This window comes from Acinetobacter sp. GW821-FHT01C12 (assembly GCF_059422625.1).
Window position 1 is genome coordinate 403,701 of sequence record NZ_JBWKXD010000003.1, and the last position, 57,671, is coordinate 461,371.

Sequence of the window (57,671 nt, forward strand, 5' to 3'; positions counted from 1 at the left end):
TAAGTTTTAAACTCAATAGCATTAAACAGGCTGTGAGAATATCTAATGGATTGCCCATGGTTTTTTGTAGCATGGGGACGATCACAGACAGGATAAATCCAACAACTACGGCATTGATGAGCATTACAGAATTTTCAATATAACGATTCTCAAGTTGCTTAGACCAGTAAGGCAAAGCTAAAAAAACAAAGAAAAAAGAAGGTAGAAAGATCAACAGTGTTGTTATGGCAGCATTAACAATGGGAAAAGCTGTAAGGGGCAAATATGCACCAAGATAACTGGCAAAGCTAAACAGTGGTCCTGGCATAAATTGCGCAAGTGTGTAGCCTAATTCAAAATCTTGTTTACTGATTAGCCCTGTATTGACAAGGTCTTGGTGCAGCATAGGAAGAACCACATGGCCACCACCAAAGACCAAAGCGCCTGTTTTATAAAAACTAAAACTGGCTTGAAAGAACAGCTTGTTGGAAAAAAACATTGCCAAGCACAAGGCGAAAAAGATTGAAATAAAGCCAATCAACCAGATTGAATGAGGACGATGAGCGGTTGGTAAGGTGTTAAAATTTATATGCTGTTTTTCGATAGCAAGATCATTTGAATCCTTTTGAATATATGCAAATCGCGTCATTAAAACGGCTAAACAACCAGTACCGAGAATAATCACAAGTTGTATCCAAGCATTGGAAAACAGCAGGAGCAACCCAGTACTAACAAGCATTAAGGCAAAATGTAGTTTGGTTTTACAATAGCTTTTAAACATCTGTAAAAAAGCAAAGACAATAATCGCCAAGATGATCGAGTGGATTGTTGAAAATAAGGTTAAATTAAAAACTGGATGTTGCTGAATGAATCGTGCTAAGCCAAACATTAGCAAGGCTGAAGGAAAGGTAAACCCAATCCAAGCCACAATTGCACCTAAATGTCGATGTTGTAAATAGCCGATAGCCATACCCATTTGACTACTACTTGGGCCTGGGAGTAGTTGGGTAAGTGCAAGCAGTTGAGCATATTGCTGCTCATTTAACCAATGCTTTTTCTCTACAAAAGCCTGTTTAAAGTACACTAAATGTGCGGCTGGACCACCAAAGCTGCTACAGCCTAATTTTAAAAAAATCCAAAAAATTTCAAAAAGTGTGGGCATATTTTTAGGATGATTTTAGACACTGATTTTTTATAATCTAATCGAAAATCATGACAGAATAAATAAATACAACAGCAAATGATTGCAAATTATGCTTAGATACATGCGAATTTAGATTGTGTCATGATCTGAGAGTATATGTCATTGTTAAATAAAACCTTAGCTGCTTTGTTTTGTGGTTTATTGCTAACTGCATGCGCACATTCACCCGAAAAAAAATCTCAAGCCAGTAGCTTAGCAACCCAACAGGTTTTAGAAGCCACTTCACGATTGGACAATACTTTTTATCAATACAAACAATTGTCAAAGAAAAAGCCTGTGATTGCTTTGGTTTTAGGCAGTGGGGGCGCGCGTGGTTATGCCCACATTGGTGTAATCGAAGTGCTGGAACAACATGGTATTAAACCTGATTTTATTGTTGGAACAAGTGCGGGAAGTATCGTTGGTTCAATTTATGCCAGTGGGAAATCGCCTGAACAATTACGTCAAATTGCACTCAATATGAAAGTGGGTGATGTACGCGATTTTAAAATTGGGATGAAAGGTTTTTTTGACGGGCAAAAAGTTGAGGATTATGTCAATAAGCAAATCGATCAAATGCCTTTGGAAAAGATGAAAATCCCGATGTATGTGGTTGCTACAGAATTACAAAATGGTGAAAAAACAATTTTTAATTATGGCAATACTGGGCAAGCCGTGAGAGCTTCTGTATCTATTCCAAGCATGTTTATTCCCACCAAAATTAAAGGTAAGGAATATGTTGACGGTGGTTTGGTTAGTCCAGTACCCGTGAATATCGCCAAAGAATTAGGTGCAGATATCGTGATTGCAGTGGATATATTGGCACAACCTGTTAATACTGAAACCACGAATGTCTGGGGGCTGTTTAACCAAAATATCAATATCATGCAAAATCGATTAGCAGCAGAAGAATTAAAAAATGCAGATATTGTGATTCAGCCAGATTTACGCGAAAAAGCGCATATTTTTGATGTAAAAGGCCGTCAGGATACCATGCAAGCCGGAATCGATGCTGCCAATCAACGTATGCATGATCTAGATGTGGTTATTGCCAGTAAGAAAAGTCTTGAAACTGCTCAGCAGCAATATCAAGTTCAAAACTAAGATCAATCGTAATAGATCGATTTAAAAATATTATACTTTTATCACTGTATGATTATTTGAATAAGGATGATGTGCTATAGCGGTCATCTGTTTATTTAAATCTATGATGATTAAATTTGTTATGGGTAAAAAGTAAGAATTGTGACACTATCCCATACTATTCTTGGAATCATCCTTGTAAACATTGATCATTGTTATCAAATTCAACACCAATTATCGGATCAGCAAAGACTTAGATATGGCAAGATTGCAGCGCGAATATTGTAAAAAATAGAAAATGATTGATAAACCAATAAGATATACCTCAAATAAATGACTATAGTCATAATCATAAATTGAGAGAATGGTCAATTGCCGAATTAAACATGTTTTTTAGCTGAAAAGATATATAATAATAGACTTAAATCTCCTGCCAAAATAGAGTCTAGAATACGATGTCTCCATTAGATCAAATGATCCCAGCTACAGATGACCAGTCAGAATTAACCATGTCCGTTTTGATGACCCCAGATATGGCAAACTTTTCAGGTAATGTACACGGTGGAACCATCCTTAAGTTGCTTGATCAAGTCGCTTATGCATGTGCAAGTCGTTATTCAGGTAGCTATGTTGTGACACTTTCAGTCGATAAAGTGAATTTCAAAGAGCCTATTCATGTGGGTGAAATGGTCAGCTTCCTTGCCAGTGTCAACCATGTTGGTCGTACCTCCATGGAAATCGGGATTCGTGTTGAAGCACAAAATATTCAAAAACGTACAGTACGTCATACCAACAGTTGCTATTTCACCATGGTGGCCGTAGATGAAAATGGTAAGCCACAGCAAATTCCAGCTTTAAATCTGGATAATGATTGGAAACGCTGTCGTTTTGAAGCGGCTGAGCAACGTAAAGTGGCACGTTTACAAGAAAATCATCATCCTTCTTGCAGTATCTATAAAAAAGCTTCAAATGGTTAATTGATCGCATTGCCCCCTCGTTGCCAATGAGGGGGAGTTTTAGATATTAATATTAGATAGTCTCAAAATTTAAATGAAATGTAGTCAGCGTGATACGACCTTTTTGACAGCACTAAGCTTAAGGTATAGACGCTTAAACATAAATTCAAACCATAAAAATTTGATAAAGACAGAGCAGTACTTTTAATTGACTTTGTTAAGAACACGTCCATCTACAGTCATGCTCCATGTCCCATTGGCAGTTTGTTGCGGTGCTTGAGAAACTTTAAACTCAGTTGAAAGTGGTCCAATGCCAGCACTAAAGTTATTGCCTTCAAATTTAGAAATTGGGGCAGATACAGATGAACTTGAATTAGGTTGTTTATTGCTATATTCAACGCGGCCTTCAGGTGTAATCATCAAATTTACACTGCCATCCTCACTTTGCCACGTGCCTGAGTAGTTTTGCTTATCTGTCGGTAACGGTTTGCTACATGCAACAAGTAGGGTGCTGATGATGCCTAAACCGATCAGTTTTTTTAACATTTTAAATTCCTCGTTAGTCTTGATATGTCAGGTTTTAATTATAAATTTATCAATTTTACAAACTGATTTAAGTGCAAAATAGTATAGCTGAATTATTCAATAATTCGAATTAGAAAAGCACTCAGGAGGCATAATGGGCGTATGTACGAGTTATCTTAAAGATTAAAGATCAGAAAAATGAAGTTATTGGGTGACTTTAAATTTTTTTAAAAGTGCAATTTATATAAAAAATATTCTAAATTATTGGTTTGAATCAATCGCGATACTGTGGGTAAACCACATTTAATCTTTTCTGTAGTTTAGAGTCCTTATGAAAGGATGGAATTTATTTTTTCATAAGGTATTGATAATTATTTTATTTATTTTTTAGAAAGGAAGCACTTTGCTTTTGCATATAAATTAATCATAGTTAGCGATATTTTGATTATACTCAAAGCACGAAAAAATGGATTTAAAAACAATGAAACTTTATACCAATGCACATTCTCGTGGAAATACCATTTTGCCTTTATTAAAAGAATTAGATATCGAAGATCAAGTCGAAATTATTCAAGTGGATTATAAAGACTTGAATCAGCCTGAATATTTGGCATTGAATCCGATGGCTAAGATTCCTTTTTTAGTGGATCAAGGTTCTGTCATTTCTGAGACGCCTGCAATCTTTGCATATTTAGCAGACAAATATATTGAGAAAGGTTTCGCACCCGCATTGAATGATCCCAAGCGTGGAGAATATTTAAAATGGTTATTCTTTTGCCACGGACCTTTGACTGAGTTTATGGATATTAAAAGCTTAGGTATTTCAACAGAACAAATTCAGGAACGGAGAAGAAGTCTAGGCTTTGGTACAGAGGAAACAATGTATAACTTTATTAAAATTGGGCTAAAGCAAGCAAATCCTTATTTGCTGGGGCATAAAATTTCTGCGGCAGATTTGTTTTTAGCATACTGGCTGATCTTCGCCATTTCTTTTAAAATTGTGCCATATCTAGACGAATTTAAGCCGTTTATACAGTTGATTCAACAGCGTGATACGGTAAAAGATGTAGCTTGGATTCAGGCCGTTTAGCGGAGTTTGTTCAGGGATGAATATGGTTTTAAAAATGGATTTTAAATTTATCTGGATGATTCGGAATAGTGACAATTTAAATATTATCGGTTGTTTTACAGATAAAGTAGCTGCTGAAAATACATTTATGATCATCAGCTTAAGTGAATAACATCAGAAAAGATAAAAAGACTAAATCGCAGCATGATCTAGTCTTTTTATTCAGATCGTCTTTTCAGACAACCCAATTGCTAACTCGGGAGGAGTATTAAATCTTATTGACCTGCTTGAGGAGCAGAAGTCGCTGGAGCTTCAGCAGCGCTTTCAGTCGCAGGTTGAGCTGTAGGTTGACCAGCAGCTTGAGTATCTTCAGCTGCAGCTGGTTGTTCTTGAGTTGATACAACAACTTGTTCAGCTTCAGTTGCAGCTGTATCAGTAGCAGCAAAAGTTGAGAAAGCAGTGAAAGCAAGTGTAGTAGCTAAAAGTGTTTTAACGAGTTTCATTTTGGCATCCTTAATTCATTGAATTGATCGTATAACGACCTGTGAGAGCGTCAGTTGTTAAATGCGTTGCTGATCACAGGGAGTAGTGTCATGCTAAGTGCAGATGAAAAAATGGGCAACCTAAGCAACAAAGCGTAACAGACAGGTTTACATGTTTAAAACAAATCATTGTATTATGTTGTTTTTTTGTGACTCATTGACTTTTACCAATAGGTAAAAATGTATGTAAATATGAAAAGTTGATTAAAAAATAGACTGCACGGTTACTTACAATTAACATTCACGATGCAATTTTTATGAATGGGGTATTGGAGTTTTGGATTGTTTTTGTAATTTTAATTTAAAAAATAGATTTAAAACCTGAAACTATTGGCACATTTTCAGTAATAATAAGAAGCGCCGCGATAACCATCAATTTCTTTCATTTAATCTGCTGAGTCGATCCTTTGAAGATTTTAAGCCAAAAAACAGTCAAAACTCATATTATTTCTGGTTTTTTAGGGGCTGGAAAGACCACCTTATTGCAGCATTTGCTTCTACAGAAGCCAGAAAATGAAACGTGGGCGGTGCTGATGAATGAGTTTGGACAGATTGGTGTAGATCAGCAATTGTTACCACAAGACTCAGGCTATGAAGTAAAAGAATTACTCGGTGGTTGTTTATGTTGTGCAGGACAATTGCCTATGCAAATTGCCTTGTCTCGATTGATTTATGATAAACAACCCGATCGACTATTTATAGAACCCACAGGCTTAGGTCATCCCGCTCAACTTTTGGCACAATTGACTGAACCACAATGGCAAGCGCAAATTGATATGCGTGCATTGGTGACAGTAATTGATGGGAGTCGCTTACATGATTCTGAATGGGTGAATCAAGAGCTTTATCAAGACCAGTTAAAAGCTGCACAAATTGTTGTGGTTTCACATGCAGATAGCATGTCTGCGTCTGATCATGAGGTATTAAACCAGTTTAAAAATGATTACTTTGCTTATATTCAAACTTGGGTATTGGCAGAGCAGGGCAAACTTGATATTCAACAGCTGGATCTATCCCATCAAGGGGTTGAGAGAAAAGTTGTACCGCTGATTCAAGTGCAAAAGCAATTTAACCCCGATGAAGTACTGCCTGTGGTTAAACAATTGCCTTATCACTATGTTGAAACGTCTAATGGATATACTGTTGCAGGTTGGAAATTTTCAAAGCGTTGGCAATTCGATTTTTATGACTTGTTAGATGTCTTGTGTGAGCAAAAAGACTGGTTGAGGATCAAAGGGATATTCAATACCAATCAAGGTTGGATGACATTTAATTTTAATCCCGAAAATTTGAATTATAAATCGGGTGAAGAAAGCTTGGATAATCGGATTGAACTCATTAGCCAGCACAATCGTGATTGGGAAAGTTTAGAAACGGCTTTGTTGAATTGTCGAATTGATCAGGCGGAAAAAACGCAGTAATCCTTTTGAAAATCTTATAGACTGTGCGCCATATTTAAGAACTTTTTGGAACTTTCATGGCATTAAAAGCAACAATTTATAAGGCTGATCTCAATATTGCCAATATGGATGTGCATCAATATGGTGATTATCAGTTCACGATGGCATTACATCCGTCTGAAACGATTGAACGCTTAATGGTGCGTGTATTGGCATATGCTCGTTTTGCAGATGAACGTTTGGAATTTACCAAAGATTTATTTGAAACTGATGAACCTGCTTTATGGGAAAAGGATTTAACCGGACAGTTGATTAAATGGATTGAAGTTGGTTTGCCTGACGAAGATAAAGTTAAAAAAGCGGCAGCACGTTGTAAAGAAGTGGCTGTCATAGCCTATGGTTCAGCCGTTGCAGAATGGTATAAAAGAAGTTCTAAACTCAAAACCTTGTCAAATGTTCAGGTATGGCAATTGTCTGAGGCGACGACAACTGCAATTCAAGCCTTATGTCAACGCACAATGCAATTGCAATTAAATGTTATGGATGGTGAGTGGACCTTGATTGGTGATGATGCTCAAGCTGTGATTGAATGGACACAGTTACAGTAATGATTGTTCTTCAATAAAAAATTGACAAGAAAAGCAAGCGAATCGCTTGCTTTTTTTTGCTCAAATTTCGTATACCTAGAGGGATAAAAATAGTTATGTAGAAAATCAATGAATAATGACATCTACCATTTACTGATGGCTTTGGCGATTGGTGCGATTATTGGTGCAGAGCGTGAGTATCGCAGCAAGTCCGCAGGGTTACGTACCATGATTATGGTGAGTTTAGCATCCTGCTTATTCACCATACTTTCAATTAAAATTGGGGTACAAAATCCTGATCGTTTGGCAGCAAATATTCTGACGGGTTTGGGGTTTTTAGGTGCTGGGGTTATTTTTAAAGATGATAACCGAATTTCAGGAATTACCACTGCAACAACAATTTGGATGGTGGCTGCATTAGGTATGGCCGCTGGTGCAGGTTATGAATATTTAGCATTTGTTGGAACGCTACTGGTACTGGTTGTTTTGGTATTTCTCGTCTATTTTCAAGAAAAAATTGAAGCAATTCACCAAGCGCGTAATTACAGGATTTTATGTGATTATCAGCAAGAGACCTTAGATAAATATGAAGAATTGTTTAAGCAATATAATATGAAAATTTTACGTGGTGTACAAAATAAAACTGAAAAACAGATTGTTGGGCGCTGGGTGTTAATTGGATCTGCACAAAATCATAAAAAACTCACAAACTATTTGCTTTTAGATCAAGAGATTAAAGAGTTAAGTTTCTAAAACAAGAAAAAAGTGTGGTTGATTTATTCAATCTTTTATTCATCAAATTTTCAGCTTAGCGATTTAATCTAAGCAATTGTATAAAGTATTGGAGTAAACCGATGCGAGATCCTTATGAACGTGTTATTCATTTTAATCAGTCGCGAGATGAGCGATTTCTAGCAATTAAATATAAGTTAATGGCGAGTAGTGCTTTCCGTTTTTTCCGTGGTTCATGTCATTTATATTATGAAGATTTGGCAAGCCAACAAACATGGAAAGATCAAACCATCACCTGGATTTGTGGTGATTTGCATGTCGAAAATTTTGGCAGTTATCGTAGTCGACATCAGGTGGTTTATTTTGATTTAAATGATTTTGACGAGGCGATTTTGGCCCATCCAACGTGGGATGTGTCGCGTTTTATTTGTAGTATATTTTTAGCTGGCAAAGAGCTGAATATCGGCGACGATGATTTAAAAACGATTGCAGCACAACTGCTAGATGAGTATTTAAATGCACTTCGTATAGGGAAAGCTTATGCAGTAGAAAAAGAAACCGTCGATGGTATTTTAAAGAAATATATTGCAACCGTTTCTGAACGTGATCCTGTGGCATTTATTGAAGCGCGTTGTTCTTTAGATAAAACAAGTGATCGACGCTATTTGGTGATTGATCAGAAAAAATATTTTAAAATAGAATCAAAAAGCTTATATACGACGCTGATAAAAACATTTTCTGAGAATTTACAAAAACTCAATACGAAAAATCAATCAAATTTTCAAGTATTCGATGTCGCAGTACGCATTGCGGGAACAGGAAGTATCGGTTTAAATCGCTATGTATTTTTAGTCTATGATCGTGAAAATAAAACCTATACTTTATTCGATATGAAACAAGCCCAAACTTCCTCTCTAAGCTTGTCTCCATTTCTCAAAATAGAACAACCAGAATGGGATGATCAAGCGCAACGCATTCAATTCATCCAAACACTCATGCAGTACCAAACACCAGCTCAGTTATCACGGCTGGACTTTCAAGGACAAGCGTATATTGTCAAAGCATTACAACCTGAACAAGATAAAATTGATTTTAAACAGTGTGTAGATAAACCTAAAAAATTTACCGATGCCTGCTATAACATGGCTCGATTAATTGCTTATGCTCAATTACGTTCGACAGGGCGCAAAGGTTCTTCAACAGCAGATGAATTAATCAATTTTGCACAACAAGCAGAAGTTTGGAAAACGCAATTGTTGAAATACACGTATAATTACGCCCAACAAGTTGAGCAAGATTATCAACGTTTTTGTAAAAGTTATGCTGAATATCGTACTGAACAAAAGACAGTGATAAGTAAAGCTTTGCACAAACCCGAATGATGAATAGGAATAATATATGTCAAATGAATTAGAAATTATCGACTTAAAAGTTGGTGAAGGTAAAGAAGCGGTAAAAGGTGCTTTGATTACAACTCATTATACTGGCTGGTTGGAAGATGGAACCAAGTTCGATTCTTCAATTGATCGTGGCAATTACTTTGAAACAGTGATTGGAACAGGGCGTGTAATCAAGGGCTGGGATCAAGGCATTATGGGGATGAAAGTGGGCGGTAAACGTAAATTGATCGTTCCTGCACACTTGGCGTATGGCGAGCGTAAAATGGGAAAAATTATTCCAGCAAACTCTAATCTGATTTTTGAAATTGAACTTTTTGATGTAAAAACGCGTGATTAAATCTGCGAAATGTCTGAGCTAATTTAGTCCTCAACATGGACGCAAAAATAGAGATCAATTGATCTCTATTTTTTTATGTCTAATGAATCATCTATTGACTACACTGTCTTATGTTAGTGATGTTGAAAGAGTCTTTTTGATTTCTGTATATATTACTCAGATAAAAATATCATTCGAATCCGACTTTATGCGCTTATAATTTAGCTAATAGTGTGATTTTAAACACAATAGTTTTATTTTTTTGTTTGTTATTTGCTCAATACTTAACAATCATCTACAATACTTTTGTCTTAAAAGTGTTTAAATGTCATAAATAAATAATTCTGCTCAGAGTTATTTTTTAAGGTTCGTTTCAGTTTTATTCTTTTAAATCATCGTTGTAAAACCTCTGGTTCAATTCGTCTTGAAAAAGGATTTTAGTATTTCAATATTGATGTACTACGGACGGATTCAGATTTAAAACAATGATGATCGAGTATTTAAATATATGCTAAGCCGTTACTTTTCTCCTTCAGCGATGATATGCGTAACACTATTGTTTTCGTCCTTTTATAATAGTGCAATGGCAGAAGTAGACCAAGTTGCTACTGAAACTCCAATCGAGCATGAATTACCTAAAATTGATTTAAATACGCTGACGATTATTGGTTATCATGAAATTACGCCGAATCATGATGCTGTGATTCCAGATTATGCTGTGACCACGAAACAGTTTGAGCTGCATTTAGATTGGCTACAAAAAAATGGCTATAATTTTGTCAATGTAGACCAAATTATTAAAGCCAACGAAGGTAAATATAAACTACCCACCAAACCTGTATTGTTGACTGTAGATGATGGTTATCAATCTTTTTATCAATATGCATATCCAGTCATTAAACAACGTAAAATTCCTGTTGTACTCGCTGTCGTTGGCTCATGGTTAGAACCTAAAGCTAACGAAATGGTTCAATTTGGGGATGAAAAATTAGCACGTAAAAAACTTTTGACTTGGGATGAACTTAAAACCATGCAAAAGAGTGGCTATGTAGAAATTGGTAGCCACAGTTATAACTTACATCGTGGTATTTTAGGCAACCCGCAGGGCAACTCTGAGCCTGCCGCAGTCACACGCGAATACGATCCAAAAAGTAAAACCTATGAATCTGACAAAGTCTATGCAGATCGCATTTTTAGTGATTTGAAAAAAAATAATAAATTATTGCAATCACATGGTTTAAAAGCACCACGTGTGATGGTGTGGCCATATGGTCGTTATAATATGGAAGCGGTTGCTTTGGCTAAAAAAGTCGGTATGCCGATTACCATTAGCTTAGATGATGGTCCAGACCATATTGAAAAATCCTTAGGTCATTTGAACCGTATTCTTGTCGAAGGCAATATGACCACGGATTCTTTGGCACAAGAAATCCAAAGCCGTCAGATGAACTTTACTGACAATAACCGCCCACAAAAAGTCATGCATGTGGATTTAGACTATATCTATGATCCTGATGAAGCGCAGCAAGAGAAAAACTTAGGGCATCTGTTAGACCGTATTCGTGAAATGAATGTCACCACGGTATTCTTACAGGCGTTCGCTGATCCAGATGCGAATGGGTCAGCCGATATGGTGTATTTCCCAAATCGTTATCTGCCAATGCGTGCAGATTTGTTTAACCGTGTTGCATGGCAGATTCAAACGCGTACCCATGTGAGTCGTTTATATGCGTGGATGCCTTTGTTGGCTTGGGACTTACCTGCTTCAAATCCTGCATCTAAAGATGTGGTAGTGACTCAGCAAGCCAAAGACAGCGATCATTTAAATATGGGATATCATCGTTTAAGCCCATATTCACCAGAAGCACGCAAAGTAATTGAAGGCTTATATCAGGATTTAGCAAAATCGACGACGTTTGATGGCATCTTGTTCCATGATGATGCAACACTTTCAGATTATGAAGATGCTAGTCCAGAAGCGATTAAAGCCTATCAAAAAATTGGTTTACCAGCCGATTTAGAAGAAATTCGTAATGATGATGCAAAATTGCAAAAATGGACTGATTTTAAAACCAAGACCATTGATAACTTTGCAATGGATTTGGCACAAAAGGCGCGTTATTACCAACCATTCTTACTGACTGCACGTAACTTATATGCTCAAGTTGCACTTTCAGCATATTCGGAAAACTGGTATGCCCAGTCTTTAGAACAATCGATTAAAAATTATGACTTTACTGCAATTATGGCAATGCCGTATATGGAACAGGCGCCAGATGCAACTAAGTTTTATAAAGATTTAGTACAAAACGTGAAGAAACAGCCCAATGGGATTAAAAAGACGATTTTTGAGTTACAAGCAGTGAACTGGCGTAATAATCAAAAGATTCCAACCTCGGAAATTGCTCAAACGATTCAGTCTTTGTATCAACAAGGTGTGATGCATGTAGGTTACTACCCAGATGATCCAATTGAAGATCATCCAAATACTGCTGAAATGCGTAAAGTATTTGATTCTAAACCACAACGATTGGTTCCTTAAGGTCTGATATGAGTGCATTTCAACACCTGTGGCAATCCGTATTAAACTTTATCTTCTATTATCCATTATTTATGTCGTATCTATGGATGATAGGCGCTTTAATTTTCTATTGGAAAGAACGTAAAGAGCCGCCATATACTCAACCGCCAACATTGGAAGAATATCCTTTAGTTGCTGTGCTTGTGCCGTGTTTTAACGAACAAGACAATGCGGATGAGACCATTAGTCATGCATTGAAGTTGAATTATCCAAACTTTGAAGTCATTGCGATTAATGATGGGAGTTCTGACAATACTGCAGAAATCTTAAATGCGTTGGCATTGAAGTATGACAAGCTTCGCGTTGTACATTTGGCTGAAAACCAAGGTAAAGCCATGGCTTTACAAGCGGGCAGTTTGCTTACCGATGCTGAGTTTTTAATTGGTATTGACGGTGATGCGTTACTTGACCCATATGCTGCACAATGGATGATTCGTCATTTTCTCAATAATCCTACTGTTGCAGCGGTGACAGGTAATCCACGTATTCGTACTCGTTCGACTTTGCTTGGACGGATTCAAGTTGGCGAATTTTCTTCAATTGTCGGTATGATTAAACGTGCACAACGTACTTTTGGTCGTTTATTTACAGTTTCTGGTGTGATTACTGCATTTCGTAAAAGTGCTGTACATGAGGTGGGCTATTGGTCACCAAACATGTTGACAGAAGATATTGATATTACTTGGAAATTGCATCGCGCGGGTTGGGAAGTAAAGTTTGAACCGAATGCCTTGGTTTGGATTTTAATGCCAGAAACCTTTGATGGTCTATGGAAGCAACGCTTACGTTGGGCCATGGGTGGCGCTCAAGTTTTAATTAAGAATTTTGATGTATTATTTAAACCGAAGCTGAATTTTCTATGGCCCTTGATTATTGAGCTGATCCTCACCTTAGTCTGGTCATATTTAATGCTGATTATGGTGATTTTCTGGATTTTGCATTTGCTGCTACCGTATGCAGGATTCCCTGCAATGAGTTCTCCATTATTACCGATGGGAACAGGTATTTTACTCGGTACAACTTGTTTACTGCAGTTCGCAATCAGTAAGTGGATGGATAGTCGTTACGAATCGAGTTTAGTGAAAAACTACTATTGGATGATTTGGTATCCCTTTGTATTTTGGTTGATTACAGTAACGGCAAGCATTGTTGCATTCCCAAAAGTTCTTTTACGTGGAGAAAGTAAAAGAGCACGTTGGGTTAGCCCAGATCGTGGTATGCGACATGATGACTAACATTTTAGTCAGAATAAGTTTTGAGATACGAATATGAAAACAAACTCTTTAATTATTGATGTACGTAAGCAGTTACCGTGGCATCGTCGTTATTTCTCCACGACAATGACGGCTATGCTGTGGGCATTTTGGTTACTGCTTTGGAGACCTATTATCATCTTAGTGGGATATCTTTCACTTGAGAAACCGCAACTGGTACATTATTTCTTTAATGCTTTTGCAAAAGCATTAGAAAGCGGATTATTTGCGTTGATTGCTTGTGCGATTTCTTTGTGGTTATGGAGTAACTTTGTTCCAGCGAAGACCAAAAAGGAAGCAGAAGCTAAATCTACACAAGAATATGCCGAGCATTTCAACCTGAATGTGGATGATCTTATACATTCTCGTCAGCAAAAAATCGCTACAGTTCATCATGATGCTGATGGTCGCATCACATATATTGACTAATGGCTTAGTCAGCAAAAGTCCCACAGGTTGGGGCTTTTGTTTTCACAGGGAAACATAGATGTCCGCAAAAATAAACTCGGCAGAAAGTATTCGAGGTTTAGCTTGTTTAGCTGTCGTATTTTCTCATCTTGCAATGAGTTTTTTTCCATTTTTACATCATTTTGATCCTAATGAGAAAACAGATTTGGCTTGGGTGTATGCTATACATCATTTGCCTTTTGGTTTTCTTTACTCAGGTGATGCTGCTGTTTTTGTATTTTTTGTTTTAAGTGGCTTTGTGCTCAGTTATGCGATCTTAAAAAGCCCTCAACAATTTCATACAAAGATTAAAAATATGATGATTAAACGTTATCCGCGTTTAATGATTCCAGCACTGGCTTCATGCATTATCATTTGGTTGGTCTTTAAAGTTATCCATATTGATAGTAGTCATGTGGGTGCTTGGTTACATGCATTTGCGATACAAGATTTTAGTTTTAAACATGCATTATATGAGGGAACTATTGGTGCATTTTTATTCTCAGAAAGTGATATAAATTGGGTGTTATGGACCATGACGATTGAGCTTATGGGGTCATTCGCATTATTTTTTCTACTCTATTTGTATCATTATAAACATATTGCTTTTTGGCTAGGCTCACTTTTAATTCCATGTCTTGCATTTCTTTGGCGAGGGCAAGGCTTTAGTTTTGGGATTTCCAGTTTTATCATTGGTATCTATATTTATTTATATGCCAAGCCACTTTCAAATGTTGTAGCTATTCCTATGCTATTGATGGGCCTATATTTGGCGGGTGCACATAATACCAGTGCGGCCTATAGCTGGGTTCATCATATTTTAGGGGAGAATACTTATGATTATAGTAATTTCATCGCTGGGATTTTAATTGTTTATAGTGTGTTGATGAGTCCATTACTGTCTAAAGGCTTAGATCACCCGATTTTAGTCTGGTTAGGAAAGTTATCTTTTTCTATTTATCTATTGCATCTGATGATGTTGTATTTAATCTGTATTCCACTATTTAACTTATTTTTAAGTTGGCATTGGAGTTATTCTGTCGCTGTAATCTGCTCAGGGTTAACTGCGATTGCAGTCACTTTGCTTGCTGCAAATTTTTATAGTGATTATGTCGATCAGTTGGCTATTAAGGTCAGTAATAAAATTGCCGACAAGGTTTTAAATTAGTCCTTTAAAAACTCGCACTCAATTTGCAAATATTGTTTACAATTTAAGATGTATTGAGTTGTTTTTTAGGCATTAAAAAATTGATAAATATGGTGATTTAATCAAGTATGGGCGACTCATTTTTAGCATGGATCGCTTATATGCATCTGTTCAAATCCATTGTTATTTCATTGATCGCAATGAGCGTTCAATTTACCCAAGCAGCCCCACTAAATGCTCAGCAAGCATTGACGGATGCACCGCCAATGAGTTTGTTTGAATCGTGGAATACACCCATTGAGCCCTTTAAAATTTTTAATCATGTCTATTATGTCGGTACTGAAAATTTATCTTCGGTGCTGTTTGATACAGGTGATGGTTTGGTTTTAATTGATAGTGGGATTGATCAGTCGGCAGTGCAGATTAAAGCCAATATTGAAAAATTGGGTTTTAAAATCACAGATGTAAAATATCTACTCAATAGTCATGCCCGTTTAGATCAAGCTGGTGGGTTTGCCAAATTAAAACAATGGAGTGGTGCTCAATTGGTCGCAAGTGCTGCCAATGCCGAAATGCTAGAAAATGGCGGCGTGACTGATTTCGCTTTAGGTAAGCAATTGCCTTTTCCATCTGTAGCTGTAGATATCATCATCAAAGATGGGCAACAGTTAAAGCTCGGTCGTCAAACCTTTACAGCACATGCGACGCCAGGCCATTTACCAGGTGCAACCTCTTGGACAACAGATATCCGTCATCACTTTAAAAATTATAAAGTTATCTATGCCGACAGTTTATTTACGGGCGGTTATTATTTGTTAAGCAATAACAATTATCCAAATCTAGTTTCAGACATACGTCACACATTTAAAACTTTGGATGCAATCCATGCAGATATTTTTCTTGCCAATAAAGCGGATCGTTTCCATATGAAGCAGAAATTAGCCAAATTGAATGCGGGTGATAAAAAAGCATTTATTGATCAGACGGGTTTACAAAACTATGTAGCGAAGGGGAGAATTGAATTTGAACAACAATTACAGCAGCAACAACGCTTAGCGCAGTTTAAAACATTGCAATAATTAGTTTAAAATAAAACATGCTAAATGCGTTATATAGCGTGTTTTATTTTAAATATTAGGGTTTGTTGACATTTCATAAATGGCTTGCGTTGTAGGTTAAAATTGAGCAGGCAAGGCATGAAACGAAAAGAATAGCGAGACTATTTTCGAGTTTCATAACGAAGGCTGAGATAATTTTAGCCACAACCCTTCGGGACTAGTGTGTTTTTTGCCGCTACGTCGTTACGAACTATTTATTTAGAATGACTAAATTTCATATTTCCTGCCTAGTATCGCCTAAAAAACACACGTAGTCGCAAACGTAGACGAATTGTCAACAGACCCTAGTAGAATTCAGACAAAACTGATCATTTATTTTTAAATGATATATAACAGATAACGGCTTATCCTAAAATATAGAAAATTGAAATGAAAATACAATATATCAAACAGTTATTATTCATTTGTAGTGTCGTGATCACGTCATCTATATATGCACAAGAATTTCAACAACTCAATATTCAAACGCAGCTTGCAAAACAATGCCATCAAGATGATGAAGACATATTTTCACCTCAAACTTATCGATTGCGCTCGACAAAAGTCGTATTAAAAACTTATTCATGTACCAGTAAAAAGCAAGACCGAGAACAATATTATTCGGCCTATGGGATACAATTGGGCGCTAAAAAATCATTATATTTAGTCGATCAACTGGCGGATGCCAGTGGTTATGTTGGTGTTAAATCTGAACAAGTGGATGCAGATACCATTGTGTTTGACAATATGTATGAACGTGGCGGCGATTTAGTGATTGTGTGGATGCCAGACCTACAAAATATCTATCATGTGAAAGTTCATTATATGGCTTCAGATGAAGGTGGGGTAAAGCTGTATAGTAAAAATGATCAGATTTTTATTCAAAAAATTGCTTTAAAAGCGCTTAAAGATGATCAACCGATATATAAAAATATAGGAAAACCCGTAATACTCAAAAAGGTGCCAGACAAAGGGATCGTATTTGCTTCAGGTGATCTAAAAGCATTACAAAATTAAAATAAGAGATGTGATTTATCTATATAAAGAAAACAATTGTTACGTTTAAGCTGGGTATCTCTGGTGAGATAGTTATACAATTTACTGGGTAAACTATTAAAAAAACAATCAAAATACTCAGCTTTAAACTTAGCTCATGAGTCTGAACTGGGGCGTATTATATGCTTGAGATTACGCTATGTTGAAATTTATCATTGTCCTATTATTTCTGATCACGTTATATGTGTTATGGCGATGGGTTGCTAAACAAAAAATTAATGCAGCTTTTGAAGAACAACGACAAGCGTTATCTCAATTGGTTCAGAATCCTCAAGAAGAGCATGAGTTGCCCGAAAAAACCAAGCTGATTAAACAGATGATTGCAGAAGAGCGACAAAAGGCGAGTTCAACAGTAGCAACAGCACCATTAAATTCTACAGTTCAAGTAGAGCAGCAGAGTGTAGTCGAAGAGCAACATGCCCTTGCCAAGCCGATCACTGATGAAGACCAACGTTTATTTGATGCAGCGGCACAACTGTTTTTTGAACAAGCTTTACAGACCAAAGATTTTTCTCAAGCCGGGTATATTCAACATGAAGTACTCAGTAAGATGCCGATGAATACCCAAAGTCAGATCGGTTCTTTTGATTTTGGTGAATGGTCTATTTTTTGGAGCTATCATGAACAATCACTTGAATACTATGTTGGACGTTATGGGGTGTTCTATGCGCACGTTGATCATCAAGGCGTAGAACATAAAGCGGAATTTAAAGATCGTTATTGATTTTCTATTAGACTGTTTAACTCTTTTAGTCGAAATGTTGTGGAATTGATTTCACAATCTAAATGCGCAAATCCTGATGCTAATCCCAAAGCCCCATAAGTAAGACTTCCCATGAGTTCATTACATTGAGCATCACGATAATTAAGCCAAGCTTTTTGTGATTTTTCCAGTAATAATTTATTGTTATCATCGTATTGCAGATAAATGCGATCATATAGCTTATTTATTTTCGCTTTATTTATTTTTAATTGCTGCTGCATACATTGATAAGCTTGTCGTTGATCTTGTTGATTACATTGCGCATAAGCGGTATTGAATAGGCTCATAAAAAGCAAAGCTAAAAAACTATATTTGATCTTTTTTATCATTTAATATTCACCAAGAAATTGCAAATCAGTCAAGTATTATAGAGCGAGTTGTTGAGAAATTCGCGCTTTGACTTGATTTAAATAGAACAGATCATTATTCAGTCGATACATTAAAATCGCACCCTCATAATCGGCCACACTTATTTTTGCCAAAATTTTTGCATCGGCTTGATCCATTTTTTGTTGAAATAATTGATACAAGGCATTTTGCCAATCTTGGAAAATTTCACGGATTTTTTCCAAGACTTCTAAAGAAATATGGCTTGCCTCTAAGGACAGTATCCCAACTAAACAGCCTTTTATTTCATAACTAAAAAAATGAACAGCTTTATCATGGATGATTTGAAATTGTTGATTTGCATCCACTACAGCAAAATCTTCGAGTTTAAACAACGATTGATTTAAATAAAGATGAGTGTGCGCTAAGATCTGCATCAGCAAGGCTTGTTTGTTGGGATAATAATAATAAAACGATGCTTTACTGAGTCCACATGCTTTTGCCAACATCTCCATACTTGTCCCTGCATAACCATGTGCTTTAAATTGCAAAGCACAGGTATTTAACATCTGTTCAGGTGTAAGTTTTTGTGGGCGCATAGATGACCTTGCTGCTTATGGGCTTAAAATTAATTGTGGATGAATGTCTCGAAAGTATTAAACATTTTATCCCAAATTGGCTCCGAACCTTGACGAAAATAGCCCATATGTCCAATCTGTTTTAAACCAAATTCGTCGGCAGATATGTTGATAAAGTGCATGGGCGCATTTTTATAATGTTGCATAAAAGCATAACGAGAATTTGGCAATGCCCAATCATCATCTAAAGCGGCCACTGCATAAATCGGCGTTTTAATCTGGGCATATTGTTCATGCAAATTTTGTTGCTCAGGATCTGCAAAAAAGTAAGTGGGATTTTTACACCATCTACGCCATTGCTGGTAGACCCCTTTAGGTAAATCTGCACCCATATTGAGTTTACTCCAAGGTAAGTAACCTGTAATTGCCACCATAGGTGGAAAGATAATGTTCCAAATTACCTGAACTTTAATTTTTTCTTTCAATGGCATATAGCCATGCCAGCCAGCACCTGTGCCAAAACAATACATTGCACTTACCTTGTCGTGATTCGGTGTCAAGCCTAAAGCTTGTCCGCCGTAAGAATGTCCAACTAAAAATAAGGGCATATCTCGTTTAAAACTGTAGTCAATTGCACCTGCTAAATCTAATGTTCCCCAATCCAGATATGACATTTTAAAACCTTTTAATTGCCGTGGCGCAGATTTGGCCACGCCACGATAATCAAAAGTGAGTACTTGATAACCCAATTGTGCGGCATATTCAGAGAAGCGGCGATAAAATGCTTGTGGGACACCTGTTGCACTGGAGACAACTATAGTTGCTTTGATTGTATTGACTGGCGTGTAAAGTACGCCAGCCAATACATAACCATCCAGTGCCTTAAAGCTGATGGCTTGGCTGGTAAAACTATTGCCATTCAAGTGTTGGACTTCAGTTGAGTACTTTAAATTTTGCATGATTGTTCCCACAGTTATAGATTATCGCCGTATATTGCTATGATTGGTTTATTTGCCTTTAAACTGTGGTGCTCGACGTTCAATCATTGCTCTTACACCTTCTTGTGCATCTTCTGAGGCAAGTAAAGGGTTAAGTAGATTTTGTAGGTTTGCAAATGCGACTTCAGGGCTTTGTAAAAAGGCTTGATGTGCCGAATGCAGTGCCGCTTGGACGGCAAGTGGTGCAGCCTTGGCAATACGTTCAGCCAGCTCTATGGCACGTGTTAACTGTTGGTTATCCTCAACAACCTCAGTGACTAAGTTCATTTCATAGGCTGTTTGTGCATAAAATAAATCACCAGTTAACACATATTTCATCGCTTTTGCCCAGCCAGCAGCTTGGACGAAACGTACTGTTGCACCACCAAACGGTAAGATACCGCGCTGTACTTCAATTTGGGTAAATTGAGTATTTTCATTGGCGACAACGATGTCAGAATTCAACATCAATTCAATACCAGCGGTATAACAATAGCCTTGTACCGCGGTTACCAATGGTTTAGTTCTTTGACGCCCAACAGTTCCCCAAGGATTCACAATATCATCGCTAAAATTAAAAACACCATCGGCTAATTTTGGTTGTAACTCAACCAAGTCCAATCCTGCGGTAAAATGATCGCCATGTGCAAAGACCACCGCACAGCGTAGTTGTGGATTATTTTCATATTCAGTTAAAGCCAGTGATAGGTCGTGAATCATATGACTATCAAAAGCATTGCGTTTATCTGCACGATCTAAGCCAATTAAAAAAATATGACCACGAATTTCACGACTGACTTTTCCTTGTAGATTTGACATTTGTTGTTCTCTCATTGGTTGTTTTATAAGTTTTTAAACGATCGTTAGAAAACTGTCAATCATTTTAGAATGACTGAACCGTTTACATGGGTATAGCATATTTAAGGCGTTAAAGGATCGCTGCATTGTGTATGTTATTTGGCGCTATGGGGAATGCCTATGCTTTTTATTATGAATTTAATAAGATTTAAAAATGTGCTCATACACTTAAATGCCCAGCTAAATTTATCACTGGGCATTTAATTTAAAGAGATCTAAATCTGAAGAATTACTTTTTAAACTTGGTCAAAAGCTTTTGCATCGGCAATTTATCACTGGCATATCCATAAATTGCAGCAAAAGGTAAGGCTGTGCGAGCAAGATAGGCGACACGCCATAAACCACCATGATTTGCGCCTTCCATCATTAATTCTAATGGATGACCCATCTCTGTTTCAGGATTTGCAACAGACTTCGGATTTCTTAAGTCATGAATCCAAAGCGCTGCCATAATTGAATTGGTGGTTTCAGGGCGGAACGCTTCTACATCAAATAAACTTGCACCGTTAAACGCAGCTTTAAGCAACGGATTCTTGGTGACCGAATGTGTCGTCGTGGATGGTGCAATATTGATACTGACATGTTGCCCTTGATGTCGTGCTAAAGTTGCACGCCACTGTTGGATACGTTTTGCCAAGGCATAATTAGGGCCTTGTTCAACCACCAGACAATCAGCAATCCCATAGAATTTACCATTGTCAGAGCTAATCAATTGTTGATCATGGTGCTTAAAGAATTGCTTTAAGGAAAGGGTTGCAATCCCTTTGCTGAGTACAGTTTCAAATTTTGATCTATGTTTGAACTTTTTGTTTGAACCTTCAATCACTTCTTCAGGTACTGCATAAACATCTGTAGGCGTACACATATACATCAGTGATGAATCATTCTTGTGTTCACTGACATTGCTCATAATCGTGTCCATTGCCATCGACACACGCACATGTTTTTCACCATCCAAATAAGCAATTGAGGCCAAATCTAACTTGTGCGGATTATCACAAAGCCATTGTGTAATTTCTGGAATTTGGGTCAGTAAATTTGCACCAAGTTTGCTTTTTAATTCGTCAATATCATGGGTGTTGGGGATTTTTTGAAAACTAGGTGCATACAGTGTGGCATTGCCATTTTCAATGATTTTAAGAATTCTCTCCCAAACGCGTTCATTGGGTAGATCAACAGCAACAATATTGGCTTTCCATTTCGATAACCATGTTAATGGGCCTGCCTCTGAAGCTGCGCCAAATAAAACTAAGGTACGATCCGATAAATCAAACCATTCAGGATGTGAAATCACTTCTCTGAGCGCATCTGCATGGCTGGCTTCAATAATGCCAGTATCTTGCCACTTTTGAATTTGCTGATATAGCGCTTCGCCTTGTAGTTTTTGCCCGTGATAGGGTACAAACCATTCAATGTCATCATTTGAATGACCTTTAAAACTAACGCTTTGAATCTTGTCTAGTACTGGAACTGTACCAATATCTTTTAAAGAATAGCGTTGCCCATCTCTAAAGAAATCAAAGCTATGTTGGGCTTTGTGCAAGCCTTGTTTGGCAATAGTGATGGCGTTTTGACTTGAACGAATCCCATGTTCGACCAATGCCTTAAAATAAACTGGATAATTTTTACGCCAGTTTTTTTCATCTAAAGCTTGCTGTGCGCTGAGATGATCAACCAAGGAAAGTGCTTCCGCAATGATTTCTTTACCGACTTGCGAGCTGCTACTTTTTTGAGTCTTTGGATGAACTGGAAACTGTAAACCGTCAATTGAACTGGACATGCAAAATATCTCGTTTTATTTCATCATTAATATACAGATGTATACATTATCCATGCCATATTCAATATTTGGGTGGCATTTTCTGACAAAATTTAGATAAATTGGTCGTATAAATTGAATAAATTAGTGCTAAAAATGTCTTAAATTATGCTTAGTATTTCATTTATAAAAAGTTTCATTGGTGTCAATTTGTGCGTTTTAAAGCGCGATTTGTTGATAAGCTAAAATGCAGTAAATATCAATTTGTGTCTGATTTATATTCATTTATTACGCGAATATTTTATGTTGAAATTTGCGTAGGTTATATTTTTTACATCTTTTTAAGTTAATTCCGACAATTTTAGTTGATTTTCACTCATTCAGCCTCATCTTCAGTTAAAATACCGACTTCAGCTTGAGGATAGAGTTATGTCGACTGAGAACACCAATACTGCGGTTGCAGAAGAAATTCCAAATTTATTGATTACTCCCAATGCGCAAGAGTATTTAAAAGATCTTTTGGAGAAGCAAAATACTCCAGGAATTGGCGTTCGTGTATTTGTTGAAAATCCAGGTACTCCACGTGCTGAATGTTGTATGGCATATAGTGCACCTGATGAAATTGCTCCAACAGATTACAAACAAGATTATCCTGATTTTCCAGCATTTATTGATACACCGTCGATTCCATATTTGAAAGATGCTGTAATTGATTACAACAAAGACCGTTTTGGTGGACAGCTCACGTTCCGTGCACCAAACTCGAAAGTACCACGTGTTGGTCCAGATGCGTCTATGGAAGAACGAATTACTTATATTCTTCAGGCAGAGATCAATCCTGGATTGGCAGGGCATGGCGGAAACTGTGCACTGGTAGAAGTGGTCGAAGATGAAGAACATGGTTTAACTGCGGTATTAAAATTCGGTGGTGGCTGTCAAGGCTGTTCTGCGATTGATGTAACGTTAAAACAAGGTGTAGAAACTACGCTTAAAGAGCATATTCCTGAACTCGGGCGTGTGGTCGATCAGACAGACCACAGTCAAGCAGAAGGCGCTTATTTCAAATAATCTGTATTTCAATGTAGATATTTGATTGTTCTTTAAAACCTCCGAATTTCGGAGGTTTTTTTATGCATATCGCATAGCTAAATCTAACTTTTATATTTTTAAACCTTAATAAACTTAAAATAATCTTAAAAAATAGAATAAAAACTTAAAGATATACTTAAAAGTGACTAAATATTAAACGAATGGTTAATAAAAATGAGAATAATTCTTAATATTGTTTATAATGCTGTGGTGTTTTTATTACACATTGTATCTAAATCTTCATTATCTATTCTTTCTTAGCCTCTTTGGAATACCTTATGTCAACTAACCGTATCATCCAATCTGCGTTATCTCTCTCCATTATCACCGTTATGATGGGAACTGCCTATGCCGCAGAATCACCAGAAAACTCGAATAAAACCAATCCACAGTCTACAGAGTCAACCAAATTAGAGACGATTGTTGTCACTGCAAGTGGCTTTGAGCAAGAGGTGAAACAAGCAGCAGCATCTATTTCAGTTTTAACGCAAGAAGACATTAATAAAAAAGCATATAGAGATATAACGGATGCACTTAAAGATGTTCCTGGGGTCGTCGTCACAGGAGGTGGAAGTTCAAGTGATATTAGTATCCGTGGTATGGGAAGTGCTTATACAGTTTTTTTGATTGATGGCAAGAAGGTGAATACACGTTCAGTTCGACCAAATAGTGATAACTCTGGTATTGAGCAAGGCTGGATGCCAAGTATTGAAAGTATTGAACGCATTGAAGTGATCCGTGGTCCGATGTCAGGCTTATATGGTTCAGATGCCATGGGCGGTGTGATTAATATTATTACTAAAAAAGTCGCAGATACTTGGACAAGCTCGGTTAAATTGGATACGACACTACAAGAAAATAGAGATTCTGGGGATATCCATCAAGCAAACCTATATGTTTCTGGTCCTTTAATCCGTAATTTACTTGGCTTAAAGGCAAATGGAACATTCTCACAACGCAATGAAGATGACATTATTGGTGGCTATAATAAGCAACGTATACGTGCAGGTGGCGCAACACTGAGCTTGACGCCAAGTTCTGAACATACCATTGATTTAGAATATCAGCGATCTATTCAAAACCGTGATCAAACGGTAGGTAAAACAATCGCCAATGTACCTGGGCGCAATGGTAAACTCCCAACAGACTCATATACAGATTATTATCGTACCGAATATAGTTTGACTCATCGTGGTGAAATTGGCGATTTAAAGACACATTCTTATATTCAACGTGAGGAAAATGAAAATCCATCTCGTAGTATGGAAGCAATTAATACAACGTTTAATACTTTAAACCAAATCAATCTGGGTTCTCATGCGTTGAGCTTCGGCGGAAGTTATTTAAAAGAAGAGCTTGAGGATTTTGGCAATCAGTTAGTTATTGGTGGCTCAAAATTAACCAACTTAGATCGCTATAGCTGGGCATTATTTGCTGAGGATGCGTGGAATATTGTAGAGCCATTCACGGTAACGGCTTCATTACGCTATGACAAAGATGAAAAATTTGGTGATCATTTTAGCCCGAAAGTCTATGGCGTTTGGACCTTGAATGATAACTGGATTGTTAAAGGTGGGGTATCAACAGGTTATAAAACTCCGGCATTACGTGCCACTGTTGCAGGCTGGGGACAGGCAACTGGTGGTGGTCAGTCGAGTGGTATGATTGTCGGTAATCCAGATTTAAAACCAGAAACAAGTGTCAATTATGAAGCATCGATTAACTGGGATAATAATGACAATTTAGATGCTGGTTTTACCGTATTTAATAGTGAGTTTAAAGATAAAATTACTGAAATTCGCACCTGTCAAGGAGACTCTGGAACTATGGGATGTTCTTGGTTAGGTCAACAATTCGATTTTGTCAGTCAACGTATCAATGTCGATAAAGCAAATATGCGTGGTATAGAGGCGACTCTGGGTTGGGCAATCACGCCAGATGTTCGTTGGGCAACAAATTATACATTTACGGATACTGAACAAAAGAGTGGTGCATTTAAAGGTAAGCCATTAAATGAAATGCCGAAACATATGTTTAATACAACATTCGATTGGCAAACCAATGATCAAGTTGGGATGTGGAGCCGATTAAATGTAAGAAGTAAAACTTCTGACTATTTAAGCCGTACATCGATGGGGAACGGTAGACCAGCGTATGCAATGATTGATGTTGGTCTAAACTATAAACCTTCCAATGTGTTACAGTTCAATGCTGGTATTTATAACGTATTTGATAAAAGCATAGATACTGCGACTTATAATTATGTATTGGATGGCCGCCGTTATAATTTGGGTCTAATTTATAAATTCTAAAGCTCAATTAAATTGCATTAAATCTGTTTAATCATGAAAAAGGCGCTTTATGCGCCTTTTTCAATATTGAGAATCTTTAAAGTTTCATCTGAATAATAAAATTTTTCCAGATAGAGCCGTGCACGCCATTTTAAGTGTTGAGAAGCAACCATTTGTTGAATAACAGGTTCAAGTAACTGTTGTAATTCATTTTGAATCAATGCTTCGTCAATATTGATATCACTTAAAATTAAATCAAAAGGGCGTTCTTCATTACGTACATACCAAGTCAGTACACCATCATGCACTTGTTTTTTTAAATAATCTGTTTGGCGAATATGTTCCCATATTTCATGACCCATACCTACAGTTTTAGGCAGGTCGTTAATTTCAACATAATTATGCAATACAGCAATCGGTATTTTTTTAATTTTATGCCATAAATTGGCTTGAAAATGATAAAGCTTATTGTCATCAAACTGTTGGTTAATGACTTGTTCACTCAATTGACTAATTTTAATAATATTTTTTTGCAGATAATGCTTAACTGTATCATCTAAATTCGTGTCGGTAACCGATTCTAAAACTGATTTTCCCATCTTCATAAAACGTCCCACACCAGGGACTTTTTTATTCATGACCGAATTATCAATATAGTCTTGGATAGAGTGATGGATTAGTTGGGTTAACATGCTTGAAAAGGCAGGATTATTGACAACACGTTTGATCAAAGCTTGGCGATGTCCCGATTTGCTTGCGACATATTGGGCAATTTTATCAATCGTGGTGACTGGAATAATATCTTCAATTAACGTTTCATCGTTACTTGGATGAATCAAGGCAAAACGAATATGTTCAGCGATTTGCTCGATGAGAAAGTTGTTTGCAGGTGTTGCTAAAATTTGCTTTGACAATAAATCATGAATTTGTGCAAAAGACCAAATTTGTTTTAAAGGCTGTTTTCTAAACCAGTGATAAAATTCAGTAAACTCAATTTTAATCGTATCAGCCTGTGAAAATTCTTGATCTAAAAAGTCAAGTTGGGCTTCGATCAATTGTTCAATAAGTTGATTTTTCATTTTTTGAACTCAATTTGTCCATGTGTTTGATCAGACAATGGGTTTTGCAAAGGTTGTACTTTGTTTAAAAAGCTTAAATAGTAATCCGCAACTCGTTCAGGTGCTTCAAGTAATGGCATGTGCCCAACACGTTGTAGAATAATCGGTGTTTCAGGGCGTTTTAATACCGATTTTAATTCATTTGCAACATCCACATTGACAATCTGATCTTGTTCACCCCAAAGGATCAGGGTGGGTGCTTCAATGTTTTTTAACATCGTGGTAAAAGTTGAAGGGGTATAAAGCCGATTGAGTGCGTCAATTTGATTGATGATTTTGGCTGTGTCTTGAGATTTAGCAATGAATAATTTTTCTTGTTCATCTTTAATTACACGAGCAGTAAAAGGGGGATTAAACATCACCTTTTTCATAACAAAATCTAAATCACCCTTTTGTGTGATTAATAATTGTTTGAGATAGATCGGATTTCTTAAATAATTGGTATTTGTTGATTTAAAAATACCCCCTGTACTCATCAGGAACAAGCTTTTCGTATCAAATGGATACTGTGAAGCATAAAACATTGCAATGGTTCCACCCAATGAATGTCCTGCAATATTTAAATTATCTTGAATATGTGCAGCTTCAATAAAGCGTCTAAGTTGCTCAGTTACATTGGGTACAGATAAATCAAAATTCGCTGGAACCTGAGTACTTCCTGCTGAAGGCAAGTCTGGAATAATTACATGGTAATATGGGGTCAATGACTGTGCGATATCATTCCATGTATCACGGCTGCTGGCTAAACCGTGAATCAGTAAAACAGTTGGCTTATCTTTAGAACCGCCTTCACTATAAGACCAAATAACATCACCCACACGCAATGTTTTAGACGTTAATCCTGCCCAAGCGCGTTCTTCTTGTACAATTTTTAAATAATCCACATATTCTGGTGTGGCAGCAGTTGCATTGTTGTGACTACCTAAAAACAATACACCGATCGCAGTCAAACTTAACAATATGCTGTTTAAAAAATGAAGAATTTTTTTATGGGGCAGTTCAGACATGCAGAGGGTTCCGAGTAAAAGACTAGGCATTATATAAAGTAAAAATATTATTCATGATCATAATTTTTTCAACATTTGCCGAGAAAGTCTTATTTGTAAGTTTTTTGCCATAGTTTCAGTGTTCAACTCAACTAATATAGAGATTATTTTGTATTTTGGTTAAACAATTTTAATTAAACTGTGAATTATATCTATATATTTTTAAAATTTAGGCCATTAACCGCTTCATAACAAAAATTGTAACAGAGTTTATTTTTAGTCAGTGACTTTCACATTTTGCGGCATTAAAATAATCACACTCTCCACACAATGGAACAAAGGACATGCTAACTGCTCAAGAAGCTTTAGAACGATTAAAACAGGGTAATGAACGTTTTGCACATGGTGAAACCAATCTGACTAAATTTTTGACGCATCAGCAACGATCTGAAATGATGGACAGCCAAGAGCCATTTGCCATTATTTTAGGTTGTTCAGACTCTCGTGTTCCAGCAGAAATGGTTTTTGACCAAGGTTTCGGTGATTTATTTGTGATTCGTGTTGCAGGTAATATTGTTGCGCCGTCGCAAGTGGGAAGTGTTGAATTTGCCGCAGATAGTTTTGGCTGTCCCTTGGTTGTTGTTTTAGGTCATAGTCATTGTGGTGCGATTCATTCAACGATTGAAGCGCTGAAGAACCCGAATACACCACCTTCTGCAAATCTTATGTCAATTGTAAATCGTGTTCGTCCTTCAGTTGAAATTTTAATGCAAACTGAGTTGAAAGATGACTTAGAAAAGCTATCAATGCATGCAGTAAAATCAAATGTTTTTGCTTCAGTTAATCAATTACGCCATGGTTCAGCTGTATTAGAAAACTTGATTGCCAAAGGTAAATTAAAAGTCGTTGGTGCTGAATATTCTTTGGAGACGGGTGAAGTTTCTTTTTATGATTTTTAATGTTTGAAATTGCCAACATAAAAAAATCCCACTTAAAGTGGGATTTTTTTATCAGTATAGATTCTTAGAATCTATAACCAATTTTTAAACCATAAGCGATAGCGTTGTTATCTTTAAACTCTGCGACATAACTGTCACCACCTGCTTGAGCACCTGTTTGTGCTTTTGCATCACCTAACCAGAAGTATTTAACACCACCAGCGATAAATGTTGCTGGTGTAGGGCTATATTGAACACCTAAGCCCACATTCCAATAACCTTCTGTTGGACCTAAAGTTGAAACTGGATTACCAGCACCTGAGTCCCAACCTACTGAAACGTTACCTGCCCATTGGTCATTGATTTTACGACCAACACCTGCAGTCACTGTATATTGATCGTCCGAGTATTCAACCAAATTAAATCCATTTGGACGGCCAACTAAACCACCAATCGTTTGAGAAACTTTACCGAATTTTAATGGTTGGATTGAAAAGTCTTTCCAATTTACCCAACGAAGATTCGCAAAAGCGACTGTATTTGCCATGATTCCCGTTTGTAAATCGATGTTAACAGACTGTGGCGTTGTAATCGTCGTTTTACCATTGGCAGCCGCAATTGCTTTTGCCGCAGCAGCGCCAGATTCACCAAGTAATGTCAATGCACCAAGTGTAGGAATCGATTCATTGATATTCACATCATGATCGATTTCAGAACGATAAGTTACTGATGCTTTTAATGCAATTTCTGGAATCTGATACGCAGCACCCGCTAACCAGCCCACACCGCCAGTTTCTTTGATGTTTGCATCATAGCCATTATATAAACTATATGCTTGACCACGCAGACTAACATTCCCTTTAATGGTTTGATAAACACCACCACCATAGAAGTTTAAGTTAGCGATGGGTTGAAAACCAAAAATCATTGAAATATTTTGGGTATCTACTTCAACTTTGGTATTACCTTTACCCAGTGTGTCATTCGCGGCCTTAATGCCTTGATCAACTCTACCTGTAATACCGTTTTTCACTACAGCATCAATACCCGCTTTATAGGTAGCGTCAGTGCTATATTTAGTTAAGGATTGTCGCAGTGCCTCTTGACCAGCTGGTGTGGTTAAGTCAACACCTTGTCCTTGTAATACTAAGCCAACACGTTGTTGTGAATTCATTCCAGCAAATGTAGAGTCGATTGTACTATTACGAAGTGCAGTTAATCTTTCTGGAGGTAATACGGTATCGTGATCAGTTGAAACGAAAGCGTTTTGACCTGAATATGCTGCATCTGCGCCAAAGGGTTGGTCATATAAAAGACCAAATGAAACTTGATCTGTTAGTTGTAATTTAATAGCAGCAGATGGAAAATAATAATCATCTCCCATATCATTGATTTCACGATATGGTTTAGGCGTATCTCCTGCTTCTCGACCTTCAACAGTTGGATCTAAAACTGAAATACCAGCTTCAAAATAATTATTAGGTTGAAGGAATGCCGAAATAGATTGGCCTGAGCGATCCATTGCTGCGGCAAAAACACCAGTCATTGGCAAACTTGCAGCAATTATCGCGATTGATAAATGTTTTAATTTCATTTTAATTTTTCCCTAATATAATAAAATGAATACTTTGAAGTACTTAAGTTTTGAATGAGAAATAATTTTGATACTTAAATATACAACTCAAAGTTACTTCTATTTACAAAATAACATATAAAAAATAAGAGTAAATACTCTAGAGGGTGAATTAGTAAAAAAAAAATGAACTATGTAGTTTAGTTTGCAGAGAGAGAATTTAGAAAAAAATATAAAGATGAGATTATTTATAGAGATATTGAAAAAAATTAAACTGAAAATAATAAAATATAGATATTGGGGGGACTTGATGGGATGCGTAAAATATAACCAGATGGTCAAAATAAAGCTGAGTTTATTCGGCAATAGAAGTGGCTCAATATTAAATTTTTGTAAAGAGAGAAATTCATTTTTTATTCTTGTTCAATTGTGCGCCCTGCGGGACTTGAACCCACGTCTGTCGCTTAGGAGGCAACTGCTCTATCCAGTTAAGCTAAGGGCACAATAAGCAAATAATTTACCGTATATGCATATGAAAAAAAAGCTATTATCGAAATAATAGCTTTGTGTTAGATTTATTTTTCTTCAGTCTTTATTTCATTTGGATTTAAAATATCAAACAGGACTAACATCAAGGTAATCCATACAGGAATCATCAACACGGATTCTTTAAATCCTTGATCCCACATGATATATAAAACAATACCAATAAAAATAATCACCACAAAATTACTAACAGGCGCCCAAAGTGCAGGGTATTTACTGGTTTGATTGGTCAAACGTAGAGCACGCTTAAACTTCAAATGCGTGAGTGTAATCATTAACCAGTTTAAAACTAAAGCACCAACCACCACATACATCAAATGACTTAAAGCATCTTCTGGTAAATAATAATTTAAAGGTACACAACCCAAAATTAAAAATGCAGAAAGTAATACTGATGGAATTGGTACACCATGCTTATTGGTTTTGGTAAAAATTTTAGGTGCATTGCCTTGTTTTGCTAAGCCATAAAGCATACGGCTATTGGCATACATCCCACTGTTATAAACAGATAATGCAGCAGTTAAGATAATAAAGTTAACCAGATGAGCTGCCCATGCAATCCCAATCATACTAAAGACCATAACGAATGGACTTTTATCTAAACCACCAAAATTTAACTGGTTCCAAGGCACCAAAGACAACAGAATAATCATCGAACCTACGTAAAAAATAAGAATACGTGGCACAACTTGATTAATCGCTTTAGGAATGGTTTTTTCTGGGTCTTTGGCTTCGGCCGCGGCCATACCAACTAATTCAATACCGCCAAAACCAAACATAAGGAAAGCCAGCATATAGAATAAGCCGTCAAATCCATTTGGAAAAAAGCCACCATGAGACCATAAGTTTGAAAAAGCGATCCCCGAACTTACATCTGCGGTAAGAACCAAATAAATACCAAATACAATCATTGCAACAATAGCAGTGACTTTAATGATGGATAACCAAAATTCGGATTCACCGTAAAATTTCACATTTCCTAAGTTGACCAGTGTAATCACAACGAAGAAAAACAGTACAGACACCCAGTTTGGAATTTCAGGCCACCAATAATTGATGTATTTGCCGACCGCAGTTAATTCTGTCATTGCAACTAGGATGTACAACATCCAATAGTTCCAACCAGTTAAAAAACCAGGAAATTTACCCCAATATTTATTGGCAAAATGGCTAAAAGAACCAGCCACGGGTTCATGTACTATCATTTCCCCAAGCTGACGCATAATTAAAAAAACGATCAAACCACCAATGGCATAACCCAAAATAATGGATGGCCCAGCTTTTTCGATCACATGTGCTGAACCTAAGAATAATCCTGTACCAATTGCACCGCCCATGGCAATCAATTGGATATGACGATTCTTAAGCCCACGCTGTAATTGTGTAGACTCGTTGCTCAATGTGTACAACTCTGTTTATGCGAATTTAATTATTGTAATAGATTGGTTACTTTTAGCCTAGTATGCGATAGATGTATGGAATGGAACTGTGAAGTCAAAAAATAATACATTTAATTTTTTTATTCATTTTCAATGAAATAAGCTTAATTATAAATTTTAACAGCAAGCTGAATCTGTCTAATATTTAAGCTTTATGACAAGATTTATTTAATACTTAAGTCAATCCGTCAGTATTTTACTCAAAAAAAGGGTAGTATAAAACTGAATGAAGATTCATTATTTGATACAACAAAGAGAATTGAAAGGAATACGATAAAATGAGCGCTGCACCTCAAATCAAAATCCCAGCAACCTATATGCGTGGTGGTACCAGTAAAGGTGTCTTCTTTAAACTCGATGATTTGCCTGAACGTTCACAAATAGCAGGACAAGCCCGTGATCAGTTATTACTCCGTGTGATCGGTAGTCCAGATCCTTATGGAAAACAGATTGATGGGATGGGCGGGGCGACTTCAAGTACCAGTAAAACAGTTATTTTAGCCAAGAGTTCACAACCAAATCATGATGTTGACTATCTGTTTGGGCAAGTGTCTATTGATAAAGCATTTGTAGACTGGAGTGGCAACTGCGGTAATTTAACAGCTGCTGTCGGTTCATTTGCAATCAGTAATGGTTTGGTTGCAGCTGATCGGATTCCGGAAAATGGTATTTGTACAGTTCGTATTTGGCAAGCCAATATTCATAAAACAATTATTGCCCATGTGCCTATTACTCAGGGACAAGTTCAAGAAACGGGTGATTTTGAATTGGATGGTGTCACTTTTCCAGCGGCAGAAGTCCAAATTGAATTTTTAGATCCTGCTGATGACGGGGAAGATGGTGGAGCAATGTTCCCTACAGGAAATGTTGTAGACAACTTAGAGGTTCCTGAAATTGGTACATTTCAAGCAACTTTGATCAATGCAGGTATTCCTACAATTTTCTTAAATGCCGAAGAGATTGGATACAAAGGAACTGAATTACAAGACGATATTAATAGTGATGTAGCAGCATTAGCGCGTTTTGAAAAAATCCGTGCTTATGGTGCGGTAAAAATGGGTTTAATCCGAGACATTAGTGAAGCGGCTAATCGTCAACATACCCCAAAAGTGGCATTTGTATCCAAACCTAAAAGCTATACCTCTTCTAGTGGTAAACAAGTGAGTGAAACCGATACAGATTTATTGGTGCGTGCATTATCAATGGGTAAATTACATCATGCCATGATGGGAACAGCTGCGGTCGCGATTGGAACAGCTGCAGCAATTCCAAATACCTTGGTGAATTTGGCTGCTGGAGGCGGTGAACGGGAAGCGGTACGCTTTGGACATCCATCTGGAACACTTCGTGTGGGTGCACAAGCGCTAAATGAAAAAGGACAATGGGTTGTTAAGAAAGCCATCATGAGTCGTAGTGCACGTGTATTGATGGAGGGCTGGGTTCGAGTGCCAGCAGATAGTTTTTAATCTTTTTGATGTGCTTTCAAATAGCATTTTAAATGATTTGATCGTTGAAATTTTTAGAACCTTGCATTCGCAAGGTTTATTTTTTTGTGATTTATATCAATAAAAGTACTAATTTTGTATTGTGTATGGCAAAATAGTTACAGTATTTTATCATACTTACTTTATTTGATAGCAATTTTGATAATTTGCTGTTGTAAAAATTAATACATTGAATGCTGATTTCAATAGATTAAAAATTTATTGGCTTCGAGGTGGCGTATGGAACAAGAGTCTAAAAAACTACGAGATAGCCTTGAAGACATCAATGTTTTTGAATATTTACAAGATATCGATAAATTGCATCTGGTTTCTTTTATTTCACAAATTCCTTTACCCATCGCTTTATTTGATCAGGAAGCGCGGTTTTTAGGGGTAAATCAAAAATTTGCTGATATTTATGAAAGTGATGCGCTGTACTTGTTTGATAAGTTACTCAATACATTTTCGACCGTTGTTTATGCACATTTTAATGAGGCAATGCGTTATTTCTCAAAAAATAAGAATTATTTTGAACAAGAATTCTACGTCAAAGGAAAATTTTACCTTTCTTATTTTAAAGCAATACGTAACCAGTATGATGAGATTGAAACAGTCGTAGTCGTATGCTCGGATATAACGCGTTTGAAGCGTCGTGAAAATGTGCTTTTGCAAAATAATAAAAAATTGCACGATCATCTCTATTTAGATTTTGTCACAGGTTTGCAGAATGCTTTTGCTTTTGAGCATTACTTAAATAAAGTCTGGCAAAAAAGTCGTGACTCGCATTTGTCTTTTCTTAAAATTGATTTGGATAATTTTAAACGATTTAATCAACTCAATAGCTATACTGCAGGTGATGAGGTTCTAATACAGCTCGGTTCTGTATTAAATGAAGCGATTGCTCAAACTGAAGAAGCAGAAATTTTTCGCTTAAATTCAGCAAGCTTTGTTATTGTGATTGAACATCTGACCGAGTGGGCAGTGGTGACGCTTGCGGAACGGCTTAAATTTGCAGTCACCAATGAAAAGATATTGTTTGGTAGTAATAATGAATATCTTACTGCATCTATCGGAATTTATCATTTAGATCCACACAATCAGCCAACTGAGGTGGATGTCTTACAAAAATTAGAGTTTGCAGTACGTTCTGCCAAAGAAAAAGGCCGAAACTCACTGTTTTTATTAAAAAATGAAATATAGATGCCTTGCACTTATTCAAATGATTGCATTGGAATTAAAGGATGAGAATTATAGTGACTCATAGTAGAATGTTCTGACTCACCCAATTTACCAATGTATCTAAAACTACTGATTTTAGTTTTAGCGATTCGTACAAACCGAGGCAGATGTGACTTCTATTCCCAATGTTAATGCAGAAATTTTAAAACGAGCGCAAGTGCAAATTCAGCAAGATTTACAAGCTGCTTTAGATGCTTTTTCATTGCCAGAGCCATTAAAATCTGCAGTGCATCATACGGTGATGTTAGGTGGAAAACGAGTTAGACCTGCTTTAAGTTATGCAACTGCACAATTAAAACAAAATAATCCGAATTTTGCAGCCGTGCGTAGAGCTGCGGTTGCGATTGAGTTTATTCATTGCTATTCATTGGCACATGATGACTTGCCATGTATGGACAATGACTTGTTACGTCGCGGTCAGCCAACCTGTCATGTGGCTTTTGGTGAAGATACAGCGCTATTAGCTGGTGATATTTTGCAATCGATGGCATTTGAGGTATTAGGAAGCCGTCTATTCGATCAGGGTCAAGCTGTTGAACAGGGTATTATTCTTAAACAGATGCAAATTTTAGCCACAGCAAGTTCAAAAATGGTATGTGGTCAGGTTTTAGATTTACAGGCTGAAGGCAAACATGTTGATCAAGCACAGTTAGAAAATATCCATCGCAATAAAACAGGGGCTTTAATCCAAGCTGCAATTATGTTGTCTGCAGTGACAGTTTTTTCGGGTACAGATCAAGCCATTCCACAATTGCGTCAATATGGTCAAGCGATTGGTTTAGCATTTCAAGTGCAAGATGATATTTTAGATGTGGTGTCTGATACTGAATCTTTGGGCAAAACTGCGGGCAAAGACCAACAAGTAGATAAGTCAACCTATCCTGCCTTAATGGGCTTAGAAAATGCCAAAATTTATGCGCAACAATTACATGACCAGGCATTTAAAGCTTTAGCGTATTTTGGTGAGGATGCACAGGAATTGAACCAAATTTCGCAATTTTTGTTGGCAAGAAAAAGTTAATTTAATTGAGATCAAATATTTTTTTCATGATGAATGTCACTGAGTCAATTTCTGTCTCGGGAATATAAATTTCAACATCACTGGAATTATTCCATCTGAACGAATTAACCAACAGCTTTAGAGTTAATCGTCCATTCTCAAATGAATATTCGATGTCTCTGGTTTCAAATCCATATATTTGATCAGTATATTCAATATAAATACTGTTTGGACATTCTAGTTCATCCCGACATAGTGCTATATCTCGGTGGGTCATCCTCAAACCAAAAGGTAATAGAGCAAAGCCCATCATCTTCAAAATCTTCATCTATCTGTAGTTTATATAATTTCATTTTAATATCGATCTTTAAATCTCGAATGCTGATGCAAAGAGTGAATTTTAAGTAGCGCGAAATTTAACTATAGATGACGGAAAAACGGACAATTGTTCAGCCTTAAAACTTAAGCGGGATTTTTAAAAATAAAAAATAGGCAACCGATCGGCTGCCTATTTTTGAACGTTTTTAAAATTGCAAAAATTAGTTTCTACCCATCACACCACGAATAGTATTCATAATATCTGCTGGGAGCACAACAGTTTTGGCATTATTTGATTTGGCCATGTCTTGCATTGCTTTGACATATTGCTCACCGAGTAAGTAGGCAACAGGGATTTCTTTATCACCCACAGCAGAGGTCACCATTTCAATGGCACGCTGTGAAGATTCAGCCAATACAACCTGAGCTTCCGCATCACGGCGAGAGGCTTCTAAACGTCCATCCGCTTCTAAAATAGCAGCCTGTTTTTCACCATCTGCTTTGGTCACAGTTGCACGACGTTGACGTTCCGCAGCAGCTTGGGCTTCCATCGCTGATTGCATGGTGTGTGATGGTTGAATGTCTTGAATTTCCACGGTTTTTAGTGTGATACCCCAGTCTGAGATATCATCAGAAATCGCCGCTTTTAATTTTGCTTTGATATGATCACGTGATGACAATGCATCATCTAGATCCATTTCACCGACGATTGAACGGAGTGAAGTTTGTACCAAATTTTGAATTGCCCAAGTGTAGTTTTCAATACCATACACCGCTTTTTCTGGTGTGGTTAAATTGATATAAGCCACAGCATTCATCACCAATACCGCGTTATCACGGGTGATGACTTCTTGTGATGGGATATCTAAAACAATATCTTTGGTGGTGACTTTATAAGCCACTTCATCCACATAAGGAATGACGAAGTTTAAACCTGGACTTAGTGTGGTGTGATATTTACCTAAACGTTGTACGATCCATTTATAACCCTGAGGAACAATACGTACGCCTTTGAAAATGGTCACAGCCACAAACAGAAATAAGACTAAAACAACAATAGAACCAAAACCCATTTAATTTTCCTCTTTATTCTTCATTATTAAGATGATGAATGTAGTTGTACCACTAAATCATTACCTAAAATATCAGTCACACGTACACGGTCACCTACTTGTACAGGTGATAAAGTACGGCAATTCCATTCATCAGAACCCAAAACAGGCATTGGAAAACGAACACGAATTTGATCATGGCTGAGCCCAATTTGAATGACCATACCCGTTTGACCAATGGTTGCTTCACGAGAAAGCCCAGCTTTGGTTTTATCTACAGATAGAGGTTTAATGAATTTAAACCACGCCACAGTACAAATGATGGATAAGATAATCCAGCATACGACTTGCAGGGTGAAACTCATACTTGGAAATAACCACAACAAAATACTGACCACAACTGCAGCGATACCAAACCATAAAGCAGCAAACGCTGGTAGCACCAGTTCAGATAGAATCAGCAATATGCCAAGTACAAACCAATGCCACGGTTCAAAAATAAAGTTCATACATCTACTCTAGTGATTATCATTGATATAGATGACGGATCATCTATATCAATGTAGCAGATCATTTAAGTGATGCATATAAAAACGTGATTATTCTCGTTTTCAATCATGCTTGATGATATGAACCCTATTGCGCTATTAAAATTTTGCTCGTGGTGCAGGTTTTAATGCAGCAGGTGTTTTCTTAAAGTTATTGATTGCGGTTTGAATGGCGATGATTTTGCCTTGGGCTGCTTTTTCACCTTCTAAAATCGCTTGGTTACTGGACTTAAGATCGAGTGTACCTAAGTGCCCAACTTTAGGTTGAATCACGATATTAGCCTGAGCCAACTCATTGTTAATACTTTGTTGTCCCATGATATTAATGGTTTGATCCAATAAGCCCCACATATTCATCGGTTGACTACCACTTGGACGTGCAGAAATATCGACTGCAATCACGATATCTGCCCCCATATCACGTGCAGTCTGTACTGGAATTGGGCTAACTAAACCGCCATCAACATATTTGGTATTGCCAATGGTTGCGGGTACAAAGACATTGGGAATGCTGCAAGAAGCGCGAACTGCTTGTCCTGCATTCCCTTTAATAAATTCTGCTTTTTTACCATTGTCTAAGCGTGTGGCAACTGCTGCAAAACGGATTGGAAATTGTTCAATCGGTTTATTGGCAACATTGCGATTGACATAATCTTGTAGTTTTTGACCAAGAACAATACCTTGGCTATTTAAGGTTAAATCACGCAGATCAGATTCTTTTAGTTGCTGTGCAATTTGCTGCATTTGATAGGGTGTTTTACCGCTGGCATAGATACTGCCGACAAAACTTCCAGCACTGGTTCCAGTCACAATTTTAGGTTTGATTCCATGGGATTCTAAAACCTTGAGTACACCAATATGAGCGAAACCTTTTGCACCACCGCCACCTAAAGCAATCGCAATAACAGGCTCACGTGCTTTAATTGCCGTGGTCTGAGTTGGTGTTTTGGTGGTTTTGTCACAGCCAACAAGGGCTAGACCCAATAAGCCTATAAAACCGAGTTGTTTAAAACGCATGGGGGTATTACTTTTGATCAAAATATATGTTGCACATCTGAACAGATTGTCTCTGTTTTTTCTAGCCATTTTTCAATAGTTTTTGTAAAGGAATCGATAATAATTTAGGCCTTTTAGGTGAAAAGTTACCTTTAAAACGCGATAAAATTTCTGCTAAATCTTGCTCATAATCTCCAGTAGGTTGCAATGTGCCCAAACAGTGAATGCGCTTTTTCTCGTAATCGAGCGAAAAAATTGCAATCGGTATATTGGCACCCATTGCAATATGATAAAAACCACTTTTAATTTTTTCAGCTTTTTTCCGGGTACCTTCAGGTGCGATTGCAATCCAAATTTTATCTTGTTGTTGTATAACCTTAACAATCTGTTGAGTCAGTCCATGCGGTGAATCTCGATGCACAGGAATCACGCCAATCCATTCAAAAAGTGCTTTGAGTGGTGGTTTAAACAAGCTATCTTTGCCAAAAATTGTGACTTTAACACCAATACCTAACATGGCGAGGAAAGCATATAAACCATCATAATTTGAAGTATGTGGTGCAATAAATACCACTGCTTTGGGTAAGTTGGGAAATTCACCTTCAAATCCCCAGCCTTGAACTAAGTAAAGGTTTTTAAAGATGTTACGACTGGTGCTTGTACCACGTTGGGGTACTTGATCTGGTATGATCGGAAAGTTTTGTGACATTGTATTTTTATATGACTGCTCTTGTATTGATTTTAGTTTTTGCTTAATAGTAACTATCTGCAAAATGCAAATATTACAAAATTCGTAGATTAAAGCAATACATACAAGATCTAATAGGCCCATTTATATTGACATCGTTCGAGCTTAGATTACATGCGAAACACCTATTTGTTGTTATTTTCACTGTATTGGGCGCAAGGTTTACCTGTAGGTTTTATGACCCATGCTTTACCAGTGATTTTACGTTCACAAGGGGTGTCTTTGGCCCATATCGGTGGCTTTGGATTACTCATGGCGCCTTGGGCAATTAAAATTTTATGGGCGCCTCTTGTGGATAGCTTTGGACATCGTTCCAAAGGCCATTATCGAAGTTGGATTATTCCAACCCAAGTTTTAACCATCGCTATCCTGAGCATCTTATCTTTTTTACCGATTCAATCTCTGAATGAACCGATTTATTTATTATTGTTTTTTATGGCGTTGCTCTGTATGAACAGTATTGGTGCAACCCAAGATATCGCGACGGATGGTTTAGCGGTGAGTATTTTAAAAGGAGATCAGCAACATATCGGGAATATGTTTCAAGTCATTGGTTCTCGTTTAGGATTTATTGTCGGAGGCGGGGCAATTTTATGGGCAATGGACTGGCTAAGTTGGCAAAATACATTTTTGATTTTGGCAGGCATTGTGGCTTTAAATACAATTCCTATTTGGTTTTATCAAGAACCAGAACACTTGAAAAACACTGTTTCACCACATCTACGGAATGAAGCTGCAAAGCACTTTATTGAAAAATTTAAAACTTATTTAACTTATTTCTTTGTCAATAAAAAACTAAGAACATGGTTCTTTGTGCTTTGTACCATCAAAATAACCGATGGCTTTACCGGTCCCATTACCAAGCCTTTGTTGGTTGATCTTAACTTAAGTCTTTCTCAAATCGGCATTTATATTACTATGTTGGGGGCATTTTCTGCATTATTCGGTGCAGGTTTGGCCAGTTTATTGCTAAAAAAACTAAAGCGCCACCAAGCCTTAATCTTATTTTCTATTTTGAAATTGATCAGTTTAGCTGGATTTGTATGGTTAGCAGCTCAATATGAACAATCGTACTTTGTAGCGCCGTGGTTAATTTATTTGATCAACGCTTTAGAAGATATGTGTGCTGCAATGCTTCTAGTCGTGATCTTAACTTTAGTGATGCAATATAGTCGTCATGAACATGCAGGTACAGATTTCACTTTTCAGGTCTCTGTTATGGCAACAATCAGTGGGTTACTGTATACATTAAGTGGCGTGATTGGCGATCAATTGGGATATTTGAATTTTTTAAGTTTGATTTTAGTGATTGGTGTTTTTTGCCTAATCCCGATTATGTATTGGATTAAAAATAAACAGTATACATAATATTGTGAGCTTGGGTTTGATAATGAGTATAATTACTATTGAGTATGTGGTGCGATAATTAGGAGTTTTTTGATCGAATGAAATAGATTAAATAATTTTTCTTAGGAATAGTTAAGATTATAATATATTGTCATGATGTAAAATAAATTGTTTGATTAGTGCGGTTTGACTTAATACATGAATCTCTTTGATTTAATGTGATTTTACCCTTATTTTTTAATAAAAGTTTGATATGTTTTACATTGATTGGAAAATAATAAATTACTTTTTCGTCATTTTTTTACGTATAGAAATCAATTCGTGTATTATTCTTTTGTTGGATTTAGAATAACTTTAGCTCCAAATTATTAACTTTAAATGAATTGTTTTGAATGGAATAAGCAGTATTATAATCTACGGGCTATAAAATAATACTCATTTTTTTTGTGGATGCTTTATTTGATTTTAATTTTCTCAGATTATGAGAAATAGAAAGGCGATTACAATTAAGATCAGTGGTGCAATACGCTTGGGAAAGTGCTTTTTAAGTTCAGTTTAAGCTTCATTTTTTAACTTAACACCATTGAAAAGAGTATTGCCAAAGTAATGTCTAATTTAATACAGCGTATAAAACGACGTGAAGTCTCCATTTCCCTGACTGCTTTTAATTTTATTGTCGCAGTGTGGTTAGGCTTGTGCCTAAATTTTAGTTTTTTAAATAAGGTTCAGTCTCTAACGCCTTATCAGGGAATCAAAGCACAACTCTTTCTGATTGCGACAGGTTTTGTACTGATTGCTTTATATAATCTGTTATTACAAATTTTAGACTGGAAATGGACAGCAAAATTTTTTGCAATTGTCTTGGTCTTTATTGGTGGTTTTAGTGCTTATTTTGTCAATTCATTGGGTGTGGTGATTTCGCCTGATCAAATTCAGAATATGGTGCAAACAGATCCTAGTGAAGTGTCAGACTTACTTTCTTTGCAATTTTTTATCTGGACATTGGGATTTGTTGTTTTACCCATCATTCTTATTCTATGGATAAAAATTAAACCAGAAAAAATTGGCAAAATACTGTTATTTAAAAGCTTAAATATCGCAGGCTCTTTCGCTGTTATAGCAGCATTATTATTTGTTTTCTATGTGGATTATGCTGCTATATTTCGTGAGCATCGTGATTTAAAAGGTATGATTTCTCCGCAAAATACAGTGGCTTCAACACTGTCTTATTTCCATAAAAAAGCACCGAAAAAGAATTTACCTTTGATTCGTTATGGTGAAGATGCACATTTAGTCGATGATGTTGCTTTACAACATAAACCTAAACTGATGGTTTTGGTGGTCGGTGAAACCGCACGTGCAGAAAGCTTTTCATTAAATGGTTATACAAAGAATACCAATCCTGAATTGTCAAAACAGATCGGGCTAATTAATTTTTCTCAAGTCAGCTCTTGTGGTACTGCAACAGCAGTTTCAGTTCCATGTATGTTCTCAGGCATGCCGCGTAAAGATTATGATGAGCAACTTGCCAGTCATCGAGAAGGTTTGCTGGATATCGCACAACGAGCAGGCTATAAGGTGACATGGATTGATAATAACTCGGGTTGCAAAGGGACTTGTGATCGTGTTGAGAAATTTGTTATCCCTCAAGATTTAGAGAAAAAATGGTGTCAAGGTGGCGAATGCCAAGATGGTATTTTGGTAGATAGCTTAAACCTATATTTAAGTCAATTACCAAAAGATGATAAGCAACCACATTTGATCGTATTACATCAAATGGGAAGTCATGGGCCTGCATATTATAAACGCGCACCAGATGAATTTAAAAAGTTCAAACCAACTTGTGAAACCAATGCAATACAAGGGTGTTCATCGACTGAATTGATTAATACCTATGATAATTCGATTGTCTATACAGATCATATTTTGAATCAATTGATTGAAACTTTAAAACAACAAGAAAACTATCGTGCAGGGTTTTGGTATTTATCTGACCATGGTGAGTCTACTGGTGAACGTGGTATGTATTTACATGGTGCACCTTATGCGATTGCGCCTACTCAACAAACCCATGTACCTATGCTGATGTGGTTCTCAGATGCGTGGAAATCTGTTGCTGCAAAACAAATCAATTGTTTAAATCAACAAAAAGGGGCAACATTGAGTCAAGATAATTTATTTCCAAGTCTTTTGAGTTTGCTAAATGTCCAAACTCAAGTTATAGATCAAAAAAATAATATGTTGCACCAGTGTGCTGTACGAAGCTGATTGAAAGGATATAAACCATGACCAAAATTTTGATGATAGAAGATGATTTTATGATTGCAGAATCATCTAAAACGTTATTGAAATATCAAGGCTTTGATGTGGAATGGGTAAATAATGGTTTGGATGGCCTAAAGCTTATTTCTGAGAAACAATTTGATTTGGTCTTACTTGATTTAGGCTTGCCCATGATGGATGGGATGCAGGTCTTAAAGCAAATTCGTCAACGTTCAAGCTTACCTGTGCTGATTATTTCAGCACGTGACCAATTACAAAATCGTGTTGAAGGTTTAAATCAAGGAGCAGATGATTATTTGATTAAGCCTTATGAGTTCGATGAACTGGTGGCTCGTATCCATGCTTTATTACGTCGTACAGGTGATACAGCGAAAGAAGTAACTGGAAGTGCTTCAAATCTGTTAAAAAATGGTGAAATTGTTTTAGATGTTGAACAGCATATCGCAACACTAAAAGGTGAAACGGTGGAGCTTTCAAATCGTGAATGGGCGATTCTCATTCCGTTAATGACCCATCCCAATAAAATATTTTCTAAGTCTAATTTAGAAGATAAATTGTATGCTTTTGATAGCGAAATCAACAGCAATACAATTGAAGTCTATGTACACCATATCCGATCGAAATTGGGTAAAGATATTATTCGTACAATTCGTGGGTTAGGTTATCGTTTGGGGCAACCACAAAAAGCGGAATGATATGGAAACTGCATTTTCCTTAAGAAAGCGTTTAATTCGTTATACCTCTATTTTTAGTATTTTACTCGGTTGCGTATTGGTTTTTTCAGCATATAAAATTTCTTTAGAAGAAATCAATGAAATTTTAGATGCACAAATGGTTTATCTAGCCGAGCGGGTGGAGTTAAATCCACGTCCCATTCAAAGCCATTTCGATATACACAAACGCTATCATGAAGAAGATTTATTCATAGATGTTTGGGCATATGCTGATCCTAGTCGAACACAAAATACGCCACATCATGTCATTGTTGAACCTAAACAAAAGGCTGGTTTTTATAGTCAAGATACAACGCATGGCACTTGGATTACTTATATCTTACCCACAGCCAATTATCAGATTCAGATCAGCCAGCAAGAAAAAGTCAGAGAGCATTTGGCTTTAGAGCTTGCAGGCAGTATGTTTCTTCCATATTTACTGATCATTCCATTTGCTTTGTTGGGCTTGGTATATATTATACGCCGCAGTTTAAAACCACTCGAGGACTTTAAATCCGAACTGGCAAAACGTGATTCAAACTCCTTGATCGCAATTCAAAATGCCCACTATCCAGAAGAATTACTGCCGACGATCCATGAAATGAATCATTTGTTTGAGCGAATTTCTGTTGCTCAACAAGAACAGCGACAATTTGTAGCAGATGCTGCACATGAGTTACGCACACCCATCACTGCATTGAATCTGCAAACTAAAATTTTGATGAGTCAGTTTCCTGAAGAGGAAAATCTACAAAATTTAAGCAAAGGTTTGGCACGGATGCAGCATTTGGTTACGCAACTTCTTGCCTTAGCAAAGCAAGATTCGTCATTAAGTCATGAAGTTCAGGTGACCCAATTTAAATTGAATGATGTGGCACTTAATTGTGTAGAACAGTTGATGAATCTTGCGATGGAAAAAGATATCGATCTTGGTTTTGTCCGTAATGAAACAGTGATTTTAAAAAGTGTAGAACATAGTCTTCATTCAATCATTTTTAATTTAATTGATAACGCAATAAAATATACCCCTGTTTCAGGCATGATTAATATATCAGTGTTTGAAGATGTTCATGATTTTGCTTATGTTTTGATTGAAGACAGTGGTTTAGGAATTGACCCAGAGATGTACGATAAAGTCTTAAAACGTTTTTATCGCGTACATCATCACTTAGAAGTGGGTAGTGGTTTGGGATTGTCGATTGTGGATAAAGCGATTCAACATTTAGGTGGTGAACTGTCTTTATCCCGTAGTGAAGAATTGGGTGGACTCAGTGTCTTGGTCAAAATCCCGATTCAATGTAATATCAAAACTGAGAAGTAAAATGCTTGGAAAATAAATGATCCCATTTCTACATTAATGGAAGTGGTTCATTTTTCTTCATGTATTGGAAAAATTCTAAACATTTTTGCATTCTACGACCATCACTGCCAAGTTTACCCAAATTAAAGTTTGCAACCCAGTTGAGTTTATTGCCTATACGGCAAATTTCGTTGTATTTTGATTTACTTGGATAAATTTCCCCAATAAAAATATCGCAAGCTTGAGCAAGCTCATCATCATTAAAACGGAATGCTGTTGAGAAAATAAAGCATAACCAATCTCGAATTTGACAGGTTTCTAAGTCCAGTACTTCCCCAGGATCGGTTTCAAAATCAATAAAAGTAAATGCTTTGTCTTTATTGACCAAAATATTCCGTGCAAAGGCTTCACTCAAATAACTGTCTTTGTGATGTACAGATTGAATGGCAAAGATTGCTTCGCGATAAAATTCTAGTTTTTTAGCCGTATTTCCTTCCATTTCTGCCAATGCCTGATCAAGTTGCATAACATCTTCGCCATGATCAGCAACATCTTCAATCAATAGGCCTTGTGAACAATTGGCTAAAATTTGTGGCGTTGGAATACCAAGGGAGTTTAATTCTGTCAGACGATGAACTTCACAATAAATCGATTTACTACCACCATAATTTGGAATAGGGGTGAGTGCTTCAATATTGAGTATACGTGCAACCCATTTTAATGGGAGATAAATCCAAGCCGAGTGGCGTTCAGAGGCTTTTTTAAGCCATACTTTACCATCACCCAACTGATAAGACTGAATATTCTGGTCTTGAATTTTAAGCGAATTGCGGAGAAATTTAGAAAAATTACTCATATTTTGCACGTATAAGATTACTAAATTGACACAAGTATAAACAAAATATAATAATTTGTAAAAATTAAGATTGGTTTAATAATTTAATATTTAAATTATGACAAAAATGTAATTCTTTGGGTGATGCTTATAGCTGAGTATCACTTGGTTTGACGTTTTAGATTGGAATAAAAATAGATAAGCGATCAAATAAACCAGAATAACCAGTAATTTGCTTTTTTAAATATCTGATGTATTTTTAGAGATGCATTTATAATAAAATAATGTTGCGCGATATATTGTCTATAGTTTTAGGATCATTATCTGGTCAATTTTTTATAAAATATACGATACACAATTAAGTTAAAAGTAAAAATAATCCAGCCTGTCCAAAGGTTATGGCTAAGAAAATGCGCACCACGCATCATTTGCCCCCAACCTGTAATCAAACCAAGCGCCAGACCTAAGACTAAGAAAAGATAAGCAATTTTAGAATTTGATTTTCTAAATACAAAAAATCCAGTAAGCAGTGAAAAACCTGTGCTGGCATGGCCACCTGGAAAACAACCTCCATTGCTTGCAGAAAAATCCCATACATAGCCTAAAGCAGTTTGTTCTGTCATTGACCAAGGACAGGCATGTGCCGAATGGGATTTGAAAATGCCAATCAGTGCAGTGGATAAAACACTAATAAAAAATAAATAGCCCAATTGCCATTGATAGGTTTTTAATTTTGCAACTTTAAAAGACGCAATCCATGAAATCAAAACTGCAATATAAAAGGTAATGACAATATGTTTAAGTAACTTGTGATTAATTTCAATAAGAAACCAATTGTTCTTGAGTGGAAAATGACCAGTGCTATCTATCCACGGCTGGATAAAATACATATCGATTGCACCACCAACAGGAAATACAAAGAACAGTATTAAAAATAGTATTCCTAGCAATAAACTTTTTTTTAGGAAGAATGTATTTATGTCGGAATACGGCATGAGGCGAGCCACTCAATATAATCATTTTAATCTGCGCTTATTAAAAAAAAAAAACCTTAAATTAGACTTAATTGTTGAATAATGAGTAGTCTTATTATTGGGTGGCAATACAGAAGAAAATATCTATGATTATTTTAAGATAGCTAATTTGAATCATTGTCTTAAAGGTGGAGTTATTCTATTTTAAAATTTTATGGTGAAAATTATTTTATTGTCATTTCTAGGCTATAAAAAAGCGGCTTTTCAGCCGCAAAATGTATAAAATTAAAACCAGACCTTGTAAAAGCTTAAAACATTGCATCTTCAGAGTTTGCAGAAATCTTGTGAATCGATAAATCTGCACCACGAAACTCTTCTTCTTGTGTTAAACGAATCCCCATAGTGGCTTTAAGCATACCATATACGGCAAATCCACCTGCTAAAGCCAGTAAAATGGCAAGTAGCGTACCTATCAGCTGAGATATCAAAGATACTCCACCGATTCCCCCCAACCACTGCTGACCAAATAGACCCACAGCAATACCACCAAACGCACCACAAACCCCATGTAATGGCCAAACTCCGAGTACATCATCAATCTTGAGTTTATTTTGTGTATAGGTAAACAGTTTAACAAACAGAAAACCTGCACAGATCCCGATAAATAAAGCGCCAATCGGATGAACCACATCAGAACCCGCACAAATTGCCACTAAACCTGCTAAGGGACCATTATGTAAAAAACCAGGGTCTTCTTTTCCAAAGAAATTTGCTGAGAGTGTGCCACCGACCATTGCCATGAGTGAGTTCATGGCAACTAAACCTGAGATTGCATCTAAGCGTTGAGCACTCATGACATTAAAGCCAAACCAGCCCACAATTAAGATCCAAGAACCGAGCGCTAAAAAAGGAATAGAAGAGGGTGGATGTGCACTGACGCGACCATCCTTTTTATAGCGGCCATTACGCGCACCAAGTAGTAATACTGCTGCAAGCGCAATCCAGCCGCCCATCGCATGCACCACAACAGAACCGGCAAAATCATGGAAGCTTGCACCAAACGTATCCGCTAACCACTTTTGTAGGCCGAGGTTACCATTCCATGCGATCCCTTCAAAAAAAGGATAAACCAGCGCTACTATAAACAGGGTTGCAATGGCTTGAGAACGCATTTTGGCACGTTCTGCAATGCCGCCAGAAACAATGGCGGGAATTGCTGCAGCAAAGGTCAAAAGGAAAAAACAACGCATCAAATTGTAGCCATGCTCAGTTGAAAGCGTAGCGCCTGTATGGAAAAAGTGTTGGCCATAGGCAATATAATAACCGACAAAGAAGTAGGCGATTGCTGAGATTGAAAAGTCAGTAATGATTTTACTGAGTGCATTGACTTGATTTTTATGGCGAACTGTTCCCAGCTCTAAAAAAGCAAAGCCTGCATGCATAGCGAGTACAAGCACTGCGCCAAGCAAGAGAAAGAGTAGATCAACGTTTTGCATATACGATTCTTTTTGGTGCTATTTGTCACAAATTGGTTCAAGTATAACCAACGATTTGAATCCGTGAAGTGTTTGGCTGTATGAAAAAATAGATCAACAAATTCAAAATATTATTAAGACTCGATATAAAGCAAAAGTATGCACTAAATTGGAATTTGTGCACTAACTTGATGCAATAAGATATTCTGACTTATTTTTAAGATATTGATAATTATTGATTTTTATTTATTTGAATTCATCTTAAACCTAGGTTGTCAAATTTTAGTCTAAAAATAAACCGATAAAATGTTTTAACTAAAATTAAAAAATAACTTAATTATCAATTTTTGGAAATACCCAGACTGCAAGCTTGATTTTTGTATTCGAAACGATTTCTTTGAAATTTTTGACCGTTCCATTTATACACAGCAAAGCATTTAGTTGAGTCATTGATGGCAATATCTGGCCAGCCATGCTTTCCTAAAGTTGATAGAAACTCAGGCGTCCCATGGCTGTTAAATATTCTCACCCATTGTTTATTGGTCTGTTGGGTAACAATATAAAATCCAATGCCTGTGTTTGCATAGCAACCAACACCACCATCGACTACAACAGCATCAGGACGACCATCTTTATTGAGGTCACCATAATAGGAGATATTGCCAAGGCTACAGCGGCTTTCCCAGCCAAGATTAGTTTTTTGAAACTTTGCACTTTTAAAAATTTGTGTTGCCGTTTCTTCAGGCACTTGCGGATCTGCAGCATAATTAAGCGAGGCCAAAAATAGTGATAGAACACCACTGCTGAATATTATTATATTTTTCATCATCATATTGATTGTTTTGTGATTGAATTGACATTATTTTAAAAATATGTATTTTTATCAAGTTTTTGTTGTCATGCTATTGTATTCATCTTCTGGTTTATTCAGCATCTTAGGGATATCTAACTTATATCATTATAAATTTCAAATACTTGATGTGTTGTTGGGTGATTTAATCAGTTGTAAATAAATGTTTAATATAAAATCAATTTTCGATTAAACGATCAATGAAGTGTATAAAAATGATGGTGTCTAAAACATATTGCAATTTTTTAGTGTATTTAATAGTGCTCTCTGGCTTTTGTCTATTTACTGAATCAGTGAGTGCGCAACCCAGCCAATATAAAATCTATAAATCTAAACTGTTGCAGTGTGGTGAAGCAAATTTTCAAGTTATTTCACAATGTGATGATTCTAATGAGGGTACAGAGTCAGGTAGTGCAGGTCCTTTTCGAGCATCATGTTTATCTAGTCAATTAGCGGTAAACTGGAAAGGTCAGCAAAAGATACTGAATTTTCCCATGGCGACAACACAGCAGAAGAAAATATTAGCAAGCAAAGGCTATGTTTTAAAACCTGAGATTAAAGTAGGGGATTGGTCGCCACAGAGTTTAGCTTGTGGTCAAGCGGCTGGTATTTCGGGGCATTTTGTGGTGATTAATCAGGCAACCACCAACGATATTAATCACGAATATCACGGCAAAGGTTCATTGAGTGATGAACCCGTTTTACTGAATTTAAACGGGACTTTTACCAGTGAAACACTTAAAGCAAAAATCTATGCTTTGTTAAAGCAAGATCAAGTGAAGATTTCTAAAGTGATTGGTGCAAATGCAATTTTTGCGGATGAAAAATAGATTTAACAGAGATAAATCCGTTTAATTTTGTCATCTGTTAAGAAAAAGGCAGATGCAGCACAGGTTTCTTCGAGGACATTGACTGAAACACCATCACCTTTAAACTTTAAATAATGTTTAGGGTCAATTTGTTCGTTAGCAAGAATATCGCCATTTTCACCAAAGCGATATTCTTCATCGACATAGATATTTGTTTTAGGTGCGACTTCGAACTTAGCAAAAATATCTAAATCATCACCTTCTTCATTATTTTGATAGTAATAAACTTTATCACTGTCCGAAATACGGAATTCAAACAGATATTTCATGCCCTTTTTATTGGGATTCTTTAAGACTTGGAAAGCATCTCGTTTTCCATCTCCATCAAAATCGATGAGTAATGGCTTTTTGAGATATGTCGTATCGGTTGAATAACCTTGAGGGAGTGGTGTTGGATTATTGACGAGGTGGTCTGGCTCTGGCTGAGCAGGAATCACAATAGATTCTGCTTTGCTATGTGTTTGTTGTGACGTTTCTTGTTTGACTGGCTTAGTTTCAGTTGAAGTGTTGGGTTTCTCATCACATCCAATGAGAAAAATAAGGGTGATGCATAATAAAATTTTGTTTTTCATAGAATTTGAATCATTCAATCATTTTGAATGTTGAAGATTCTATCTTAAAAATTGATTTTTTGATGCTCAATGTCCTAAATTGGAGATATAGTCGTGTGCTTTATCGCGTGCCAGTTTGCTGTTTATACTGATTCATCACCACAATGGGGAATATTTTGAACACATCAAATTCTGATCAAGCTTTGTCTGTCGTGATTACAGGGGGTACACGAGGAATTGGTTTTGCTTTGGCAGAAGCTTTTTTAAAGTTAGGTTGGTCTGTGATGATTTCGGCACGAAATGCACAGCAGTTAAATCAAGTTGTTGCAGATTTTGCGCAACGCTATGCACCGAATAGAATTTATGGAGTGACTTGTGATGTGGCTCAATATGAAGATTTACACAATTTATGGGAAGAAACAGTTTTAAAGTTTGGTGAGGTCCATGTTTGGATTAACAATGCAGGTACCTGTAATGCAGCAAGAGCATTTACCGAGATTGCTAGCTCAGATTTGGAAAGTGTAATAAAAACCAATGTGCTTGGTACGATGTTGGGTTCGCAAGTGGCTTTAAAAGGAATGATGCAGCAAGGTTTTGGGCAAATTTTTAATATGGAAGGTTGGGGCAGTCGTGGCGAGTGGAGTGCAGGGATGACGCCTTATGCAACCAGTAAACGAGCAGTTACTTACCTGAATCATGCCTTAAATAAAGAAACCAAGAATAGTGATATTTTGATTGGTACGCTTAGCCCCGGAATGGTGGCAACGGATTTATTGATTTCTTCTTGGCAACAAGGTGAAGTTAAAAACTGGCATAAAATGAAATGGTTATTTATGTTTGTGATCGATCCACCTGAGCAAGTGTGTGGTTATTTGGTGCAACGCATCAGTAAGAATAACAAGACTAATACTCGTATTGTCTGGATGACACCATGGCGTTTGTTACTTCGATTTTTCCAACCTTATTATTGGAAAAGAAATCCTGTACAGGGGACGGCTTTAGATCAGCTTAAGGAATAGCGTTTTGGATTTAAATTTGGAGTTTGATTAGAAAAATAACAATGAAAAATCTTAATTCAATATGATGCATTTATAAAATACAGAGTAGTGCGTGTATCTGTTATAGGAAAAAATAAAGGGCTTGAACTTGGATAAGTATATTTCTTATAATCTAAAAAGATTTGGTAGAAAATCTTAATAAAAATTTTACCAACATCACATCATGCTCTTCAGTTCAACAGCCTTTCATATAACCAGTAACTAGAGCATTTATAAATAGAGCATTCAGTGCTGAAAATATTTGAATAATTAAGGGGCTCTTATGTTTATTAAATACGGTTTAACAATAATTAGTCTATGCGCTACAACAATGCTTTGGGCAGGATCAGATTGGGATTATCAAAACCCTAAAGATTGGGCAAGTGCAAATCAACAATACCAAGCGTGTGCAGGAATAAATCAATCTCCAATTGATATTCGAGATACGGTGACTGCGAATCTACCACCATTGGAATTTAATTATCACACTACAGCAAAGTCTGTGCAAAATATTGGTCATACGATGCAGATTGAGTTTAACCAAGGTGCCAGTTTAGTCTTAGATGGGCAGACTTTTTTACTGGAACAATTTCATGTACATAGTCCAAGTGAAAACAATATTAATGGTCAAAGCTATCCCATGGAATTGCATTTAGTGCATGCTTCAGATAAAGGTGAATTGGCAGTTGTTGCATTAATGTTTCAACATGGATCGGAGAATAAAAAACTAAAACATATCTGGAATTCCTTGCCTAAAAAAGTGGGTGAAAGTAATCAGCTATATTCAGAAAATAAAGCAGGCAGCTATTTACCCAATAACTTAGAGTATTACCGTTTTAATGGTTCTTTAACAACGCCACCGTGTTCAGAAGGAGTCCGATGGGTGGTGCTTAAGGAAATTCAGCAAGCGTCGAATCAGCAAATTGAGTCTTTTATGGAGTTAATGGGACATCCAAATAATCGCCCAATACAACCGATTGGCGCGCGGTTGATTCTGGAGTAATTCAGGGTGAAAAGTAGATCTTTTGATCTACTTTTTTTAATTCTAATGATGATGTGTTAAATCAGACTGAGGTGGTACTGGTGAGTTTGTGGAATATCTGTATTGAATTGGAAGGCACCTCTCCCTAACCCTCTCCTGAAAGGAGAGGGAACCTCTTTGTGTATCGAATAATTATTAAATTCTCAAAGAATGTTCCTTCCTCGTTTGGTGGAGATTAATGTGGTGGAATGTTATGCACACATTTTTAGTTACTTCTCTTTAGACCTCTTCTGGAAGGGGGAGAAATCCATTGTGTATCAAATAACGATAAAATTAGTAATGGAAGTCCCCTCTCCCCGTGGGAGAGGGCTAGGGAGAGGGAAAATAAAATGAAGCTAAACCCCAAATTATTAGAATACGCTAAATCTATGCGACACGATGCCACAGATGCCGAACATCTTATGTGGCAACTTTTACGAGCTCAACGATTTATGAATTTAAAGTTTCGTCGTCAACATGTGATTGAGCCTTATATCGTAGATTTTTACTGTCATGAATTGGGCTTAGTGGTTGAGTTGGATGGTGGTCAACATAATACAAATGTGGGCGTAGCTTATGATAATGGAAGAACTCAGTTTTTAGAGGCTTTGGGGCTTAAAGTTATTCGTTATTGGAATGATGATGTATTGAATCGCAGTGAGGTGGTATTGGCGGATTTGTGGAATATCTGTATTGAATTGGAAGGCACCTCTCCCTAACCCTCTCCTGAAAGGAGAGGGAAGCTCTTTGTGTATCAAATAACTATTCAATTCTCAAAGAGTATTTCTTCCACACTTTTGGGAAGATTGAGGTTGTGGAATTTATGCACACATTTTTAGTCACCTCTTTTTAGCCTTTTTCTGAAGGGAGAGAACTCCATTGCGTATCGAATAACTATTAAATTATGAAAGAGTGTTCTTTTCACATTTTAGGGAAGATTGAGGTGGTGGAGTTTATGCAAATATTTTAAGTCACTTCTCTTTAATGCTCTGCTGAAAGGAGAGGGAACTTCATTGTGTATCAAATAACCATAAAATTAGTAATGGAAGTCCCCTCTCCCTGTGGGAGAGGGCTAGGGTGAGGGTAATTCTTAAAAAATTAGAGTGTATCAATTCGCTTTATTTTGCTAACTGATCTTTAAGTAAAATGGATATGAAATTGTTGAATGCTGGTCGGAAAAACATCATCAATCGAATATTTCTAAATCACCTTTCATTATGAGCAAAATAAACTCTTCAAAACTATTACAAACTTTATTATGCGTATTACAAATTTCATAAATGCCGAATTCATTACCATATTCATCTAGTTTTACTGCATATGCAGTCATCCAGAGTAAGAATTCTGAAAAGACAAAACAATTTGCATGAGGAAAGTCTTTAGTCCCTTTTAAATCTTTTACAGGTCTAAATTCAGCTAAAGAAAAGAAAGAATAGCCCTCATCACCAAAATTGGCTTCACCTGTACCATTGAAGAAAATAAAATATTCTTTAAAAATTTGTGGAAGTTTAACTCCTTATTTTTGTTCAAATTTTAACGTTTCTAACAATGTAGCCGGTTGATTGATACATAAGTTTTGATTGATGAAGTGTTGTTTTAATTTTTGAATAACCATAATTATTCTACTCAAAAAAGAAGGAAGCTTAATTAAGCTTCCTTCTTTAGAGGCAAAATTGCAAGCTTCGCTTAAAGCGCTGCAATCTGCTCCATATTGGCTTTAATCTTCGCTAACTGATCCACAAACTCAGCAAGTTTAACCTTTTCACCTTCAACTACCGCAGCAGGTGCTTTAGCCACAAAGCCCTCATTTGCAAGTTTAGAAGCAATTTGGTCATGCTGTTTTTGAACCTTATCTAAGTCTTTTTGCAAACGACCCAGTTCTGCTTTTGGATCAATCAAGCCTTTCATTGGTACAAATACAGACACATGACCCACAACAGAAGATGAAGACAACGGTGGTTGCTCAGCATCAGTTAAGAAGGTAATACTTTCAACTTTAGCCAATGCTTTAAACAATGGTTCAATACGTGCAATCTGTGCTTTTTCAGCATCAGTCGCGTTTTGAAGCAATACAGGCAATAAACGTGCATTACCTAAGCCCATTTCGCCACGAATATTACGTACAGCGCCAATCAAGCCTTGTAGCCCAAGCATATCTGCTTCTGCCTGTTCATTGATGCGTTCAGGGTTCGGAACAGGGTATGGCGCAAGCATGATGGTTTCACCACCAATCCCAATCATTGGTGCAAGGGTTTGCCAAATTTCTTCAGTTAAGAATGGCATGATTGGATGCGCAAGACGTAAAGACGCTTCCATTACAGAAAGAAGGACACGACGAACTTCTGCTTTACGCTCAGCCGATACGTTTTCATCATTCAGTACTGGTTTGGTCAGTTCTACATACCAGTCACAGTATTCATTCCAGATGAACTCATAAATCGCTTGAGCAGCCAAATCTAAACGGTAAGTTGCAAATGCTTGTTGAACGGCAGCTTCCGCTTTTTGTAAACGGCTGACAATCCACTGTTCAGGCAGTTCCCAAAGATCTTGACGGATTTCCTGACCAATTGGCTGTTGTTCACAGTTCATCATCACGAAACGGGTTGCGTTCCAGATTTTATTGGCAAAGTTACGATAGCCTTCAACACGTTTCATATCGAACTTAATGTCACGGCCTGTATTGGCAAGTGCGCAGAAAGTAAAACGAACCGCATCTGTACCGTAAGCTTGAATACCTTCAGGAAATTCTTTACGTGTAGATTTCTCAATTTTTGGTGCATCTTTAGGATTCATTAAACCAGTGGTACGTTTTTGTACTAAGGTTTCAAGATCTACACCATCAATTAAATCTAATGGGTCAAGTACGTTGCCTTTAGATTTAGACATTTTTTGACCTTCACCGTCACGAACCAAACCATGTACATACACGGTTTTAAATGGAACTTGCGGTGTACCATCTTCATTTTTCATGAAATGCATGGTCATCATGATCATTCGGGCAACCCAGAAGAAAATGATGTCAAAACCTGTTACCAATACATCTGTTGGGTGGAATGTATTTAAGAAATAGTTTTCTTTATCTTTTGATTCATCACCGGTCCAACCCAGTGTAGAGAATGTCCAAAGACCTGAAGAGAACCATGTATCCAGTACATCCTCATCTTGGTTTAATTCAATATCAGTAGCGATATTGTTTTTCGCACGAACTTCTTCTTCAGAACGACCAACATAGATATTGCCTTCTGCATCGTACCAAGCTGGGATACGGTGACCCCACCACAATTGACGAGAAATACACCAGTCTTGAATATTGTTCATCCAAGCCATATACATATTACTGTATTGTTCAGGCACAAACTTAATATCGCCGTCTTTTACTGCTTTGATTGCAGGCTCTGCAAGAGGCGCAATTTTAACATACCATTGGTCGGTCAATAATGGTTCAATGATCACACCTGAACGGTCACCACGTGGTGGTTTCAGCGTATATGACTGAATTTGGTCTAACCAACCTTCAGCTTCAGCTTGTGCAACCAATTTTTTACGTGCAGCAAAGCGCTCTAAACCGATATAGTCAGCTGGTGCTGGGATGGTTTTAGAAATCGCTTCGCCAGCTTTTGCGATAAACTCAAAATCAGCTAAAACTTCGGCATTTTTGTTGAAAATGTTGATGATTGCGAGTTCACAACGTTTGCCCACTTCATAGTCATTGAAGTCATGTGCAGGGGTGATTTTTACACAGCCGGTACCGAATTCTTTATCGACATATTCATCTTTAACAATTGCAACCGCACGACCCGTAATTGGTAGGATAATATTTTTACCAACAAGATGTGCATAACGTTCGTCATCTGGAGCAACTGCAACAGCAGTATCACCCAGTAATGTTTCTGGACGTGTGGTTGCAACCACTAAATAATCATGACCGTCTTGAGTACGCAGTGACTTATCTTCAAAGAAGTATTTGAAGTGCCACAATGAACCTTGTTCTTCTTTATCTGATTCAACTTCTAGGTCAGAAAGCGCGGTTTGTAGTTTAGGGTCCCAGTTTACCAAGCGTTTGCCACGGTAAATCAAACCTTGTTCATGCAGTTTTACAAATACTTCTTTAACAGCATTTGAAAGGCCATCATCCATGGTGAAACGTTCACGTGACCAATCTACAGACGAGCCAAGGCGACGAATTTGACGGGTAATTGTACCGCCAGATTGTTCTTTCCATTCCCAAATTTTATCGATGAACTTTTCACGACCTAAGTCATGACGACTAATGTCTTGAGCTGCTAATTGACGTTCAACCACCATTTGCGTTGCAATACCCGCATGGTCAGTACCTGGTTGCCATAAGGTATTTTTACCAGACATACGGTTGTAACGCGTCAAGGCATCCATGATGGCATTGTTAAAACCATGACCCATGTGCAAGCTACCCGTGA

At 36.9% G+C, this 57,671-nt stretch carries 51 protein-coding genes and 1 tRNA gene (2 of these 52 cut by a window edge); 29 read left to right on the forward strand and 23 right to left on the reverse strand.

Features of this window, described 5'->3' with window-relative positions:
* Positions 1-1,141: the 5' portion of a chromate efflux transporter gene (gene chrA / locus AC07WY_RS11075; protein ID WP_494736368.1), read on the reverse strand. 68 nt of this gene lie to the left of the window's left edge; only the first 1,141 of its 1,209 coding nucleotides appear in the window; the start codon lies at positions 1,139-1,141; its stop codon lies beyond the left edge, outside the window.
* Between the two features lie 138 nt (positions 1,142-1,279).
* On the opposite strand from chrA, the gene AC07WY_RS11080 reads away from it, so the two are divergent.
* Together AC07WY_RS11080 and AC07WY_RS11085 are read left to right on the forward strand one after the other, a co-directional pair.
* The gene (locus AC07WY_RS11080; protein ID WP_004819441.1) at positions 1,280-2,266 is read left to right on the forward strand and encodes a patatin-like phospholipase family protein; all 987 of its coding nucleotides are present in this window, start codon (positions 1,280-1,282) and stop codon (positions 2,264-2,266) included.
* Between the two features lie 434 nt (positions 2,267-2,700).
* Positions 2,701-3,222 carry an acyl-CoA thioesterase gene (locus tag AC07WY_RS11085; RefSeq protein ID WP_004722691.1) on the forward strand — a complete coding sequence of 174 codons (522 nt, stop codon included), beginning with the start codon at positions 2,701-2,703 and terminating at the stop codon, positions 3,220-3,222.
* 183 nt (positions 3,223-3,405) lie between these two features.
* Here AC07WY_RS11085 and AC07WY_RS11090 read toward each other — a convergent pair whose 3' ends face one another.
* Positions 3,406-3,747 (reverse strand): hypothetical protein, encoded by a 342-nt coding sequence (locus AC07WY_RS11090; protein ID WP_151801236.1) that lies wholly within the window; start codon positions 3,745-3,747, stop codon positions 3,406-3,408.
* 460 nt (positions 3,748-4,207) lie between these two features.
* On the opposite strand from AC07WY_RS11090, the gene AC07WY_RS11095 reads away from it, so the two are divergent.
* Positions 4,208-4,816 (forward strand): glutathione S-transferase family protein, encoded by a 609-nt coding sequence (locus AC07WY_RS11095; protein ID WP_494736369.1) that lies wholly within the window; start codon positions 4,208-4,210, stop codon positions 4,814-4,816.
* A gap of 254 nt (positions 4,817-5,070) precedes the next feature.
* On the opposite strand, the gene AC07WY_RS11100 is transcribed toward AC07WY_RS11095, so the two are convergent.
* Positions 5,071-5,298: a hypothetical protein gene (locus AC07WY_RS11100; RefSeq protein WP_004722685.1), complete on the reverse strand. Its 228-nt coding sequence runs from the start codon at positions 5,296-5,298 to the stop codon at positions 5,071-5,073.
* Between the two features lie 446 nt (positions 5,299-5,744).
* Here AC07WY_RS11100 and AC07WY_RS11105 point away from each other — a divergent pair, with 446 nt between their 5' ends.
* The 12 genes from AC07WY_RS11105 (at position 5,745) to AC07WY_RS11160 (ending at position 18,077) form a co-directional block, all read left to right on the forward strand.
* Complete coding sequence (locus tag AC07WY_RS11105; protein WP_494736370.1) at positions 5,745-6,758, forward strand: CobW family GTP-binding protein; 1,014 nt, start codon at positions 5,745-5,747, stop codon at positions 6,756-6,758.
* Between the two features lie 56 nt (positions 6,759-6,814).
* Positions 6,815-7,345, forward strand: coding sequence for a YaeQ family protein (locus AC07WY_RS11110; protein WP_004722682.1), 531 nt, complete (start codon positions 6,815-6,817; stop codon positions 7,343-7,345).
* Positions 7,346-7,453: 108 nt separating this feature from the next.
* Positions 7,454-8,077, forward strand: a complete 624-nt coding sequence (locus tag AC07WY_RS11115; RefSeq protein WP_004819450.1) for an MgtC/SapB family protein — start codon at positions 7,454-7,456, stop codon at positions 8,075-8,077.
* 101 nt (positions 8,078-8,178) lie between these two features.
* The gene (locus AC07WY_RS11120; RefSeq protein ID WP_494736371.1) at positions 8,179-9,438 is read left to right on the forward strand and encodes a DUF2252 domain-containing protein; all 1,260 of its coding nucleotides are present in this window, start codon (positions 8,179-8,181) and stop codon (positions 9,436-9,438) included.
* Between the two features lie 16 nt (positions 9,439-9,454).
* Positions 9,455-9,793 (forward strand): FKBP-type peptidyl-prolyl cis-trans isomerase, encoded by a 339-nt coding sequence (locus AC07WY_RS11125; RefSeq protein WP_004722677.1) that lies wholly within the window; start codon positions 9,455-9,457, stop codon positions 9,791-9,793.
* A 487-nt stretch (positions 9,794-10,280) separates the two neighbouring features.
* Positions 10,281-12,314 carry a poly-beta-1,6-N-acetyl-D-glucosamine N-deacetylase PgaB gene (gene pgaB, locus AC07WY_RS11130; RefSeq protein ID WP_004819455.1) on the forward strand — a complete coding sequence of 678 codons (2,034 nt, stop codon included), beginning with the start codon at positions 10,281-10,283 and terminating at the stop codon, positions 12,312-12,314.
* Between the two features lie 8 nt (positions 12,315-12,322).
* Positions 12,323-13,588 (forward strand): poly-beta-1,6-N-acetyl-D-glucosamine synthase, encoded by a 1,266-nt coding sequence (gene pgaC / locus AC07WY_RS11135; RefSeq protein WP_004819456.1) that lies wholly within the window; start codon positions 12,323-12,325, stop codon positions 13,586-13,588.
* 33 nt (positions 13,589-13,621) lie between these two features.
* On the forward strand, positions 13,622-14,035 hold the full coding sequence (gene pgaD / locus AC07WY_RS11140; RefSeq protein ID WP_262085218.1) for a poly-beta-1,6-N-acetyl-D-glucosamine biosynthesis protein PgaD: 414 nt from the start codon (positions 13,622-13,624) through the stop codon (positions 14,033-14,035).
* 58 nt (positions 14,036-14,093) lie between these two features.
* Positions 14,094-15,221 (forward strand): acyltransferase family protein, encoded by a 1,128-nt coding sequence (locus tag AC07WY_RS11145; protein ID WP_494736372.1) that lies wholly within the window; start codon positions 14,094-14,096, stop codon positions 15,219-15,221.
* A gap of 140 nt (positions 15,222-15,361) precedes the next feature.
* Complete coding sequence (locus tag AC07WY_RS11150) at positions 15,362-16,279, forward strand: HARLDQ motif MBL-fold protein (protein WP_494736373.1); 918 nt, start codon at positions 15,362-15,364, stop codon at positions 16,277-16,279.
* A gap of 408 nt (positions 16,280-16,687) precedes the next feature.
* On the forward strand, positions 16,688-17,314 hold the full coding sequence (locus tag AC07WY_RS11155) for a hypothetical protein (RefSeq protein WP_494736374.1): 627 nt from the start codon (positions 16,688-16,690) through the stop codon (positions 17,312-17,314).
* Positions 17,315-17,492: 178 nt separating this feature from the next.
* Entirely contained in the window at positions 17,493-18,077 is a 585-nt protein-coding gene (locus tag AC07WY_RS11160) for a hypothetical protein (protein WP_494736375.1), read from the forward strand.
* Here AC07WY_RS11160 and AC07WY_RS11165 read toward each other — a convergent pair.
* The 5 genes from AC07WY_RS11165 to AC07WY_RS11185 all read right to left on the reverse strand — a co-directional run bounded on the left by AC07WY_RS11165 (position 18,071) and on the right by AC07WY_RS11185 (position 22,636).
* Positions 18,071-18,445 carry a lysozyme inhibitor LprI family protein gene (locus AC07WY_RS11165; RefSeq protein WP_494736376.1) on the reverse strand — a complete coding sequence of 125 codons (375 nt, stop codon included), beginning with the start codon at positions 18,443-18,445 and terminating at the stop codon, positions 18,071-18,073. The two genes, AC07WY_RS11160 and AC07WY_RS11165, sit on opposite strands and share 7 nt — an antisense overlap.
* Positions 18,446-18,481: 36 nt before the next feature.
* The gene (locus AC07WY_RS11170) at positions 18,482-19,042 is read right to left on the reverse strand and encodes a TetR/AcrR family transcriptional regulator (protein ID WP_262085223.1); all 561 of its coding nucleotides are present in this window, start codon (positions 19,040-19,042) and stop codon (positions 18,482-18,484) included.
* Between the two features lie 29 nt (positions 19,043-19,071).
* A complete protein-coding gene (locus AC07WY_RS11175) occupies positions 19,072-19,980 on the reverse strand; it encodes an alpha/beta hydrolase family protein (RefSeq protein ID WP_262085224.1) in 909 nt (302 codons plus the stop codon).
* Positions 19,981-20,028: 48 nt separating this feature from the next.
* Positions 20,029-20,817: a crotonase/enoyl-CoA hydratase family protein gene (locus tag AC07WY_RS11180; RefSeq protein WP_262085225.1), complete on the reverse strand. Its 789-nt coding sequence runs from the start codon at positions 20,815-20,817 to the stop codon at positions 20,029-20,031.
* 268 nt (positions 20,818-21,085) lie between these two features.
* Complete coding sequence (locus AC07WY_RS11185) at positions 21,086-22,636, reverse strand: hypothetical protein (RefSeq protein ID WP_494736377.1); 1,551 nt, start codon at positions 22,634-22,636, stop codon at positions 21,086-21,088.
* A gap of 408 nt (positions 22,637-23,044) precedes the next feature.
* Here AC07WY_RS11185 and nfuA point away from each other — a divergent pair, with 408 nt between their 5' ends.
* Positions 23,045-23,683, forward strand: coding sequence for a Fe-S biogenesis protein NfuA (nfuA, locus tag AC07WY_RS11190; RefSeq protein WP_004819478.1), 639 nt, complete (start codon positions 23,045-23,047; stop codon positions 23,681-23,683).
* 299 nt (positions 23,684-23,982) lie between these two features.
* Entirely contained in the window at positions 23,983-26,016 is a 2,034-nt protein-coding gene (locus AC07WY_RS11195) for a ligand-gated channel protein (protein ID WP_494736378.1), read from the forward strand.
* A 47-nt stretch (positions 26,017-26,063) separates the two neighbouring features.
* Here the strand turns inward: AC07WY_RS11195 and AC07WY_RS11200 are convergent, their stop codons facing one another.
* Entirely contained in the window at positions 26,064-27,074 is a 1,011-nt protein-coding gene (locus AC07WY_RS11200) for a hypothetical protein (protein WP_494736379.1), read from the reverse strand.
* The gene (locus AC07WY_RS11205; RefSeq protein ID WP_494736380.1) at positions 27,071-28,120 is read right to left on the reverse strand and encodes an alpha/beta fold hydrolase; all 1,050 of its coding nucleotides are present in this window, start codon (positions 28,118-28,120) and stop codon (positions 27,071-27,073) included. The genes AC07WY_RS11200 and AC07WY_RS11205 overlap by 4 nt, the downstream gene beginning before the upstream one ends.
* A gap of 323 nt (positions 28,121-28,443) precedes the next feature.
* Here AC07WY_RS11205 and AC07WY_RS11210 point away from each other — a divergent pair, with 323 nt between their 5' ends.
* Entirely contained in the window at positions 28,444-29,058 is a 615-nt protein-coding gene (locus tag AC07WY_RS11210) for a carbonic anhydrase (RefSeq protein WP_004722639.1), read from the forward strand.
* 64 nt (positions 29,059-29,122) lie between these two features.
* Here AC07WY_RS11210 and AC07WY_RS11215 read toward each other — a convergent pair whose 3' ends face one another.
* The 3 genes from AC07WY_RS11215 to AC07WY_RS11225 all read right to left on the reverse strand — a co-directional run bounded on the left by AC07WY_RS11215 (position 29,123) and on the right by AC07WY_RS11225 (position 32,556).
* A complete protein-coding gene (locus AC07WY_RS11215; RefSeq protein ID WP_262085230.1) occupies positions 29,123-30,631 on the reverse strand; it encodes a long-chain fatty acid transporter in 1,509 nt (502 codons plus the stop codon).
* 409 nt (positions 30,632-31,040) lie between these two features.
* Positions 31,041-31,113: transfer RNA gene (locus tag AC07WY_RS11220), tRNA-Arg, on the reverse strand.
* A gap of 72 nt (positions 31,114-31,185) precedes the next feature.
* The gene (locus tag AC07WY_RS11225; protein WP_034616126.1) at positions 31,186-32,556 is read right to left on the reverse strand and encodes an amino acid permease; all 1,371 of its coding nucleotides are present in this window, start codon (positions 32,554-32,556) and stop codon (positions 31,186-31,188) included.
* A 317-nt stretch (positions 32,557-32,873) separates the two neighbouring features.
* Here AC07WY_RS11225 and prpF point away from each other — a divergent pair, with 317 nt between their 5' ends.
* The 3 genes from prpF (at position 32,874) to AC07WY_RS11240 (ending at position 36,339) form a co-directional block, all read left to right on the forward strand.
* Positions 32,874-34,061, forward strand: a complete 1,188-nt coding sequence (gene prpF, locus AC07WY_RS11230) for a 2-methylaconitate cis-trans isomerase PrpF (protein ID WP_494736381.1) — start codon at positions 32,874-32,876, stop codon at positions 34,059-34,061.
* 258 nt (positions 34,062-34,319) lie between these two features.
* On the forward strand, positions 34,320-35,279 hold the full coding sequence (locus AC07WY_RS11235) for a sensor domain-containing diguanylate cyclase (protein WP_262085232.1): 960 nt from the start codon (positions 34,320-34,322) through the stop codon (positions 35,277-35,279).
* 148 nt (positions 35,280-35,427) lie between these two features.
* Positions 35,428-36,339, forward strand: coding sequence for a polyprenyl synthetase family protein (locus tag AC07WY_RS11240; RefSeq protein ID WP_004819495.1), 912 nt, complete (start codon positions 35,428-35,430; stop codon positions 36,337-36,339).
* 518 nt (positions 36,340-36,857) lie between these two features.
* On the opposite strand, the gene AC07WY_RS11245 is transcribed toward AC07WY_RS11240, so the two are convergent.
* The 4 genes from AC07WY_RS11245 to AC07WY_RS11260 form a co-directional block, all read right to left on the reverse strand.
* The gene (locus tag AC07WY_RS11245; RefSeq protein WP_004722624.1) at positions 36,858-37,709 is read right to left on the reverse strand and encodes an SPFH domain-containing protein; all 852 of its coding nucleotides are present in this window, start codon (positions 37,707-37,709) and stop codon (positions 36,858-36,860) included.
* A 26-nt stretch (positions 37,710-37,735) separates the two neighbouring features.
* Positions 37,736-38,197, reverse strand: coding sequence for an NfeD family protein (locus tag AC07WY_RS11250; RefSeq protein WP_004819499.1), 462 nt, complete (start codon positions 38,195-38,197; stop codon positions 37,736-37,738).
* 138 nt (positions 38,198-38,335) lie between these two features.
* A complete protein-coding gene (locus tag AC07WY_RS11255; RefSeq protein WP_004819500.1) occupies positions 38,336-39,253 on the reverse strand; it encodes a patatin-like phospholipase family protein in 918 nt (305 codons plus the stop codon).
* Between the two features lie 61 nt (positions 39,254-39,314).
* Positions 39,315-39,941, reverse strand: coding sequence for a 1-acyl-sn-glycerol-3-phosphate acyltransferase (locus tag AC07WY_RS11260; RefSeq protein ID WP_034616143.1), 627 nt, complete (start codon positions 39,939-39,941; stop codon positions 39,315-39,317).
* Positions 39,942-40,094: 153 nt separating this feature from the next.
* Here AC07WY_RS11260 and AC07WY_RS11265 point away from each other — a divergent pair, with 153 nt between their 5' ends.
* The 4 genes from AC07WY_RS11265 to AC07WY_RS11280 all read left to right on the forward strand — a co-directional run bounded on the left by AC07WY_RS11265 (position 40,095) and on the right by AC07WY_RS11280 (position 45,644).
* The gene (locus tag AC07WY_RS11265; protein WP_494736382.1) at positions 40,095-41,348 is read left to right on the forward strand and encodes an MFS transporter; all 1,254 of its coding nucleotides are present in this window, start codon (positions 40,095-40,097) and stop codon (positions 41,346-41,348) included.
* 585 nt (positions 41,349-41,933) lie between these two features.
* Positions 41,934-43,595 (forward strand): phosphoethanolamine transferase, encoded by a 1,662-nt coding sequence (locus AC07WY_RS11270; RefSeq protein WP_494736383.1) that lies wholly within the window; start codon positions 41,934-41,936, stop codon positions 43,593-43,595.
* A gap of 17 nt (positions 43,596-43,612) precedes the next feature.
* Positions 43,613-44,305, forward strand: coding sequence for a DNA-binding response regulator PmrA (locus AC07WY_RS11275; RefSeq protein ID WP_056514455.1), 693 nt, complete (start codon positions 43,613-43,615; stop codon positions 44,303-44,305).
* Between the two features lies 1 nt (position 44,306).
* The gene (locus AC07WY_RS11280; RefSeq protein ID WP_494736384.1) at positions 44,307-45,644 is read left to right on the forward strand and encodes an ATP-binding protein; all 1,338 of its coding nucleotides are present in this window, start codon (positions 44,307-44,309) and stop codon (positions 45,642-45,644) included.
* Between the two features lie 28 nt (positions 45,645-45,672).
* Here AC07WY_RS11280 and AC07WY_RS11285 read toward each other — a convergent pair whose 3' ends face one another.
* From AC07WY_RS11285 to AC07WY_RS11300, 4 genes are all read right to left on the reverse strand, one after another.
* On the reverse strand, positions 45,673-46,479 hold the full coding sequence (locus AC07WY_RS11285) for a BUD32 family EKC/KEOPS complex subunit (protein WP_494736385.1): 807 nt from the start codon (positions 46,477-46,479) through the stop codon (positions 45,673-45,675).
* Between the two features lie 299 nt (positions 46,480-46,778).
* Positions 46,779-47,453: a phosphatase PAP2 family protein gene (locus AC07WY_RS11290; protein ID WP_494736386.1), complete on the reverse strand. Its 675-nt coding sequence runs from the start codon at positions 47,451-47,453 to the stop codon at positions 46,779-46,781.
* 287 nt (positions 47,454-47,740) lie between these two features.
* Complete coding sequence (locus AC07WY_RS11295; RefSeq protein WP_244015292.1) at positions 47,741-48,928, reverse strand: ammonium transporter; 1,188 nt, start codon at positions 48,926-48,928, stop codon at positions 47,741-47,743.
* A gap of 319 nt (positions 48,929-49,247) precedes the next feature.
* Positions 49,248-49,739, reverse strand: a complete 492-nt coding sequence (locus AC07WY_RS11300) for a hypothetical protein (protein WP_494736387.1) — start codon at positions 49,737-49,739, stop codon at positions 49,248-49,250.
* A gap of 233 nt (positions 49,740-49,972) precedes the next feature.
* Between AC07WY_RS11300 and AC07WY_RS11305 the strand changes: the two genes are divergently transcribed.
* A complete protein-coding gene (locus AC07WY_RS11305) occupies positions 49,973-50,587 on the forward strand; it encodes a hypothetical protein (protein ID WP_494736388.1) in 615 nt (204 codons plus the stop codon).
* A gap of 2 nt (positions 50,588-50,589) precedes the next feature.
* Here the strand turns inward: AC07WY_RS11305 and AC07WY_RS11310 are convergent, their stop codons facing one another.
* Positions 50,590-51,198: a hypothetical protein gene (locus AC07WY_RS11310; protein ID WP_494736389.1), complete on the reverse strand. Its 609-nt coding sequence runs from the start codon at positions 51,196-51,198 to the stop codon at positions 50,590-50,592.
* 143 nt (positions 51,199-51,341) lie between these two features.
* Between AC07WY_RS11310 and AC07WY_RS11315 the strand changes: the two genes are divergently transcribed.
* The 3 genes from AC07WY_RS11315 to AC07WY_RS11325 all read left to right on the forward strand — a co-directional run bounded on the left by AC07WY_RS11315 (position 51,342) and on the right by AC07WY_RS11325 (position 53,954).
* On the forward strand, positions 51,342-52,196 hold the full coding sequence (locus AC07WY_RS11315; protein WP_494736390.1) for an SDR family NAD(P)-dependent oxidoreductase: 855 nt from the start codon (positions 51,342-51,344) through the stop codon (positions 52,194-52,196).
* Between the two features lie 301 nt (positions 52,197-52,497).
* Positions 52,498-53,217, forward strand: a complete 720-nt coding sequence (locus tag AC07WY_RS11320; RefSeq protein ID WP_494736391.1) for a carbonic anhydrase — start codon at positions 52,498-52,500, stop codon at positions 53,215-53,217.
* A 368-nt stretch (positions 53,218-53,585) separates the two neighbouring features.
* The gene (locus AC07WY_RS11325; RefSeq protein WP_494736392.1) at positions 53,586-53,954 is read left to right on the forward strand and encodes an endonuclease domain-containing protein; all 369 of its coding nucleotides are present in this window, start codon (positions 53,586-53,588) and stop codon (positions 53,952-53,954) included.
* A 967-nt stretch (positions 53,955-54,921) separates the two neighbouring features.
* Here the strand turns inward: AC07WY_RS11325 and AC07WY_RS11330 are convergent.
* A protein-coding gene (locus tag AC07WY_RS11330) for a valine--tRNA ligase (protein WP_494736393.1) crosses the window boundary here: on the reverse strand, positions 54,922-57,671 show its 3' portion. 145 nt of this gene lie beyond the right edge of the window; the window shows 2,750 of its 2,895 coding nt (coding positions 146-2,895); the start codon falls outside the window, past its right edge — the gene reads right to left on this strand; the stop codon is at positions 54,922-54,924.

Bases quoted from the DNA above. Each gene is read 5' to 3' on its own strand.
- AC07WY_RS11090 (WP_151801236.1), bottom strand. From the start codon at position 3,747: ATGTTAAAAAAACTGATCGGTTTAGGCATCATCAGCACCCTACTTGTT.
- AC07WY_RS11170 (WP_262085223.1), bottom strand. From the start codon at position 19,042: ATGCGCCCACAAAAACTTACACCTGAACAGATGTTAAATACCTGTGCT.
- AC07WY_RS11260 (WP_034616143.1), bottom strand. From the start codon at position 39,941: ATGTCACAAAACTTTCCGATCATACCAGATCAAGTACCCCAACGTGGT.
- AC07WY_RS11150 (WP_494736373.1), top strand. From the start codon at position 15,362: ATGCATCTGTTCAAATCCATTGTTATTTCATTGATCGCAATGAGCGTT.
- AC07WY_RS11295 (WP_244015292.1), bottom strand. From the start codon at position 48,928: ATGCAAAACGTTGATCTACTCTTTCTCTTGCTTGGCGCAGTGCTTGTA.
- AC07WY_RS11110 (WP_004722682.1), top strand. From the start codon at position 6,815: ATGGCATTAAAAGCAACAATTTATAAGGCTGATCTCAATATTGCCAAT.
- AC07WY_RS11250 (WP_004819499.1), bottom strand. From the start codon at position 38,197: ATGAACTTTATTTTTGAACCGTGGCATTGGTTTGTACTTGGCATATTG.
- AC07WY_RS11290 (WP_494736386.1), bottom strand. From the start codon at position 47,453: ATGCCGTATTCCGACATAAATACATTCTTCCTAAAAAAAAGTTTATTG.
- nfuA (WP_004819478.1), top strand. From the start codon at position 23,045: ATGTCGACTGAGAACACCAATACTGCGGTTGCAGAAGAAATTCCAAAT.
- pgaC (WP_004819456.1), top strand. From the start codon at position 12,323: ATGAGTGCATTTCAACACCTGTGGCAATCCGTATTAAACTTTATCTTC.
- AC07WY_RS11180 (WP_262085225.1), bottom strand. From the start codon at position 20,817: ATGTCAAATCTACAAGGAAAAGTCAGTCGTGAAATTCGTGGTCATATT.
- AC07WY_RS11255 (WP_004819500.1), bottom strand. From the start codon at position 39,253: ATGCGTTTTAAACAACTCGGTTTTATAGGCTTATTGGGTCTAGCCCTT.
- AC07WY_RS11095 (WP_494736369.1), top strand. From the start codon at position 4,208: ATGAAACTTTATACCAATGCACATTCTCGTGGAAATACCATTTTGCCT.
- AC07WY_RS11125 (WP_004722677.1), top strand. From the start codon at position 9,455: ATGTCAAATGAATTAGAAATTATCGACTTAAAAGTTGGTGAAGGTAAA.
- AC07WY_RS11310 (WP_494736389.1), bottom strand. From the start codon at position 51,198: ATGAAAAACAAAATTTTATTATGCATCACCCTTATTTTTCTCATTGGA.
- AC07WY_RS11155 (WP_494736374.1), top strand. From the start codon at position 16,688: ATGAAAATACAATATATCAAACAGTTATTATTCATTTGTAGTGTCGTG.
- AC07WY_RS11215 (WP_262085230.1), bottom strand. From the start codon at position 30,631: ATGAAATTAAAACATTTATCAATCGCGATAATTGCTGCAAGTTTGCCA.
- AC07WY_RS11275 (WP_056514455.1), top strand. From the start codon at position 43,613: ATGACCAAAATTTTGATGATAGAAGATGATTTTATGATTGCAGAATCA.
- pgaD (WP_262085218.1), top strand. From the start codon at position 13,622: ATGAAAACAAACTCTTTAATTATTGATGTACGTAAGCAGTTACCGTGG.
- AC07WY_RS11120 (WP_494736371.1), top strand. From the start codon at position 8,179: ATGCGAGATCCTTATGAACGTGTTATTCATTTTAATCAGTCGCGAGAT.
- AC07WY_RS11185 (WP_494736377.1), bottom strand. From the start codon at position 22,636: ATGTCCAGTTCAATTGACGGTTTACAGTTTCCAGTTCATCCAAAGACT.
- AC07WY_RS11280 (WP_494736384.1), top strand. From the start codon at position 44,307: ATGGAAACTGCATTTTCCTTAAGAAAGCGTTTAATTCGTTATACCTCT.
- pgaB (WP_004819455.1), top strand. From the start codon at position 10,281: ATGCTAAGCCGTTACTTTTCTCCTTCAGCGATGATATGCGTAACACTA.
- AC07WY_RS11325 (WP_494736392.1), top strand. From the start codon at position 53,586: ATGAAGCTAAACCCCAAATTATTAGAATACGCTAAATCTATGCGACAC.
- prpF (WP_494736381.1), top strand. From the start codon at position 32,874: ATGAGCGCTGCACCTCAAATCAAAATCCCAGCAACCTATATGCGTGGT.
- AC07WY_RS11270 (WP_494736383.1), top strand. From the start codon at position 41,934: ATGTCTAATTTAATACAGCGTATAAAACGACGTGAAGTCTCCATTTCC.
- AC07WY_RS11285 (WP_494736385.1), bottom strand. From the start codon at position 46,479: ATGAGTAATTTTTCTAAATTTCTCCGCAATTCGCTTAAAATTCAAGAC.
- AC07WY_RS11115 (WP_004819450.1), top strand. From the start codon at position 7,454: ATGAATAATGACATCTACCATTTACTGATGGCTTTGGCGATTGGTGCG.
- AC07WY_RS11165 (WP_494736376.1), bottom strand. From the start codon at position 18,445: ATGATAAAAAAGATCAAATATAGTTTTTTAGCTTTGCTTTTTATGAGC.
- AC07WY_RS11100 (WP_004722685.1), bottom strand. From the start codon at position 5,298: ATGAAACTCGTTAAAACACTTTTAGCTACTACACTTGCTTTCACTGCT.
- AC07WY_RS11300 (WP_494736387.1), bottom strand. From the start codon at position 49,739: ATGATGATGAAAAATATAATAATATTCAGCAGTGGTGTTCTATCACTA.
- AC07WY_RS11200 (WP_494736379.1), bottom strand. From the start codon at position 27,074: ATGAAAAATCAACTTATTGAACAATTGATCGAAGCCCAACTTGACTTT.
- AC07WY_RS11205 (WP_494736380.1), bottom strand. From the start codon at position 28,120: ATGTCTGAACTGCCCCATAAAAAAATTCTTCATTTTTTAAACAGCATA.
- AC07WY_RS11305 (WP_494736388.1), top strand. From the start codon at position 49,973: ATGATGGTGTCTAAAACATATTGCAATTTTTTAGTGTATTTAATAGTG.
- AC07WY_RS11320 (WP_494736391.1), top strand. From the start codon at position 52,498: ATGTTTATTAAATACGGTTTAACAATAATTAGTCTATGCGCTACAACA.
- AC07WY_RS11265 (WP_494736382.1), top strand. From the start codon at position 40,095: ATGCGAAACACCTATTTGTTGTTATTTTCACTGTATTGGGCGCAAGGT.
- AC07WY_RS11085 (WP_004722691.1), top strand. From the start codon at position 2,701: ATGTCTCCATTAGATCAAATGATCCCAGCTACAGATGACCAGTCAGAA.
- AC07WY_RS11160 (WP_494736375.1), top strand. From the start codon at position 17,493: ATGTTGAAATTTATCATTGTCCTATTATTTCTGATCACGTTATATGTG.
- AC07WY_RS11080 (WP_004819441.1), top strand. From the start codon at position 1,280: ATGTCATTGTTAAATAAAACCTTAGCTGCTTTGTTTTGTGGTTTATTG.
- AC07WY_RS11195 (WP_494736378.1), top strand. From the start codon at position 23,983: ATGTCAACTAACCGTATCATCCAATCTGCGTTATCTCTCTCCATTATC.
- AC07WY_RS11235 (WP_262085232.1), top strand. From the start codon at position 34,320: ATGGAACAAGAGTCTAAAAAACTACGAGATAGCCTTGAAGACATCAAT.
- AC07WY_RS11145 (WP_494736372.1), top strand. From the start codon at position 14,094: ATGTCCGCAAAAATAAACTCGGCAGAAAGTATTCGAGGTTTAGCTTGT.
- AC07WY_RS11175 (WP_262085224.1), bottom strand. From the start codon at position 19,980: ATGCAAAATTTAAAGTACTCAACTGAAGTCCAACACTTGAATGGCAAT.
- AC07WY_RS11210 (WP_004722639.1), top strand. From the start codon at position 28,444: ATGCTAACTGCTCAAGAAGCTTTAGAACGATTAAAACAGGGTAATGAA.
- AC07WY_RS11245 (WP_004722624.1), bottom strand. From the start codon at position 37,709: ATGGGTTTTGGTTCTATTGTTGTTTTAGTCTTATTTCTGTTTGTGGCT.
- AC07WY_RS11315 (WP_494736390.1), top strand. From the start codon at position 51,342: ATGGGGAATATTTTGAACACATCAAATTCTGATCAAGCTTTGTCTGTC.